Genomic DNA, 56,879 nt, shown 5'->3' with positions numbered 1-56,879 from the left:
CAGGCGATCGGCGCGGTGAATACATTGCCGCTTGATCTCCAGGGCCTCACCACGACCGTGACGAACCCGGACATCTATGCGCTCGGCACCATCATCTCCGCGGTGTCCTTCGCGGTGATCACGCTTGCGCTCGGCACCATCCACATGCTCAACAAGCGGCAGGCGGCCAAGGGCTCGGACGCCGGCAAAGGGCTTGTCTAACTGCGATGCGACTGCACGTCGTCAATCCCAACACCACCGCGTCGATGACGGCGAAGATCGCCGCGGCGGCGCGCGCGACCGCGCTGCCCGGCACTGTGATTGACGCCCGCCAGCCCGCGATGGGGCCGGTCTCGATCGAAGGATTTTACGACGAGGCCTTCGCCGTCCCCGGCATGCTCGGCTGCATCCGTGACGCAGACCGCGACGGCGCGAACGCCCACATCATTGCGTGCTTCGACGACACCGGCCTCGACGCCGCACGCGCTGTGGCGAAGGCACCGGTGATCGGCATTGGCGAGGCCGGCTTCCATGTGGCGAGCCTGATCGCGGCGCGCTTTGCGGTGGTGACGACGCTCGGTGTCTCCATCGTGCCGATCGAGCATAATTTGCGGAAGTACGGCCTCGCCGAGCGCTGCGTCCGCGTGCGCGCCGCCGAGGTCCCTGTGCTCGCGCTCGAGGAGCGCAACGCAGACGCCCTTGGCAAAATCTCCGCGGAAATCGCGGCCGCGATTCGCGACGACCGCGCCGAGGCCATCGTGCTCGGCTGCGCCGGCATGGCCGATCTTGCCGCCGAGCTCTCCGCCACCCACGGCCTGCCGGTGGTCGACGGCGTTGCGGCGGCGGTGACGCTGGCCGAGGGACTGGTGCGGCTTGGGCTGACGACGTCCCGACTCGGCCCCTACGCGGCGCCGCGTTCGAAGACCTATTCAGGCCAGTTTGCGACGTTTCAGCCGTAAGCCCTCCGGTCGACGATGAGTCCGCCCGCCTCCGCGGCACCTTCGCATCACGATAGGCTGTACCGTGATACTCTCCGCTCAACCCGAATTCGGCCCGACAGGGACTTCTTTTGGGCGTGCCGCCCTCGCCCGCCAGAGCCGTCGCCTTGGGTCAATTGCGCTTTTTCCACCGGCGGCCACCTTTTCGTCCCATTTGTTGCTGAAATGTAACGCTTTCGGGACGTCCCGGCCGCCTCGTTCTGCGTTCGCGTGCTGCCGCTCTTCGCCACTCACCAAGTTTCAATTTGGGTTTTGTCAGCGATGATCGATCTCGCAGAGGACACACGGTCCAATCCCCTCCTCCGTCTCGGTGCCCAGCCGATCGCCCTGACGGCTGCAGCGCTGCTGCTGCTGATCGCCGGCGTCACCTCGATCGCGATCTGGCGCGCCTATACCGGAGCAGCGCCCGAGACCGACCGGGTGGTCGCATCGCGGCAGCTTCAGGCGCGCACGGCGCAGGCCTCCGAGCAGCTCGTCGAGAAGACCAAGGGGCTGGAGGCGACCCAGCAGGAATCGATCGACCAGCTCCAGGTCGTGCAAGACCAGCTTTTGACCATGAGGCGGCTGCTCGCCTCGCAGCAGGCCGACACCAAGCGTCTGTCCGAGCAGGTCGCCAATTTGAACGAATCGATCGACGGTCTGCGACAATCCTTTGCCAGCGTCCGCTCCACCGAGGCCGACACGCCCTCGGTTACCCGGAGGAAACCCGCGCGCCCCCGCCATGCCAGCGCCCCCAAACGCTCACGCGGCTGATTGGATCCCGCGCCACCACCTTTTATTTTTGCCACTTGTGAAATGGATCACACTCGTCCGTATGATTCCGCGCGATGCTTGCCCATACCGGATGGCGTGAGCCGATTTTAATATCCGGGGCTGGCAAGGTCGTTGACGGTATACTGCGTCAACGACCTTGTTTTTTACTGCTGCTTTTTTACTGCTGCGGTATCTAGGTGCCTCGGCCGCGCACCCGCGCTAGTCGCAGCCCTATTCACAGACCTGAACGCGGCGGACGCGCCAGCCCGATTGCGTCATCACGCGCTGCCGCGCGAGGTAGCACTGCGCGCCATAACCGCCATCGTCATAGCCGGCGCCGGAATCGTAATAATAGGGGCCGCCATAGCCGTAGCCATAGGCGCCATAATAGCCGGCGCCCGCGATGCCGGCGCCGATCGCGACACCGGGCCAGAAGCCGCCGCCGTGCCAGCCGTGACCCCAGCCGCCACCGCCGCCCCAATGGCCGCCGCCACCTCCTCGCGCCTGCGCCTGGGGCGTTGCGAGACCGACTGCCGCGATGGCCAGTGCGACCACGATCGTCTTGCGTAGCATGAACTCAACCTCCGCGTGGAAACGCTCCACATTCCAAAGAGAGGCCAAGCTAATGTCACTCGATCATCGATGATAGGCGCGGCGGCTCACTTCCGCGCGAGCGTCAGCAGCCGCGGCAGATGCTCTTCATCTTCTTGTCGAGCTGCCGGTTCTCGGCGTTCACCGTAGCATCTGCACTCGCATTCGCACCCGAAGCCGCACCGGTGGTGACACCGGGCGCCCTGTTCGCGCCGGAGGATTGCGCCGTGCCCAGGCTGTTGGTACCAGGCGGCGGCGCCGGCGCATTGGCGACGCCGGACGTTGATCCGGTCGAGCCGCCCGTAGTTTGCGCGAACGAAATCGCCGGCGTCGCGGCGAGAGCGAAGATCACGATCATCGTCCTGATGTAAGCGCTTGCGGACGATCTGCCCATCCGAAATTCTCCTTGCCCTATTTGCCCTATCAACCGCTGCGGCAAAGACAGGTTCCGGAGCAAATCCCGTCACATCCGCTTGAAACAGGGAGGCAGCCACGATCATGCGCAAACTGATCGCGCTCGACGAGGACACGTTCGACAAGCTGAAGCAATTGGGGCGCGACAGGATGGCGACGTTTTATGCGGCGGCCACCATCTTCTCGGTGCGGTCCTCGACCATCGTCACGAACATGTGGGATTCCTCGCTGGCGCCTCCGATCTGGACCCGGCGGGCCGAGATCACGCGGCGTCCGCGCGTGGGATTGTCGATGGTGTCGATGATCGGTTCGAGCTGCTGCTTCTGCGCGAGAAGCTGCTGGTCGCGCCGCTCGATCAGCTCGGCCGCCTCGGCGGAGAACAATTCCCGCGCGGTCTTGCCGATGATCTCGCCGCGCGACATGCCGATCATCTTCTCGGCCGCCTTGTTGACGAAGACGTAGCGCTGGTTGCGTGCATCCTTGGCGATGATGCCCTCGGTCACGTTCTCGATGATGGTGGCGAGAAAGCGCTCCATGCCTTCGAGAATGCGCTCACGCTGGCGCTGTTCGGTGACGTCCTCCTGCACCGACACCCAGCCGCCGCCATCCATCGGGCGCTCGTAGATCTTGATGGTGCGGCCGTCGTTCAGGCTGATCTCATTGGCCGCAGGCTCGCGCTTGGCGATGCGCTCGCGAACGGCCGCGACGTATTTTGCGACGTCGCCGCTGAACAACCCGCTCTTGACCCGGTGCTGGAGGATTTCCTCCAGCGTCGATCCAGCCTGGATGGTCTCGGGCAGGTCATAGATCCGCGGGTAATTGGCGTTCATGGCGACCACGGCCGCCTTGCTGTCGAGCATGATCAGGCCCTGCGGCATGCTGTCGATCGCTGCCGAGAGCTGCCACTTCTTGGCCAGATATTTGTCGTTGAACCTGTCGCGCTCCGTCATCGCCGCATCGCGCGCATGCGCGGTGCCGAGCTCGATCTCCTCGAGCTCGAAGATGCGCGCCACCGCGTCGCGGAAGTTCTGCACGGCGCGCGCAAGGCGTCCGATCTCGTCATAACGGTGCAGATGCGGCACTTCGCTCTTGACGTCTCCGCCCGCGATCCGGTCGGTCGCCTGCGTGATCTCGGCCAGCGCGCCGACCACCGAGCTCCGCATCACGACGACATTGAGGCCGGCGAGAATGAGCGCGACGAGACCGAGCATGAACAGATAGGCACTGCAGCGCTAGCGGGGCTTAAATTCCAGGCGGTAATTTTACTGTTCGGGAACCACAGTGATGCGCGCCCGGCAGAGGGCCGGCGTCAGCCGATCCGCTTCAGGCCGTTCTTGAAGCGCGGACCGTTGGCGACGTAGAACCGCGCGGCACTTCCCATCTTCTGCACCTGGGCATCGTCGAGCGTGCGGATCACGCGCGCGGGCGAGCCGATGATCAGCGAGCGTTCGGGAAACTCCTTGCCCTCGGTGATGACGGAGCCGGCGCCGACGATGCTGTTGCGGCCGATCCTCGCGCCGTTCATCACGATCGAGCCCATGCCGATCAGCGCGCCCTCTTCGATGGTGCAGCCGTGCAGGATGACGTTGTGGCCGACGGTGCAGCTCTTGCCGATCACCAGGGGAAAGCCGAGATCGGTGTGGCAGGTCGAGCCGTCCTGCACGTTGGCGCCCTCGCCGATCTCGATCCATTCATTGTCGCCGCGCAGCACCGCGCCGAACCAGACGCTCGCGCCCGGCTTCAGGCGCACGCGGCCGATCACGGTCGCAGTCTCCGCGATGAAGTAATTGCCGTCAGAGGGAAGATCGGGCGCCTGCCCGTCGAGCTCGTAGATCGCCATGGAGGTCTCCTGTCGCGTCAACCCCAGCCATAGCGAAACGACGGCGCGGAGGCAAAGGGCCGCCGCGCCACGCAGCCCTGCAAGGCGTCAGCCCAAAACACCGGTCGCGCGCAGCGTCATCAGGAAGAAGGTGCCGCTCATCATGCTCCAGAAGCCGGCGATGACGGTCGCCATCATCACGAACTCGAAGCGGCGGCTTTCCAGCCGCATGCCGCGCAGCGTGTTGCGCATGATGATGAAGGGCGCCGCGAACACCAGGAACGGCACCGCCGCAAACGTCCTGGGAGCCACGCCCTCCTGCAACAGCCCGAAACCGGCGGGCCGTTGCGACATCGCCTGGTATCCGTTTGCGAGCGCGCCCGCGAGCGCGAAGCCGATGCCGATCGAGAAGAGAGTATTGAAAGCTTCAGGTGTCATCGGAACAGTCCGCCCATACGCAACGCGAGGAGCCTTCCTGTGACAAATCGTGCCGGTTAACGCTACATTATCCTTAAGCGAAGGTTAACGCTGCCGTCCGGCCCACGCAGAGCCCTCACCCGTTCCTGGTAGCCGGGAACCCTCCGCGATATCGCCGCCACGTGGCATATTCGCCGGTGATTCGTCGGCCACCGGCCGACCCCCGGGCCCATTTGCGCGACGTCATGACGGTGTTTTCGGTAACCTCTCCCCGCTCATCCAGGACAAGCGCAAGGATGCGCACCCGGGCGCATCTCGTGCCGTTTGCGCTCACCGGCGCATTCGCGGCGAGCGCAATCGCGCTGGTTGCCTATCTGCTGTGGCCGACCTGGAGCACGGGCGGCGCGGACGCGCCGGACAAGCTGCCGGTCAGCGTCGGCGGAACGCTGTTCAACCTGCCGATACCGGCGATCCGGATGAAGATCCAGCGGCACTCCGGACCGCAGGAGCGCATCGATCTCGATTTCCTCTATCCCTCGCTGGAAGCGCCCAATGGACCGAGGCACGTGACCGCTGAAACGGTGGACACGACGATGCAGCCGATCGACCGCATTTTCCTCTCCATCGCAGCGCATCACGATGCGCTGTCGCCCGAGCAGCGAACCGCGACGATCTATCCGCGCTATTTCGACCAGGCTGCGGCGACACCGGACGACGGGCTGACGATGCGGATGTTCCGCAGCGACACGCCCTATGGCAGCGAGGATTTTTATTCCGCGACGAGCCCCGCGCTCACTGCGCGCTGCACGCGCGATGGTGCCACGCCCGGCATGTGCCTCGCCGAGCGCCGCGTCGGCGGCGCCGACCTCACCTTCCGCTTTCCGCGCAGCTGGCTGTCGCAATGGCGCGACGTCGCGGACGCGATGGAGAAGCTGACGGCGCAATTGGGCGGGCCGCGACGCTGAGCGCGGACCCACCGCAATAGAAAAAATCGAAAACAACCCCATGCACAGTAGCCGAGCATCGGCCTGAATTCTCTTTCTACGAAATCAGGCTTGACCCGTCGGGCAAAACAGAGGCACAATGGCATCGTGGGCGCGATCGATTTGAACGATGCGGCCGCACATCCAGATGCCTTGCCGCGCGTTCATGGAGCGGCACCGTCGCTTTGATCTTGCTGTCGCTCGTCGCGGCAGCTGCTGTCGCGAGGCAAATCAAAGCGGGATTTCGGGCGGCCTTGCAAATCCCCCGTACTCTCTTTCGAGCAGTTGAGCGAAGGCAAGCGGAGTGCGGTCTTCGAACAATGGGCCGATGATTTGCGCGCCAATGGGAAGCCCTGCCTTCGAACGGCCGACCGGCATCACCGTCGCAGGCAGGCCCGGAGGCGTCGCGACCGTCGCCCAGACAATCAGCGACGGATAGGGATGAGTCTCGCCGTCGATATCGATCGTTCGATCCTCCATATCCGGCGTTTGGTCGTGCGGGAACGCCGTCACGGAAAACGGCGGACAGAGAACGACGTCGTATTCCCGGAACAGACCGGCCCATTTCTGGCGCAGGCGGGCCCGCGCGATTTCCGCGGCCATCCACTCGTGGTGGCTCAGCAGTGGCGCGCGTGTTCGCCACGCCTTGAGACTATCGTCATCCGGCTTCAGCGCTGCGGCGTCCTCTCGAATTTTCGTGAAGAATTCGGGGGACCGGCCGAATGCGTTAAAGTTGCGCACCATGCGGGTATGCAGGCGTGCAGACTCAGCGAGATCCGGGACGAGCGGACTGGACCGTGCGACTTTCGCGCCGGTCGCCGTGAGCCGGCCCGCAAGCTGATCGAGTGCGGCCCGTATCTCGCTCGCCACCGGCAACAGAGGATGACTATCCAGCACAAGCACGCGGAAGTCCCGTAGCGCTTCATGTCGCGGCGCGGGAAGCGCAAGCTGGTAAGCGCGCGCCTCGTATTCGTCGGGACCGGCGATCACGTGGAGCGTGGTCGAAAGATCGGCGGCGGTGCGGGCCATCGGTCCGCAAACGCCAAGCCCGCTGGTCAGGTCGGTTGCCAATGCTGGTGAACGAGGCGGCGCGTGACCGCGCTGGGGGACCAGATTGGACGTGGGCTTGTGAGCGAACACTCCGCACAAATGCGCGGGCACTCGCAGCGAGCCGCTTATGTCGGAGCCAAGCTCCAACGGCACATATCCGGCCGCCAACGCGGCCGCCGATCCGCCGGAGGAGCCACCGGGCGTGCGCGTGAGGTCCCAGGGATTGTTGGTGGTGCCGTAAATCGGATTGAAGCTTTGCCAGTCGGCGATCGCGGTGGCGAGATTGGTCTTGCCCAGGATCACGGCTCCCGCGGCCTTGAGGCGGGCGACCGCAACGGCGTCTTCGGCGGCCCGCCAGTCGCGGCCCATTGGCAAGCCCCAGGTGGTCGGCAAGCCCCCGACATTGAACGCTTCCTTGACTGTCATCGGTATTCCGAGCAACGGCCGGCGTTCGCCGCGGGCGAGCGCGGCATCGGCTTCGCGCGCAACCGCCCGGGCGCAGTCGAAGTCGCGCACAACCACGGCATTGATGCGGGAATCGAGTGCCTCGATCCGGCCAACCGCGTGCTCGAACACTTCGGTCGCCGAAATCTTGCGTGCGTCGAGCAGCGCCCGCAACTCGCTTGCATTGGCATAGTCCAGACCTGGCTCGGAAGCGGACGAGCGCATGGCCTTTTGGCCGAAAGCTGGGGTGAACGGGGCCACGGTCATGGTCGCGACCGTGCTGGCGGCTGCCCCTAGAAGGAAACGTCGGTTCATTGTCATGGTTGGCTCCCTCCGCGCCGATCCGGCACGCCATTCCCGCGACCCTCGATTTGGACTAGCATCGCGGGTCAGCATGACGTGGGCAGCGCCGCGTTCTGTGTCGATGGCCGAGCCTAGGCGCGTTGGCGCCACGACACCCGAAAGAGTGCCGAATGAACGCCGAAATTGGCACGAAAACCGAGCCGCGCGCGGCTGGTGGCGACGAACTGGGCCCGATTCCCCGTGGCGTTCTTCGCTTTGCCGATTTTGACGTCGACATGGACCGTGGCGAATTGCGTGTCGGCGGCAGCGTAATTGCCTTGCGTCCGAAGAGCTTTGCGCTGCTGGTTTACCTCGCCCGTCACCCCGGCCGGCTGTTGACCAAGGACGAGCTCATTGAAGCGGTTTGGCCCGACGTGGCGGTAACCGATGATTCCCTGGTTCAATGCATCAGCGAACTGCGAGCCGTATTTGGAGACGGCGATCAACGCCGGATCAAGACCGTACCTCGCCGTGGCTATTTGCTGGACGCGCTTCCTGTCGATACACCGTCTGCCGATGAAGCGGTCGAACGCGGTGCGGGTACCGTCGACCGTCACGGCTCTTCGCGGGTGCCGCCGCGCCGCGGATCAGTGCTGTGGCTGTCTGCATTCGTCACCGTGTGTACCGTGTCGCTTGCCGGAGTACTCTGGTTCGGGTTTGCGCATCGCGGCCAAAACGACGCGGTCGTCAGCAAGAACACGATCACGGTTTTGCCGCTTGTCGGTGTCGGTGGTGACAACGCCGCTGACCTCGCTGAGGCCGTGAGCGAGGATGTCACCATTGAAGTGTCGCGCCTGCCCGACACGCTCGTGATCGGATACCCAACAGGCCATTTGCCGGCTGGTGACGATGGCGACGCACAGGGTGTCGGCCGCCGACTGGGGGTCGCCTACGTTTTGAGTGGCAGCGTTGAGAGGCAGGGCGAAGCCGTCTCGATCGCGCTGAAACTGCAGGCGAGTGCCACCGGCGCGCTGTTGTGGTCGGGCCGGTTCGACTATGCAGAACAAGCCGGGTGGAATTGGCGCCGGGACGTCACGGCGCGCATTGCCAACGAGCTGAAAGTACGCATTGACGAGGCCGAGACGCCCTTCGACAGGCCTTATGCCGGGCGCATGTTTGCCGCTATCGATCCCGCGCTTCGGGGCTGGCGCCTGCTGAAGCGGATCCATACGCGAGAGGAGCCGCAGCGGGCGCGCGCCCTGTTCGAGCAGGCGTTACAGATAGACCCCGACTCCGCCTCTGCGCTGGCGGGACTTGCGCTTAGTCACATCACCGAGGTGCTGACGCGCTGGAGCAACGCGCCGGACATCCAGACCGCGTTCGCCGCGCAAGCGATCGAGCGTTCATTGGCGCTGCAGCCAAACGATCCCCGCGCAAACTACGTGCGAAGCCTGGTGCTGTCCGCGCAAGGTCGGATCGACGAAGCAGACCAGGCGATCCAACGCGTGCTGTCACTTTATCCGGACCAGCCGCGGGCGCTGCAGCGGCTAGGTTTTCTGAGGTTGCAACAGGGCCGTCCGGAAGAAGTAGCCGCGCCAGTCATGCTATCGCTACGTCTTGATCCACTCGATGCCGAACAGGTCAGCCTTGGCCAGTTCACGCTGGGAATGGCCGAATTCCACCTGCGTCATGACGAGGCGGCCTACGCGCACATGCGCCTGGCGACGATCAACAGTCCGCAAAATGGCTTTGCCTGGCAATGGCTGGCGGCGATCGACGCCCTGCACGGGCGCAGCGAGCAGGCCAGGAACAATCTCGTCGAATACCAGAAGCGCATTCCCGGCCACACGGTCAGCGGCCTGAAAGCATCGGAATCCTCGCGCAACGCTGCGTTCTGGCAGGAGCGTAATCGCTTCTATGAAGGTCTGAGGTTGGCGGGTCTGCCAGAATAATGGTCCCAAGGGATTCCAGCCCGCCACTTCGCTTCTGGAATCCTGGCGAGCGTCTCACAGCCGAAACTGCTGCATCCTCCGGGGCCTTGCGCCGCCGATTCTGCGCGCCCATCGAGTTGCAGCACGTGGGCCGAGATCTACCTATCCGGGGAAGCGCCAGTCATAGGCGGGAAGATCCAACCGATCGGCGATGTCCCTGCCGATTGCGAGCTTTGCAATACCTGGTAATGCGAATGCCCTGACGACCTGGTTGCGGAACCACAGCCCGGATCGGGTCTTCGGCGCGAAGGCGGCGGCGAAGCGCTCGGCACCTTGCTGCTTGCGACCGATATAGACGCGAAGGCGGGATTCGTAGGCGCCGAAAGCATGCTGGTAATCTCCGTCTGCCTTCAGCAACTCACCGGCAAGAACATATGCTGAGATCATCGCGAGCGCCGAGCCCTGGCCGGCGAGGAGAGAAACGCAGAACGCAGCATCGCCGATCAGAACGGTGCGGCCGCGCGACCATCCTTGCATTCGAATCTGGCTCACGCGGTCAAAATACAGTTCATTCGCAGCATCCAAAGCCGCGAGGATGTGCGGACATTCCCAGCCGCACTTGCCATAGACGCGATGGATAACCGCGTTGTGTTCGCCCGGAGAGGTGGCGACATCATCAATATCGGCCGCGAACACGAAGAGAAAAAGGGTGCGATCGTCTCGTAGCGCAAAGCGCCCGATCATCCGCCCCGGCTGTCCGTATATGATGTAGGCGTTCTCGTCGCGCGGCCGATAACCGCTGGTCTGAAACGCCGCGACGGCGTAGCCGAGACGTTTCTCGAACGACTCTTGCGGTCCGAACGCCAGCCGTCGAACCGACGAATGCAAGCCATCCGCCCCGACAACCAGATCATATCGACGCTCACCGCCACCTCGCAGCCGGACCCGGACGCCGTCGGCTTGCTCCTCCATGGCGACGATCTGGTCGTCAAAAATGACTTCGGTCGACCCGCTGATCTTCTCCAGCAGAAGTCGGGACAGATCGCTTCGCGCGAGCGTCACGTATCTGCCGCCAGTGAGTTCGTTGAAAACCGTGGTGCCGAAGCCTGCGATCCGGCGGCCGTCAACTCCGACGATCCGCATCTCCTGGGCGTGGTAGCCGGCGGCGGTGATGGCCGGGATCAGTCCCATCCGCTCGGCGATATCGTAGCCGAGTCCCCAGAAGTCGATGACATAGCCTCCACTGCGCGGCGCAGCCGCACGTTCGACCAACGTCGGCTCGTAACCGGCGGCCTTCAGCCAGAATGCAAGGGTGGGACCCGCAATCCCTGCTCCCGAGATCAGCACGGCTCTCATGAGCGGGATGTAGGCGGACGGACAACAGATCGCATTGCCGCCGCAGACACCAATTCGTGAGGGCCAGAGGTCCCCCGCTTACGGAATGCCCCGCGCCTATTCCTGCTCGACCAGATCGTCTTCCAGGATCGCCATCTGGAACTGGAACGAGCGATCGTCGTCCTCGTCGTCGACGAAGAGCACGCCGATGAACTCCTCGCCGATATAGACCTCGGCGGAGTCGTCCTTCTTCGGCCGCGGCACGACGCGGATCTTGGGATTGCCGAATACGCGCTTCAGATACGCATCGAGCTTTCTGACTTCTTTGACGTCCACGGCAAGTCTCCGATCAAAATTGGTCGGCGGGTTTTAGGACGAGACGCGGCGAACCGCCAGCATGAATTGCCAAAGAATTTGGGGACGGAAAGGGCCGGAAAATCCGGCCCTTAACGCGCCTCTAAAGCCCCATCGCGTTGATCATCTGGTCCATGGTGCGCGACGGCTCGGCGCAGCCGGCCTCGCCGACGATCTTGGCGGGCACGCCCGCAACCGTGACGTTGTGCGGCACCGGCTTGACCACAACCGAGCCGGCCGCGATGCGCGCGCAATGGCCGATCTCGATGTTGCCGAGGATCTTTGCGCCGGCGCCGATCAGCACGCCGTGGCGAATCTTGGGATGGCGGTCCTCGTTCTCCTTGCCGGTGCCGCCGAGCGTGACGCCGTGCAGGATCGAGACGTCGTCCTCGATGACAGCGGTCTCGCCGCAGACGAAGCCGGTGGCATGGTCGAGAAAGATGCCGCGGCCGATACGCGCGGCGGGATTGATGTCGGTCTGGAACACCGCCGATGCGCGGCTCTGGAGGTAATACGCAAAATCCTTGCGGCCCTTCAGCAAGAGCCAGTGCGCGAGGCGATGGGTCTGGATCGCGTGAAAGCCCTTGAAGTAGAGCAAGGGGTCGATGAAGCGCGAGGTCGCGGGATCGCGGTCGTAGACGGCGACGAGATCGGCGCGGAAGGCATTGCCGAGATCGGGATCGTCGCGCAGCGCCTCGTCATAGGTCTGGCGCACCAGATCGCCCGACAGCGCGGCATGATCGAGCCGGTCGGCGAGACGGTGGATCACCGAGTCTTCCAGGCGGCTGTGATGCAGCACCGTCGAATAGATGAAGGTCGCAAGCTCGGGCTCGCGATGGACAATGTCCTCCGCCTCGCCCCGGATCCGCTCCCAGATCGGATCGAGCGACGCAAGCTTTGCTCCCGGATTGACCTGATGCACTGCCATGGGATCTGCTCTTTCGAATTGGCTCGTTTGGCTGGTTCTATAACACAGTCTAGGCGACAAAGTCCTGACGGGCTTGCCTGAGAGTGAACAGTGCCTTGCCTCGTGAGAGCCCGCCAACACGTTGAAACACAACGGTTTCTCAGAACGCCCCCAGGCGGCAAGGTCGGCTCAAAATGGTCAGAGTCTCGCCAAATTCAAGCCGGGCGGCGTCAAACTATTGGTGAATTTCGCCCCAACCGTGATTGCGGGCATGGTCCGGACAGGGACGGAGCGGATTTGAGCATCACAACCGATCAATTGCGCGCGCGCGCCGCGGGTACGTTTTGGCTGCGGCTGGCGGCGGTGGCTCTGCCCCTCATCATGATCGCGCCGGCCTTCTGGAACGGCTATCCGCTATTGCAATGGGATACCGGCGGCTATCTGGCGCGCTGGTACGAAGGTTATCTCGTCCCCAGCCGCTCCACCGTGTTCGGCCTCTATCTGCACTACGGCGAGAATTTCGGCTTCTGGATCAACCTCGCGGTCCAGTCGCTGGCGACGCTATGGCTGTTGCAGCTGACGCTGCGCGTGCTGGGGCTGATGCAGACATTCCGCTTCGTCGCGATCAGCCTGCTGCTGATGCTGTCGACCGCGCTGCCCTGGCTCGCCAGCATGCTGCTCACCGACATCTTTGCGGGTCTTTCGATCCTGTCGCTGTTCCTGCTGATCACTGGTGCAAGCCGGACTTCGGTGCTCGAAAAAGTCTCGCTGTTCGGCTTCACCGCCTTTGCCGCCGCGACCCACAGCGCCACGCTCGGCGTGCTGCTCGGGCTCTGCGTCGCCGGCTGGATGGCGCGGCCGTTCCTCGGGCGTCGCCTCCCGATTGCGGGATTGGCCCAGGCGAGCCTGACAATCGTCGTGGGCGGCCTGATGCTGATCTCGGCGAACCACGCGCTGTCGGGCAAATGGGCCTGGACGCCCGGCGGCTATGGCGTCGCCTTCGGCCGCATGATGCAGGACGGCATCGTCGCGCGCTATCTTGGCGATCACTGCCCGCATGAGAGTTTCAAGCTCTGTCCCTATCGCAACGAGCTGCCGGCGACAGCCGACGAGTTCCTGTGGGGCACCAGCATGTTCAACACGCTCGGCCGCTTCGAGGGGCTCAACGACGAGATGGGCAACATCGTCGTGCACTCGGTCGCCGACTATCCTGCGTGGCAGGCCGGTGCAGCGCTGCGGGCGATGGGCCAGCAATTGCTGCATGTCGCAACCGGCGAAGGCGCCAGTGTCTGGATCCCGCACACCTACGGCATCATCGAACGCTACATCCCTGCGCAAGTGGCGCCGATGCGCGCGGCGCGCCAGCAAAACCGGGGCGTCAATTTCGACTACGTCAACTGGCTGCACGTCCCCGTCGCGCTGGTCTCGATGCTGGCGCTGGTCGGGCTCCTCGGACACGCACTCGCAAATCGCCGGCTGGACGATCTGACGCTGCTGGCGGCGACCGTGACGCTGGCCTTGCTCGGCAATGCCTTCATCTGCGGCGTGATCTCGGGCCCGCACGACCGCTATGGCGCGCGCATGGTGTGGGTCGCGACCTTCGTGGTGCTGATGGCGCTATTCGGCTCGTCTGGCGACGACGAGCCGGCGGAAGAGACCTCAGCCGCGCCGTGCCAGGAAATCCAGCACGCCGGTCTTGTAGACCTTGTCGCCGACCGCGCGCATGTGGTCGCGGCCCGGAATATCGAGCACTTCCGAACCGGGGATGATCGCTCCTAACGCGCTGGCCGAACCCGCGACGTCATCGGTCGAACCGACCGCGATCAGCACGGGCACGTCGATGCGCGCGGCCTCGTCCCTGGTCATGAGATCGCGCGTGCCACGCAGGCAGGCGGCGAGCGCACGGCGATCGGAACGGGTTTGATCTGCAAACGCACGAAACGTGCGGCCGACGGGATCGGTGACGTCGTCGAGCGAAGGAGCTTCCAGCGCTTTCGCCACGTTCTCGCCGGGCCCGGTGCCCTCGATCAGGCCGCCGATGCCGATGCCGCCGAGGATCGCCGAGCGCAGCCGCTGCGGCTCGTTCAGCCCGAGCCAGGCCGTCATCCGCCCGCCCATCGAATAGCCCATGATGTCGGCCTGCGGGATGGCGAGATGGTCCATCAGCGCGAGCACGTCGCCGGCCATGGTCGGAATCGAATATTGCGCGGGCTCGTAGAGCTTTGCGCTGTCGCCATGGCCGCGATTGTCCAGCGCAATGGCACGGCGGCCGTTCTTGCGCAGCTCCGAGACCCAGGTCGGGTAGACCCAGTTCACGTTCTTGCTCGAGGCAAAGCCGTGCAGCAGGATGATCGGATCGCCCTCGCCTTCGTCGAGGTAGGCAATTTCAACGGCGCCGTTGTGAAAGCTCGGCATCAGCAGTTCCGCAGTGTTTGTGGGGGAAGATTGATCTTAGAGCATGATCCGGAAAAGTGTGTAGCGGTTTTCCGGCAAGATCATGCTCAAACAATAACCTAAAGCGCGACGAAGATCGCGCTTTAGGCCGTGACGGCCGTGTTTGCCAGAGCGGCGTCGGCGGCCAGCCGCGCCCGGCGGAGCCGGCGGCGTCGCCGGCGATCGCACCAGGCTTGCGTCAGGCGCTCGGTGGTCGCCTTGATCGAGGACAACAGGCCGAACAGCGTCAAGGCCGCGCCGAGCAGCCACAGCGTGAGATCGAATGCGCCGCCGATGAGCAGCAGCGCGCCGCGGCCAAGCAGCTTCATGATCGCGCGTGTCTTGCCGCCTTGCGCTTCCGCAAGCCGCGCCGCCCGCGCGACGTCCTTCGGGCCCTCGGCAATGCGCAGCGTGTCCATGGCGCCGCGCGTGCCGGTCTTCTCGGCTACGCGGGTGACGTCCTTGCCGAGCCGGACCAGCGCGCCAGCCTTCTCGACGCGGAACGCGGCCTCGATCGCGCTCACCGTCTCACCCGGCCGCAGCACCGAGCCGGAGGCGACCGCATTCTGGAGCATCGGCGTGTCGACCACTTCGCGCGCCGACCGGCCGGCCCATGCGGCGAGACCTTCGCCGAGCCGTCCGACCTTGCGGGCATCCTTCACCAGCGTCAGCCCGGCGCGCACCGGCGCGGCACCGCCGGCCGACACATAGGTCACGGCCGTCACCGCGAGGCCCGCGGTGGCCAGGCCGAGCACGAGGCGGTCGGTGTCCTCGCCCATGGCGAGATGCTTGCTTTCGCGGACGATGTCCCTGATATCGCCGATCACGAAGAGATCGCCGGCAACGGTCCCGGACAGGCTCGCGACATCATCGGCATTGCCGGTGACGAGCCCGGTGGCAAAGCGCCTGGCGAAATGCGATGTGGAATTTTCAGTTTTGACGGCATCGCTGACCCGGCTCAGGAGATCGTCGGGCAGCGCGATGTTGCGGTCATGCGCGAGCGTGACAAAACTGTCGGCGAGATCGCCATCCCCGGCCGCGAGCGCTGCCTCGATATTGTCCTGAACCAGGCGGTCGTTGTGCGCGAGAGCCGCATCGAGCTTGAGTTCCGACAGGGCCGCGGGATCGTCCCGGGCGGCGAGAATCGCGCCGGCCTCGCGGGCATGCGGTGCTACCTGCACGAGCACAAGGCTGCATGCGGCGATCCCGGTCAATGCTGAGCTGATTCGCAGCCACTTCATGCTGAAAGCCTGGACGGTCCTAAGATCAGTTGCGCCTGATGGTTCGTCTTTTGCCGCAATTATACGCGTCCGCAGACATAGTATGCCAAAATTGCGACACAACGTCCCCGACGAAAGAAGGGCTTCTCTCAGGCCGCAAGATTGTGTCGAATTTGCATGAGCAAATGAGCATGGGGCAATTGCGGAGCTTTCGGTTCCGCTGGACTAGCAATCACCTGCACCCATCAGTATGGTCCGCGGCGCCTTAATGATGCCGCGTCAGTTCGTGATTGTGTCTGCCACCATTGCCACTCCAGGATGAGTTACGATGTCCGACCATGTCGTCCCGCACTTCCATAACGATGCCGGTGTCCCCGTTATCGAGATCGGCTCGCAAGAGTTCATGTGCGTCGGCGCCAACCCTCCGTTCGATCATCCGCACGTCTTCCTTGACCTCGGCAATGACAACGAGATCATCTGCCCGTACTGCTCGACGCTGTACCGCTTCGCCGCCGACCTGAAGGCGGGCGAAGCCCGTCCGCCGGAATGCGTGCTGAAGGACAAGGTGGCCTGACCGTTCACCTCGGTCAGGGGTGGCCCTCCCGCGAACGATCGTCATCGCCGGTGCCGGAATCGGAGGACTGACGGCCGCGCTTGCGCTGGCCGCCTGCGGCTTTCGCATCGTCGTGCTGGAAAAGGCCGAGCGGCTCGAGGACGTCGGCGCCGGCCTGCAACTCTCCCCCAATGCCAGCCGCGTGCTGGTCGAGCTCGGTCTGACGGAACGGCTGAAGCTCCGCGCGGTCGTCCCGGACGCGGTCTCGATCATGAGCGCGCGGGCCGGCGGCGAACTTTTGCGGATGCCGCTCGGCGAACCCGCGGCCCATCGCGCCGGCGTCCCCTATTGGGTGGTCCATCGCGCCGACCTGCAATCCGCGCTCGCCGGCGCGATCGCAGACCATCCCGATATCGACTTGAAGTTGGGCGCGACGTTCGAGGATGTCGCTCCCCATGCCAGGGGACTGACGGTCGTCCATCGCAGCGGAACCATCCGCCGTAGCGATCTCGCCAGCGCCCTGATCGGTGCCGACGGTATCTGGTCGACAGTCCGCCAGCATTTGTTTCCCGAGGTGCAGCCGCGCTTCTCCGGGTTGATCGCCTGGCGCGGCACGCTCGATGCCACGCAGCTGCCCAAGGAATACACCGCGCGGCGGGTCCAGCTCTGGATGGGCTCAAACGCCCATCTCGTCGCCTACCCGATCGCCGGCGGCCGCCAGCTCAACGTGGTCGCGGTGCTGCCGGGCACCTGGAACAGGCCGGGCTGGAGCACGCCCGGCGATCCTCTCGAGGTGATGGAAGCGTTCGCAGCGCCGCGCTGGCCGCCGACGGCGCGGATGATGCTCGCCGCCGTCGACAGCTGGCGCAAATGGGCGCTGTTCGCCGTTCCGGACGGATGCCCCTGGAGCGAGGGTCAGGTCGCGCTGCTCGGCGACGCCGTGCACGCGATGCTGCCGTTCGCAGCCCAGGGCGCCGGCATGGCGATCGAGGATGCAGCCGTGCTCGCCCGGCACCTGAGCATCGAGGCTGCCGAGGATGCAGCCGGCGTCGCGGCTGCGCTGAAGCAATATGGCCTGATACGTCAGGCCCGTGTCAGGAAGGTGCAGCGCACCGCGCGGCAGCAAGGCCGGATCTATCATCTCGGCGGCCCGTTCGCGCTCGCGCGCGATCTCGCGATCCGCGCACTCGGGCCGGACCGTATGCTGGCGCGGCAGGACTGGATCTACGGCTGGCGGCCCTGACGCAGGAGCCGCAGCGCCCTAGCGTTTCGGAGCGGGCTTGATGTCCGGCCGCTGCGGCACAGCGGCCGCCGGCGCCGCATTGGGCGGCGTTTCCCGGCACCTGTTGCTGCGCCAGGCGTCGTCGGCCAACTGCGCCGAGCCACGGACCGCGACATAATCGTTGCGATAGGCGAGCTCGGACACGACCGCGCCGCCGGTCCCTGTCTCCGCCTTGTCCATCAGCTTCTGCAATTCGGCGGTGCGGGCGGCGAGCGCCTTGCGCTCCCCTTCGAGCTGCTTGCAGTCGTACAGTTCGTATTTGGCGGGATCGGCAAAGCCCGGAGCGATCGTCTCGCTCACGCCGGCGCAGCCGGACAGCACGAAGCCGGCCGCGACCAGCGCGGCAACCGCGCAGCAGGCGCGCAGGGAAGAGGAAAGCGAAGCAGCCATGGCCGGAAAAATAGTCCCCGTGAATTGAGAATGCCTAAAGCAGGGCCAAATGTCCGGATTGAGGCTTTGCCTTGTGCCGCCGGCTCGCTTAAGGAAGAACCGCCCGCCCAGCACGGCAAGCGCCAATTCCAGACGGCTGGACGGGACTTAAGTGTTTGATCTCTTTGGATCAAGCGGGCATGGCGGAATTGGTAGACGCAAGGGACTTAAAATCCCTCGGTGCGCAAGCGCTGTGCCGGTTCGACCCCGGCTGCCCGCACCATTTGAGCTGACGACGCCGACTGCGCCCACAGCAGGATCCAGAAGCAGACGATCGCGACCGTGAGCAGGTCGAATCCGTCCACGAACGCAATGCCGGAGACCGCCACCACGAACGGAATGGCGATCGCGATCGTCAGCACGATCGCCACCATCACCGCAGGCAGGTCGACGATCAGAACGGCGGCATAAAGCGCCGCCTCGAAAAAGGCATAGACCTTCAGTCTCGGCGCGCAGAGATAGAGCGCGTACATCGCGAGCACGGTGATGCGCAGCGCGGTGTCGGGATGATCCATCAACCAGTCGTCGAGGGCCTGAAGCGGCGAGATGTTCGCGCCCCTGCCCCGTGCCCTGACCATGCGCCACACGAAAATGCCGAGCGGCGCGAGCACGAGCGCGACCGCGATGAGCCCATAGAGCACGGCAACGACCGGCTTGCTGCCGGCGAGCGACACGCGGTCGGCAAGTGTCTGGGCGAAGAAGAGCAGAGACGGATTATCCTCGCTTCCCGGCGAATGCTGTCCGGGAATCTGGCCGAAGATCGCGCTCAACCAGCTTGAAAACAGCTCGGGATAGAACACCATTGAAACCAGAATCGGCAGCGCGAACATGCCCGCCGCTACCGCGATCAGGACAAGCCTGCGACGTCTCGGCTGCGGCAGGAGATAGAGCGCGGCGAGGACCGGGACAAACACCAGCTTGAACGAGGTGACGAGGCCGAGCAGGGCCGCGCCGGCGAGCTGCGGCACGAAGCCCGCATCCTCGCGCCCTTCGGACTGCGCGGGACGCAGCAGCAGCGCAAGCGATGCAGCCGTCAGCAGGCCGCTCAGCATCGCGAAATTGCCGCTCGCCAGGACCCATTCGAACCCGAGAAAACCCCCAAGCGCGAACACGCCACGCAGCACGACGTCGCGCAGGCCCTCGCGGCCCTTGCCGAGACCGGGCAGCAGCAGCACGCAGATCAGCCCAAGCACGAGATAGATGGCCTTGTAATGCGCGACGAGAAAGCCGCCGGCACAGAGCGGCCGAAAGGCATCGAGGGTGACCGGAAGATAGGGATAGGAAAGATCAGTGCCCTTCAGGTTCCTGACGAAATAGGGATCGCGTCCCCCGCGATGGGCATCCACCGCCGCACAGTTGACCCGCACGTCCGCGCCGAAGGTGTTGTTGACGCTGAGATCGACGGCGACCGCCGTGGGGAGCAATACGGCCAAGATCAGCAGGAAGCGGCTCAGCCGGCTCCTCCGCGGCGCCCCCGCGGCAAGCGACCGCTCCGCTCCTGCGTCTGCGGACGAGGCGACGCTCGTCATGGACGCACGGCCTTCTGCTCGAGGCGTTCCGGCTCGGCTCGAAAATCGAGCAACAGGATCCAGAAGCACATCAGTGCGACCGCGAGCTGGACAAAACCACCTTCGATCGTAACCCCCGTGATCGAGACCAGCGTCGGAACGGCAACGCCGATGGTCAGGACCGCTGCAAGGGCTGCGGCCGGAAGATCGACGATCAGGACGGCGGCGTAGACCGCGAGCTCGAAGAACGCATATTCCTTCAGGCGCGGCGAGCAGAGATAGAGGCCGTACATCGCAAGCACCGTGATCCGCATCGCTGCCTGGGGATGATCGATCAGCCAGCGGTCGAGGCGCGCCGGCAACGATCCCTCATTGTTGCGGATCGCGCGCAGCAGCGACCAGCCGAGCGGCGCGAGCACGAGCGCACTCGCCGCCAGCGCGTAAATGGCGAACACGAGCGGCTTGCTGTCGGCAAGTCCAACGCGGTCCACGATGGTCTGTGCCCACAGCAGCAGCGACGGATTGGTTTCCTCGATCTGGACAGAATGCTGACCGGGGATCCCGCCCGTGATCGCGAGCAACCAGCTCGAGAACAAGCCTGGATAGAAGACGACCGAAACCAGGATCGGCAGCGCGAAGCCGAGGCCCGCCACCGTCATCAGGACAAGTTTCCGCCGCCGCGGCAGCGGCAGGAAATAGAGCGCGGCCAGTACCGGGCAGAAGACCAGCTTGAACGACATCACGATGCCGAGCAGTGCCGCCCCTGCCATGCGAGGGACATCATGCCGATCATCGGGCTTCGCGGGGCGAAGCAGAAGGGCAAGTGCTGCGGCGGTCAGTCCGCCGCCGAGGATCGCGAAATTGCCCGAGGCCAGCACCCATTCGAAACCAACGAACGCGCCGAGCACGTAAAGTCCCCTCAGCGCCACGTCGCGCAAGCTGCGTGTCCGGCCGATCCCGGGCAGCAACAGGCTACAGAGCACGGCGATGGCGAGAAAGACGCCGCGGCGATGGTCGACAAGAAAGCCGCCTGCGCACAACGGACGAAAGGCGTCCAGCGTCGCCGGCAGATAGGGATAAGAGAACCGGGTGCCCTTCAGATTTTTCACGTAGTACGGATCGAGCCCGTCGACATGGGCCTCGACCGCGGCGCAGTTGACGCGGACGTCCCAGCCGTAATTCATATCGGGCGCGGCATAGTTGGCGAGATTGCCGAGCACCAGCACCGCCACCAGTGCGATCAGGCAGGCAAGCCGGGCGTTGCGCTGGCCGGCCATCTCGGCCGACGGTCCCGACCATCGTGCTGTTCCGGTGACGTCCGACACCCCTGATACCCTGCCTGCTCGCTATATCCCCTCAACGCCGCCTGATCGGCGTCCGGTCAGGCCACATTGGACAGGATGCGTTGCGGATTCATCTCCCCGACTGGTTGTCCCCGGTGTTATGGTGAATCCCTGGTTTCAAACTTGTGCCTGGCGCGACGCGCGGGCGGCCAGTCGCGCGTGACGGCGGCGACGATCTCGATCTGCCTGAGCCGGCGACCTCTTCACCATTTGTTGTCCCTCCCGGTCCCGCCTGACAGCCATCTCAAAACGTGGGTTGTGCGATGCAGCATGGGCCTTAGATGTGCGCTCTGGAATCAAAGGTGAGCTGCTTGTCCGACGTCAATGCCGACGACTGGGTGTCCTCCGGGCACCGTCCGATGGGTTTTCCCGAATTCGTTGTCGTGATCGCGTCCATCATGGCGCTAAATCCGCTCGCGATGGACATGATGCTGCCGGCGCTGCCCAATATCGGGGCGGCTTTCGGCATTCCCAACGCCAACCATCTTCAGCTCGTGCTGTCGACCTTCCTGATCGGCTTCGGCGCGGGACAGTTCGTCATGGGTCCGTTGTCGGACCGGTTCGGGCGCCGGCCGGTGCTGCTCGGCGGCATGGCGGTCTATGCGGTGGCGAGCGTGCTGGCGGTCGCAGCGCCCTCGTTCGAGACGCTGCTGCTCGCCCGTGCGCTTCAGGGCCTCGGCACCTCCGCGACGCGCGTGATCGCGACCTCGATCGTGCGCGACTGCTATGCCGGCCGCCGCATGGCGAGCGTGATGTCGCTTGCCATGATGATTTTCATCGCCGTGCCCGTGATCGCGCCCTCGTTCGGACAGGCCGTGCTGCTGGTCACGCAATGGCGCGGCATTTTCGTCGTGCTGATGCTCTACGGCGTGCTCGCGCTCGCATGGAGCGTGCTGCGGCTGCCTGAAACCCTTCCCGAGTCCGAACGCAGATCGCTGGCGCCCGCCGATGTGCTCTCGGCCTTCCGCCAGACCGTCACCAACCGCCAGACCATCGGCTATGCGACGGCCGCCGGCGCCGTCATGGGCGCGCTGTTCGCCTTCGTGTTCTCCGCGCAGCAGGTGTTCACCGGCATCTATCACCTCGGCCACTATTTCCCGCTCGCCTTTGCGGCGATCGCGGCCGGCACCGCCATTGCCGGTTTCCTCAACGCCAGATTTGTCGGCACGCTCGGCATGCGCGTGATCTCACACGGCGCGCTGACGCTCTACACCGCGGTGGCCGGCGTGATGCTGCTGACCGAGATCCTCGGTGTGCTGCCGCTTCCGCTGTTCATGGTGCTGTCGGCGCTGATGATGTTCTCGTTCGGCATGATGGTCGCCAATTTCACCGCGCTCGCGATGGAGCCGCAGGGCCACATCGCCGGCACCGCCTCCTCGCTCTACGGCTCGATCACGACGCTGATCGGCATCGCGGTCGGAACCGCGATCGGCCAGAGCTTTGACGGCACGCTGCTGCCGTTCTCGATCGGATTCTTCCTGTCGACGCTTGCAGCGCTCGCGATCGTTGTGGTGGTGGAGAAGGGACGGCTGTTCAAGCCGCATCATCGCCCCATCGTGTGAGGAACTTCGCAGGCGCCTCGATGTTGTCCTGCAGCATTTTCGAGAGATCGCCTCATGGAACCGAAACGCAACGAAACCGATCACGCGTCGGAACAGACTGAGGCGCAGCGAAAGGCTGCTGACGCAAAGCGGCCGGCCTCCACACCGCCGCCCTTCGCAAGCGAAGGCCTTGAACGGGTGCGCGACAGCCATTGCTGAGAGACGCGCCTATTCCGGATTGCGCTTGCTGGCGCTGAAATCCTGCGCTGCGCTTTCGGGCGATGCGCCGCTGCTCGCGCGTGGCGGCACCATCAGCACGACCACGTTCCGGCTCAGGCCCGGCCGGCCCCACAGCGAGGCCTGCACGGTGAAGTCCCGCCTGACAAAGTTTTCGGCGCGCGCGGACACCCATTCCATCCAGCGGCCGCAATCATCCTGATCACGGAAACAGAGCGCTGCCCAACCCCGGTCGAGCGTCGTCTGGCGCGGCAGGCCCCAATCGTACTGGTGCTCGAACGGCCGCGAATAATGCGGATGATCCGGGCTGTAGAAGGCCGTGGCGAAAGCGAGCGAATCGTCACCACTGACGGCTCCGAGCGGCTCGCCGGTCAGGTCGCGCCATTGCCGGGTGAGCTCGCTGGCTGCCTGCGCGTAAAGGTTCCGTCCCTCTTCATAACCGTGGCTATTGCGATAGACCGCATGGATCGGCGCGGCAACCAGCACGGCGACAAGCGCAACGCCCGCGACAATGACCGCCACATTGACGGTGTAGAATCGTTCGACGGGATAACGCGCGCCGCAGACGATCAGCACGACGAACAGGAACAATCCCTGCAAGCCCCATAGCGACGGCAGATCCGTGCCCATCGCGAGCGACGTCAGGACCGGCAGAGCAATCGTGCCGATGGCAACGTAGAAGAGAAGCCGGAGGCCCAGGCTCATCGCGGCGAAGTCGGCCGGAAACCGCTTGAGCCGCGTACCCGCGACGAGCACCCAGATCACGGCGGCGACGCTGATGGCCGCCAGGAGTCCCAGCAGAAAATTCCTGACGTCACCGAGCGAGCTGACGGCATTGCCGTTGGCGTGGTTCAGCGCGTAGGTGAAGGTCGATGCGCCCGTGGTCGCGAGCCAGTAGATGTGCGGTGACAGCGCCGCGAGCCCGGAGACGACCGAAATCCAGGGCGACGCCGAGCTGAAATAAGCGCGCCGCGCCGGATGCGCCAGCGCGGCGAATGCAAAGCTCGTGACCAGGAAGATCGAGTAATATTTTCCGGCCATGGCGAGCGCCATGGTGCATCCAAGCGCAACCGCCCAGACAGCGGACCTGGTCTCGAACGCACGTAGGAAGCACCATATGGCGAGCGGCCAGGTCGCGAGCAGCACGGCATTGGCGTTGAAGCGCTGGGCGTGGAATTGATAGGCCGGCGTCAGCATGAGGAGCAGGAGCACCAGGATGCGCTTGTGCCCGGTCACGAATTGCCGCGCGACGCAATCGACGAAGACCAGCGCGAGGCCCGCATTCACCATCGCCATCAGTTGCAGCGACCAGTCGCTGGGCGGGAAGACGGCGGTCCATGCAGCCGCGATCCAGCCCATCAGCGGCGGATGCTTGTGATAGCCGAAGGCGAAATTGCGTCCCAGCGTCCAGGCCTCGAGCGTGTCGGGATGCAGCCCGCCGCCGGCATAGGCGATGGCGAGGTACAGCGCCCAGATCGCAACGAAGCACGCGATGAGGAGCGGCACGGCCCAGCCTGCCTCAACGCCATCCAGCCAGCGCAGCAATGGCCGGCGCCAGCGCGACGGCGCGCGATCCGACCGTTCGGCCATCGCCTGCAATGCAAAATCGAGCAAGGGAATCAAACCAACGGATTCAAATCGATGGAAGGGAAAGTGATGTCCGAGGACCAACCATCTATTTCAGTTCGGAAACAAATAGCAATGATTGGAGTCTGGAAGAGTTAAAGTTCGGCGGATTTCGCCGACGCAGGACCGCCAAACGACAACGGCGCCGTTGATGATGGCGGCGCCGCGTGATGATTGGACGAAAGGTGCAGTTTGCACCTTTCCCCTGTTCGCTTGTCTTACTCGGATTTGTCGATGTTCCAGAACACCGGCGTCGCCGGGCCATCGAGCACGCCGGAGAGCGACTTCCGCCACGCGCTTGGCGCCTGATACTGACCGAGCGGGACATAGAGCACCTGATCATAGGTCTCTTTCTGGATCTCGGTTGCCACTTTCCTCTGATCATCGAGCGAGGCCGCGCGAACGAAGGCGTCCTTGAGCTGCTCGACCCTGGCGTCCTCCGCCCAGCCGAACCAGCCGCCCTTCTTGCCCTGCCCGCCGACAGCGACATTGGAGATCGGATTGACCACGTCGGCGCTGACCCAGTTTGTGATGAACATGTTCCAGCCGCCCTCCTTCGGGGGCTTCTGGCTGGCGCGCCGGCTCACCACCGTCTGCCAGTCGGTCGCCTGCAGATCGACCTTGAAGCCGGCTTCGCGCAGTTGCTGGGCCACCACGATCGGTTGAGCCTTCAGCGTCAGCACGTCGCCCGGCGCCATGAGCACAATTGGTGTCCCGTCGTAGCCGGACTCGGCGAGCGCCTTCCTGGCCGCAGCAATGTCGCCGCCCTTCGCGAGGGTCTCACCGCCGATATCCGTCGCGAACGGCGTGTCGCAGATGAAGACCGCGGCGCAAGTCCTGTAGTATTTGGGATTGCCGATCAGCGCATCGAGCACGTCCTTCTGGTTGACCGCCAGCAGTGCTGCGCGGCGAACCTTGACGTTATCGAATGGCGGATGAAGGAAGTTCATCCGCGCGCCGGTCTGGAAGCCGAACTTGTTCAGGATCTCGAGTTTGAGCTCCTTGTCGGCTTCGATGCTGGGCAACATTTCGAAGGCAGGATTTTCCATGAAATCGATGTCGCCCGACTGCAGCGCGTTCAATGCGGTCTGCGCATCCGGCATCGTGATCCATTCGACGCGATTGACCTTCACCACCTTGCCGCCGGTGGTCCAGCTCGCCGGCTCCTTGCGCGGCAGGTAGTCCGTGTTCTTGACGTAGACCGACTTCACCCCGGGCTGGAATTCGGCCTGCACGAACTTGAAGGGCCCGGAGCCGATCTGCTCGGGAATCTGCTTCTCCGGCGGCGTCTCGGCGAGACGCTTCGGCATCATGAAAGCGACCCGCGAGGACGGCTTGCCGATCGATTCCAGCACGAGCGCGTACGGCTCCTTCAGCTTCAGCGTGATGGTCTTGGGATCGGTCGCCTCGATGCTGGCGGTGAACAGCATCATCTGCTGCCCCATGCCATCGACAGCGGCCCAGCGCTTCAGGGAGGCAACGCAATCTTCCGCGGTGACCGGCGCGCCGTCGTGCCACTTCAGGCCGTCGCGCAGCGTGAAGGTGTAGGTCAGCTTGTCGTCGGAGATCTTCCAGTCCGCCATCTGCGGCTGGATCTTGAAGTTCGAATCCGTCGCGATCAGCGTGTCGTAGACCATGTAACCATGATCACGCGCGATGTAGGCGCTGGTGAAGATCGGATCGAGGATGCGCAGATCCGAATGCATCACGGCGGTAATGGTCTTATCTGCGGCAAGAACTGGCGAGGCCAGTGCCGAAAGCGCCACGACTGAAATCGCAAGTGTGGAGACGAACGCCCGACGCCCCCGGCGCATGAGTTGGAACATTGAAGTTCTCCTGACGAGTTCTGCCGACAAGTTCTCCTGACGAATTCTCCTGGCGAGCAGCGCCGCTGATGACAGCGGCGCCGCGTGATAGGTCGGGACAGAAGGCGCGCTGACGCGCCTTCGCCTGACTCGGAGTTGGCCTTACTCGGACTTGTCGATGTTCCAGAACACCGGGGTCGCCGGGCCGTCGAGCACGCCGGAGAGCGACTTCCGCCATGCGCTCGGCGCCAGATACTGGCCGAGCGGCACGTAGATCACCTGGTCATAGGCTTCCTTCTGGATCTCGGTCGCGATCTTCTTCTGATCGTCGAGCGAGGCAGCGCGGACGAAGTCGTCCTTGAGCTTCTCGATCTTGGCGTCTTCCGCCCAGCCGAACCAGCCGCCCTTCTTGCCCTGACCGCCGATCGAGAGATTGGAGATCGGGTTGGAGACGTCAGCGCTGACCCAGTTGGTGAAGAACATGTTCCAGCCGCCCTCCTTCGGGGGCTTCTGGCTGGCGCGACGGCTCACCACCGTCTGCCAGTCGGTCGCTTGCGCGTCGACCTTGAAGCCGGCTTCGCGGAGCAGCTGCACCGCGACGGTCGGCTGCGCCTTCAGCGTGACGACATCGCCGGGCACCATGACCACGACGGGCGTGCCGTCATAGCCGGACTCGGCGAGAGCCTTCTTGGCTTCCGTCATGCCGTTGCCCTTGACCAGCGTCTCGGAGCCGACGTCGGTTGCGAACGGGGTGTCGCAGATGAAGAAGGCGCCGCAGATCTTGTAGTACTTCGGGTTGCCGACCAGCGCGTCGAGCACGTCCTTCTGGTTCATCGCCAGGAAGGCCGCACGACGGATCTTCGGATTGTCGAAGGGCGGATAGAGGAAGTTCATGCGGCCAAGCGTTTGGTAGCCGAACTTGTTCAGCGTATCGACCTTGAGGTCGGGATTGCCTTCAAGCACCGGCAGCAGATCCCACGGTGGCACTTCCATGAAGTCGATGTCGCCCGACTGCAGCGCGTTCACCGCGGTCTGCGAGTCCGGCATGGTGATCCACTCGACGCGGTCGACCTTCACCACCTTGCCGCCGGCGGTCCAGCTCGCCGGCTCCTTGCGCGGCACGTAGTCGGTGTTCTTGACGTAGACCGCCTTCACGCCGGGCTGGAATTCGCCCTGCACGAACTTGAACGGACCGGAGCCGATCTGCTCCGGAATCTGCTTGTCCGGCGGCGTCTCGGCGAGGCGCTTCGGCATCATGAAGGGCACGCGCGAGGACGGCTTGCCGATCGATTCCAGCACGAGCGCGTACGGCTCCTTCAGCTTCAGCGTGATGGTCTTGGCGTCGGTCGCCTCGATGCTGGCCGTGAAGGTCATCATCTGCTGGCCCATGCCGTCGACGGCGGCCCAGCGCTTCAGCGAGGCGACGCAGTCTTCCGCCGTCACCGGCGCGCCGTCGTGCCACTTCAGTCCATCGCGCAGCGTGAAGGTGTAGGTGAGCTTGTCGTCCGAGATCTTCCAGTCCGCCATCTGCGGCTGGATCTTGAAGTTCGCATCCGTCGTGATCAGCGTGTCATAGACCATGTAGCCATGGTCACGCGTGATGTAGGCGGTGGTGAAGATCGGATCGATGATGCGCAGATCCGAATGCATCACCGCGGTGATGGTCTTGCCGGCCGCAAACACCGGCGAGGCCATCGCCGTCGCAAGCGCGACGACCGACAGCGCGAGTGTGGAGGCGAACGCGCGTCGCCCCCGGCGCATCAAGCTCAACATAGAAAGTTTCTCCTGGCGTGAAACTGTTCAAAGGCAGGTTATTGGTTGGGCATTCGGTTCGTTCCTTAGGCGAACTAACCTCATGCAATGCCTTTATCTTTTCGAGACTTGCAGACAGTGTTGAGCGCGTCAATCCGGTTTCGGTGCAGCCCATGGCATCGCATGCACGGGGCTCCGCAAGGATCGGTTTGGCTCTACAACTCTTTCCGCTTGTCCTGTCCGCGCTGATGCAATGCGCATTCCATCTTTTGAAGCTTGAGAGACATCAAGATGAATCCAGCCAATCTTCCCTTCGATTCCGAGGCGATGCTCGAGGGCCTGCGCACCTGGGTGGAATGCGAGAGCCCGACCTGGGACGCAGGAGCGGTCAACCGTATGCTCGATATCGCAGCGCGGGATATGGCGATCATGGGTGCGACCATCGAGCGCATCGCCGGCCGTCAGGGCTTTGGCGGCGTCGTCCGCGCGCGCTTCCCGCATCCAAAGCTGGGCGAGCCGGGCATCCTGATCGCCGGGCACGTGGATACCGTCCACCCGGTCGGCACCATCGAGAAGCTGAAATGGCGGCGCGAGGGCAACAAGTGCTACGGCCCCGGCATCTACGACATGAAGGGCGGCAACTATCTCTCGCTGGAAGCGATCCGGCAGCTGGCGCGCGCGTCCTTCACCACGCCGCTGCCGATCACCATCCTGTTCACGCCCGACGAGGAAGTCGGCACGCCCTCGACGCGGGACATCATCGAGGCGGAAGCTGCGCGCAACAAATATGTGCTGGTGCCCGAGCCCGGCCGCGCCGACAACGGCGTCACCACCGGACGTTACGCCATCGCGCGATTCAATCTGGAAGCGACGGGGCGGCCGAGCCACGCGGGCGCGACCCTGTCGGCGGGTCGCTCGGCAATCCGCGAGATGGCAAGGCAGATTCTTGCCATCGACGCGATGACGACGGAAGACTGCACTTTCTCGGTCGGCGTCGTGCATGGCGGACAATGGGTCAATTGCGTCGCAACGACTGCCACCGGCGAAGCGCTCTCCATGGCGAAGCGCCAGGCCGATCTCGACCGCGGCGTCGAGCGGATGCTGGCCCTGTCGGGCACCGCGAACGACGTCAACTTCAAGGTGACGCGTGGCGTGACGCGGCCGGTGTGGGAGGCGGATGCCGGCACCATGGCGCTGTATGAAAAGGCGCGCGGCATCGCCAAATCTCTCGGCGCGGAATTACCGCATGTGAGCTCCGGCGGAGGCTCCGACGGCAACTTTACGGGCGCGATGGGAATTCCGACGCTCGACGGTCTCGGCGTGCGCGGCGGCAATGGCCACACGCTCGAGGAGTTCATCGAGGTCGAGAGCCTGGTTGAACGCGGGCGCTTGATGGCTGGGTTGCTTGCGACGCTGGAGTAATTGAATCAACTTCGCACTGCACAATGCGTTGGCAGGCGCGGTTCAAATTTAGCCTTGTCTAAAAATAAGGCGCATCGTACTGCTCGATGGTCCACGCGACGATGCGGGAGAGATCGCAATGAAGGCTTCCAGCTTTCATTGCGGCGCCGACGGAGCAACCGCCCCGGAAACTCTCAGGCAAAAGGACTGTATCGTCAGGACGATCTGGAGAGAGACGGCACGAATGAGACATCGTGACGTCCACCGAAGGGGATAGTCCGTATTGGCCTTGTGAGGTCCGCCCTCGTCGAGGTCCGTGTCGGATCAAGCTCTCAGGTAACCGTGACAGATGGGGCGCCGCCAACGGCTTTCGGGCCGGCGGTTAGCCGACTCTAACTCACGGGAGCCCCGACTTCATCATGACTCATATCGCCATCATTGGCGCCGGCATCACCGGCGTAACGACTGCCTATGCCCTGCTCGAACGCGGCTTTGAGGTGACGGTGCTCGACAAGCACCGCTACGCCGCGATGGAGACCTCGTTTGCGAACGGCGGGCAGCTCTCCGCCAGCAATGCCGAGGTGTGGAATAGCACCGCCACGATCCTGAAAGGCCTGCGCTGGATGTTCCGGCGCGACGCGCCGCTGCTGATGAACCCGCGGCCGAACTGGCACAAATATTCCTGGATGAGCGAGTTCGTCGCCAATATCGGAAACTACCGCGCCAACACGATTCTGACCACGCGGCTCGCGATCGAAGCCCGCAAGCACCTGTTCGAGATCGCGGCACGCGAAGGCATCGACTTCGATCTCGAACGCTGCGGTATCCTCCACATCTATCACGACAAGAAGGGTTTTGAGTCCGGCCTGCGGGTCAATGCACTGCTGCAGGAAGGCGGGCTCGACCGGCGCGCGGTGACTTCGGAGGAAATCCGCACGATCGAGCCGACGCTGCACAAGGACTATTACGGCGGCTTCTACACGCCGTCGGATGCGACCGGCGACATTCATAAGTTCACGCGCGGGCTGGCGGACGCCTGCAAGCGTCGCGGCGCAACCTTCATCCATGAGGCCAATATCGATTCCATCGCGCAAGTCCGCGGCGGCTTCGTCATCGGCTGGGCTGATCTGTCCGCAAGCGACGCGGTCGCCTCCGCGCGCGGCGTGCTGAAGGTTGATGGCGTCGTGGTCTGCGCCGGCGTTGCCAGCCGTCACTTCGCCGCCATGCTCGACGAGCGCGTCAACGTCTATCCGGTGAAGGGCTATTCGATCACCGTGCACCTCGATACCGACGAAAGCCGTAGCGCGACGCCGACCGTCAGCCTGCTCGACGAAGCCGCCAAGATCGTCACCAGCCGCCTCGGCGCGGATCGTTTTCGCGTTGCCGGCACGGCCGAGTTCAACGACTTCAACCGCGACATCCGCGCCGACCGCGTGCAGCCATTGATCGACTGGGTGCGCAGCAATTTCCCGGCGGTCGAGACGTCTCGCATCATTCCGTGGGCCGGGCTGCGTCCGATGATGCCCGACATGATGCCGGTGGTGCGAGCAGGCCGGATGCCCGGCGTGTTCTTCAACACCGGCCACGGCCATCTCGGCTGGACGTTATCGGCCGCGACCGCGCAAATGATTGCCGCAACCATCGACGGCTGGCGCGGGCTCAACGCGCCGCCAACCGTCCCTTCGCTTCGTGGCGAACTTGCGGTTGAGCGCGAGATGCGCAGTGCATCCTGAGTGGTCGCAAAACCGATGCGGGGCGGCCTCTTGCGACCGCCCTGCCCTTGGCACACAATTTGCCCCGAGACGACGGTTCTCCGGCCGGCTTTTCCAGCCCGAACGACAGGCACGCATGATAGACACGATCGAATCCACGGGTGCCCTCTGGGCGTCGCAAGTTCCGCAGCCGGAGATAGGTTCATGCTAGGTTATCTCATTCGCCGCGTTCTGGCTGCGGTGCCCGTGATGGGCGTCGTCGCGCTGTTCGTGTTCCTGTTGCTGCGGCTGACGCCCGGCGACCCGGCCGCGATCCTCGCCGGCGACAATGCGACGCCGGAGCGGCTGGAGCGGATTCGCGCCTCGCTCGGCCTCAACGAGCCGCTGGTCGTGCAGTTCATCACCTGGGTCGGCAAGCTCTTGCACGGCGATCTCGGCACGTCGCTGATCTCCAACCTGCCGGTCATGAAGATGATCGGCCAGCGCGTCGAGCCGTCGATCTCGATCGCGCTGTCGACCATCATCCTCGCCGTCATCGTCGCCGTGCCCTTGGGGGTGATCGCGGCCTGGAAGCACGGCACCTGGATCGACCGTTTCGTGATGGGCCTCTCCGTGCTCGGCTTCTCGGTGCCGGTGTTCGTGGTCGGCTATGTCCTGATCGAGGTCTTTGCGATCGACCTGCGCTGGGTGCCGGTGCAGGGCTTCAAGAGCATCTCGACCGGCTTCGGCGCCTTCTTCGAGCGCATCATCCTGCCGACCTGCGCGCTCTCCTTCATCTACATCGCGCTGATCGCGCGCATGACGCGCGCGGCGATGCTCGATGTGCTCGGCGAAGATTACGTGCGAACGGCACGCGCCAAGGGCATCAACGAGGTCGCGGTGATGATGCGGCACGCGCTGCGCAACGCCGCTGTGCCCGTGATCACCGTGATCGGTACCGGCTTCGCGCTACTGATCTCCGGCGTCGTCGTGACCGAGAGCGTGTTCAACATCCCCGGCATCGGCCGCCTCACCGTCGATGCGGTGCTGGCGCGCGACTATCCGGTGATCCAGGCGATGATCCTGCTGACCTCGCTGATCTACGTCGTCGTCAATCTCCTGATCGACGTCGCCTACACGCTGCTCGATCCCCGGATCCGGTACTGAGGCTAGGACAACAACAAAATGTCAGTCGATACCCTTCCCCAGTCATCCATTCCGATCACGTCGCCGCTGCGGCCGCGTTTCGGCTTCCTCACCTCGACACCGATCATCGCCACGGCGACGGTGTTGCTCGCGCTGATCGTGCTGATCTCGGTGCTGGCGCCGCTGATCGCGCCGCATGATCCGATCCAGCTTGCACCGTCACTGCGGCTGAAGCCCTCCTCGGCGCAATTCCTGCTCGGCACCGACGCCTACGGCCGCGACCTGCTGTCGCGCGTCATCTATGGCGGCCGGATCTCGCTTCTGATCGGCATCGGCTCGGCGATCCTCTCGATCGTCATTGGCCTTGCGATCGGTCTTGTCTCCGGCTTCTTCAAGCTGATCGATTCCGTCCTGATGCGCGTCATGGACGGCCTGATGGCGATGCCGAGCATTTTGCTCGCCATCGCCGTGGTCTCGCTGTCCGGCGCCAGCATCTGGACCGTGCTGATCGCGATCACCATTCCCGAGATCCCGCGCGTGGCGCGCCTGGTGCGCTCGGTGGTGCTGTCGGCGCGCGAAGAGCCTTATGTCGAAGCGGCGATCTCGGTCGGCTCGTCGCTGCCAAAAATCATGTGGCGGCATCTGATGCCGAACACGATCGCGCCGCTGATCGTCCAGGGCACCTATGTCTGCGCCTCCGCCATCCTCACCGAGGCCATCCTCTCCTTCCTCGGCGCCGGCATCTCGCCGGAGACGCCGACCTGGGGCAACATCATGGCCGAGGGCCGCCAGTATTTTCAGCTCAAGCCGACGCTGATCTTCTGGCCGGGCCTGCTGCTCTCGATCGCCATCCTCAGCATCAATCTAATCGGCGACGCCGCCCGCGACGCACTCGATCCCCGCATGAAGCAGCGGGAGGGCAAGTGATTTGTCTCGCCGGCCGTGCCCCTTGTTCCGTCATTGCGAGCGAAGCGAAGCAATCCAGTCTGCCTCCGCGGAAAGATTTCTGGATTGCTTCGTCGCTTCGCTCCTCGCAATGACGACGGAGTGACCTGATGACCAACCCCATTCTCGACATCAACAACCTCGTCGTCTCCGTCGGCAAGAAGCCGGGCGGGCCCAAGATCATCGACGGCATCTCGGTCCAGGTGCACCAGGGCGAGACGCTGTGCCTCGTCGGCGAAAGCGGCTCGGGCAAGTCGGTGACCTCGCTCACCACGATGGGCCTGCTGCCGAAGGGCACGCTGGTTCCGACCAGCGGCAGCGTCAAGCTGGTCGGCGAGGAGATCCTCACCGCGACCGACCGCCGCCTGCGCCAGCTACGCGCGACGCAGATGGCGATGATTTTCCAGGAGCCGATGACCGCGCTCAACCCGGTCGTGCACGTCGGCCGCCAGATCGACGAAGTCTTGCGCGCCCACACCGATCTCGATGCCAGGACGCGCAAGAAGCGCATCCTCGACATGATGGAGCAGGTGCGCCTGCCCCAGGTCGAGCGTATCTTCGCCTCCTACCCGCACCGCCTCTCCGGTGGCCAGCGGCAGCGCATCATGATCGCGATGGCGCTGGTGCTGGAGCCGAAGCTGCTGATTGCCGACGAGCCGACCACCGCGCTTGACGTCACCACGCAGAAGCAAATCTTGACCCTGATCCGTGACCTCCAGCGCGATCACGGCACCGCCGTGCTGTTCATTACCCACGACATGGGCGTGGTCGCCGAGATCGCGGACCGCGTCGCGGTGATGCGGCAAGGTCGTCTGGTCGAGACCGGCACGCTCGATTCCATCCTGCGCAATCCGACCATGGAGTACACCCGCAATTTGCTCTCCGCGGTGCCGAGCCTGGTGCCGCGCGCGGCGCGGCCCGAGACCAAGGAGCCGGTGGTGCTGGAAGCCAACGAGCTCAGCAAGGTCTACAAGGAGCGCGCGTTCTTCGGCAAAGGCCGCGAGGTCGTCGCCGCCGACAAGGTGACGCTGACGCTGCGCAAGGGCCGCACGCTCGGCATCGTCGGCGAAAGCGGCTCGGGCAAGTCGACGGTGGCGCGCTGCATCGTGCGCCTGATCGATCCGACCTCCGGCGGCGTGCGGCTGGCCGGCCGCGAGATCTCCGACATTTCACGCCGCCTGCTGCAGCCGCACCGGCAGAAGATCCAGATCGTGTTCCAGGATCCCTACCGCTCGCTCAACCCGCGCGTCACCGTCGGCGAGAGCATCGCGGAAGGCCCGATCAATTACGGCGTCTCGCATGCCGATGCCATGAAGCGCGCCCGCGAGCTGCTCGAGCTGGTCGGCCTGCCGGCCGATGCGGTGTCGCGCTATCCGCACCAGTTCTCCGGCGGCCAGCGCCAGCGTATCGCCATTGCGCGCGCGCTCGCGCTCGATCCCGATGTGCTGGTTGCAGACGAAGCCGTCTCCGCGCTCGACGTCTCCGTGCAGGCGCAGGTGCTGGAACTCCTGCACGAGATCCAGAAGCGGCTCGGCATCGCCATCCTGTTCATCACCCACGATCTGCGCGTCGCCGCCCAAATCTGCGACGAGGTCGTGGTGATGCAGCACGGCCGCGTCGTCGAGCAGGGCCCGGCCGCCGAAGTGCTGACGCATCCGCAGGAGGCCTACACTCGGGCCTTGCTCGAAGCAGCGCCGGGCCGCGGCTGGGACTTTGCGAATTTCCGGCCGGTGTCGGAGGGTGTGGCGGCGAGCGTGTAAGCTCTCCCAGGCTGTCATTCCGGGGCATCGCGAAGCGATGAGCCCGGAATCCATCAGGCTGTGGACTCTGTCGCACGATGGATTCCGGGCTCGCGCCCAAGGGGGCGCGCCCCGGAATGACGACGGAGAGAGATGCGCCGGCCTCGCAACAACGGTGCAAGCATTCCCAAAACGATCTGAGCCCATGCGCGAGGCGATTGCCTCCCTCGCTTGCTCTCGCCTCAGCGCCAAGGCTAACGTCGCGCACTTTCATACGCTGGACTTGTATTGATGACACGTATCGCCGTCGGCGGCTTCCTGCACGAGACCAATACCTTCGCTCCGACGAAGGCGACGTACGCGGATTTCCAGCATGGCGGCGGCTGGCCGGCGATGACGGAAGGTGCCGACGTGCTGAAGGTGATGCGGCGCATCAATGTCGGCCTTGCCGGCTTCGTCGACAGCACTGAGGCCAATGGCTGGGAACTCGTTCCGACGATCGCCTGTGGTGCAAGCCCCTCGGCGCATGTCACCAAGGACGCCTTCGAGCGCATCGTGAAGGTGATGGTCGACGGCATCGCGGCCGCGGGCCCGATCGACGCGGTCTATCTCGATCTGCATGGCGCGATGGTCACCGAGCATCTCGACGACGGCGAAGGCGAGATTTTGGCGCGCGTGCGCCGCGTCATCGGCAAGGATGTTCCGCTGGTCGCGAGCCTCGACCTCCACGCCAACGTCACGCCCGAGATGATGGAGCATGCGGACGCGCTGATTGCCTACCGCACCTATCCGCATGTCGACATGGCAGAGACCGGCCGCGCCTCTGCAAGGCACCTCGCATTGCTGCTGAAGACCAAGCAGCCCTTTGCAAAGTCGTTCCGCCAATTGCCGTTCCTGATCGCGATCAGCTGGCAATGCACGAACGACTTTCCCACCAAGGGCATCTACGAAAAGCTTGCCGCTCTCGAAAGCGATGCGGTTCCGACGCTCTCTTTCGCGCCAGGCTTCCCTGCCGCCGATTTCTGCGATTGCGGGCCGAGCGTGTTCGCCTATGGCAAGACGCAAGGAGATGCCGACCGTGCAGCGGATACGATCGCCAAGCTGATCGAAAGTCACGAGAACGATTTCGACGGCAAGATCTGGTCGCCCGATGATGGCGTCCGCCACGCCATGGAGCTTTCGAAGAGCGCGAGCAAGCCGATCATCATCGCCGATACTCAGGACAATCCCGGCGCCGGCGGCGATTCCGACACCACCGGCATGCTGCGCGCGCTGGTGCGCAACAAGGCGAGCGCCGCGACCGGCGCGATCTACGATCCGGCGTCAGCCAAGGCCGCGCATGCGGCCGGCGTCGGCGCCACCATCACGCTCGCGCTCGGCGGCAAGTCCGGCATTCCCGGCGACGAGCCCTATACCGAGACCTTTGTCGTCGAAAAGCTCTCCGACGGCCGCTTCATCGCGCCCGGCCCCTATTATGGCGGCCGCGAGATGGAGATGGGCCCGTCGGCGGCCTTGCGCATCGGCGATGTGCGTGTCGTTGTCTCCTCGCACAAGGCGCAGCTCGCCGATCAGGCAATGTACCGCTATGTCGGCATCGAGCCGATTGGGGAGAAGATTCTGGTCAACAAGAGCTCGGTGCATTTCCGCGCCGATTTCGAGCCGATCGCGGAAAAGCTGATGATCTGCGCCGCGCCCGGCGCGATGCCGGCCGATACCGCCTCGCTGCCCTGGACGCGCCTGCGGCCGGGTATCCGCATCAAGCCGAACGGCCCCGTTTTCATGCCCAAATCTCGCTAATCAAGTCACGCTAACCGGACAGGACACATGCCCACCATTGACCGCATCGACGGCTATGCCGACGAACTCACCGCCATCCGCCGCGACCTCCACGCCCATCCCGAGATCGGCTTCGAGGAGGTCCGCACCTCCGGCATCGTCGCCGACAAGCTGAAGGGCTGGGGCATCGAGGTGCATCGCGGCCTCGGCGGCACCGGCGTGATCGGCGTCATCAAGGGCAAGGGCGCGAGCGGCAAGCGCATCGGCTTGCGCGCCGATATGGACGCGCTGCCGATGGAAGAGAACACCAATCTGAAATGGAGCTCGAAAATCCCCGGCCGCTTCCACGGCTGCGGCCATGATGGCCACACCACCATGCTGCTCGGCACCGCGCGCTACCTCGCGGAAACGAGAAACTTCGACGGCACCGTGCACCTGATCTTCCAGCCGGCCGAGGAAGGCCTCGGCGGCGCCCGCGCCATGATCAAGGACGGCCTGTTCGAGAAATTCCCCTGCGACGAGCTCTACGGCCTGCACAACGCGCCCGACCTCAATCTCGGCGAGATTGCGATCCTGCCCGGCCCGGCGATGGCCGGCGCCGACTTCTTCGACCTCCGCATCACCGGCTATGGCGCGCATGGCGCAATGCCGGAGCGCTCCAAGGACGCGGTGATCATCGCGACCACGCTGGCGCAGGCGATCCAGACCATCGTCAGCCGCAATGTCGAGCCGCTCCAGGCCGCGGTGGTGTCGATCACCCAAATCCATGCGGGCTCCGCCTACAATGTCATTCCCGGCGAAGCGCATCTTTGCGGCACCATCCGCACCTTCTCGGATGAAGTCCGCGCCCTGATCAGCCAACGCGTCCGCACGATCTGCGCCGGCATCGCCAGCGCCTATCAGTGCGAGATCGACGTCGACATCCGCGACACCTTTGGTGTGCTGGTCAACCAGGTCGAGCAGTCCAAGGTGGTCGAGGACGTTGCGCGCACCATCGTCGATCCTGCCAAGGTGATCACCCGCAGCCAGCCGAAGATGGGCAGCGAGGACTTTGCCGACATGCTGCAGACCATTCCGGGCGCCTATTTCTGGGTCGGGCATGAGGGCTCCGTGCCGGTGCACAATCCCGGCTATGTGCTCGACGACAAGATCCTGCCGATCGGCGCCAGCATGTTCGCCCGGATCATCGAAACGCGCATGCCGGTAGTTTAGCGATGCACAAGAAGGGCGTCGAAGAGGCGGTCACCTCGTTGCACGATCTCTCCGCGGTCGATCTGATCGCAGGCTATCGCGCCAAGCAGTTCTCGCCGAGCGAGGTGCTGGAGGACGTGCTCGCGCATGTCGCTGCGTGGGAACCACACCTTAGGGCGCTATATGCATTCGATCCCGACAGCGCGCGAGAGGTGGCCGCGGCCTCGACCGCGCGCTGGTCAGGCGGCGAGCCCTCCGGGGCGCTCGACGGCGTGCCGGTGACGATCAAGGATAACATCGCGACCAAGGGAGTGCCGGTGCCGCTGGGGGCTGCCAGTGTCAAGCTCGTCCCGGCCGAGAAGGACGCTCCGCCCGCCGCGCGGCTGCGTGAGGCCGGCGCAATCATGTTCGCGAAGACCACCATGCCCGATTACGGCATGCTGTCCTCGGGGCTCTCCTCCTTCCACGCGCTCGCGCGCAATCCCTGGGACCTCTCCAAGAATCCCGGCGGCTCCAGCGCCGGTGCGGGCGCCGCAGCCGCAGCCGGCTATGGCCCGCTGCATCTCGGCACCGATATCGGCGGCTCGGTGCGCCTGCCCGCGGGCTGGTGCGGTCTCGTCGGGTTGAAACCAAGCTTTGGCCGCGTGCCGATCGATCCCGCTTATGTCGGCCGCGTCGCCGGCCCCATGACCCGCACGGTCGATGATTGCGCGCTGATGATGAGCGTGATCGCAAAGCCCGACCGGCGCGACGGCACGAGCCTGCCCGCCGAGCCGCTCAACTGGAAGGGTCTGGAGAAATCCCCGCGCAAGCTGCGCATCGGCCTAATGCTCGATCCCGGCACCGGCATGGCGCTGGAGAAGCCGGTGCGAGAGGTCGCGGTGAAGGCCGCAAAGGCGTTCGAATCCGCAGGCAGCGTCGTCACCGAAGTCGACGGCATCCTCACGCGCGAGATGCTCGACGGCCTCGACAACTTTTGGCGCGCACGAATGTGGGACGATCTGTCGAAGCTGACGGCGGCCGAACAGGCAAAGGTGCTGCCGTATATTTTTAGATGGGGCGAGTCCGGCGCAAAGTTGTCGGGCGTCGATGTCATCCGTGGCTTCAATCAGACCATGGCGATCCGTGCGGCGGCGTCAAAGCTGTTCTGCGAGATTGATTACGTGATCTCGCCGACCGCGCCGAATGTCAACTATGCGGCGGACTGGGCCTCGCCCACCAACGATCCGATGAAGCCGTTCGAGCACATCTGCTATACCGTGCCGTGGAATATGTCGGAGAACCCGGCGGTCTCGATCAATGGCGGCTTCGACGCCAAGGGTTTTCCCATCGGCGTGCAGATCGTCGGGCGCCGCTTCGACGATATCGGCGTGCTCGGCATGGCCAAGGCGTTTGAGAGCCTGCGCGGCGCGCAGAAGCCCTGGCCCAAGCCACCGGCGAAGTAAACACACTCTCGTCATTCCGGGTTGCGCCCTCTTGGCGCAAGCCCGGAATCCATTCATCCGCACAAGTGGTGTGGAGAAATGGATTCCGGGTTCGCGCGTCGCGCGCCCCGGAATGACGTGCTAGAGAGAACGACAAAGAGACAAGGGAAGGAAACCACACTATGGCGTATGAGACGATCAAATACGAGGTCGCCGAGCAGATCCTCACCATCACGCTGAACCGGCCCGACAAGCTCAACGCCTTCAACGCGCAGATGCAGGCCGAGCTGATCGACGCGTTCGACGCCGCCGACAAGGACGACAACGTCCGCGCCATCATCGTCACCGGCGCAGGCCGCGGCTTTTGCGCGGGCGCGGACCTTTCGTCCGGTGCAGACACGTTTGATCGCGACGCGCGTCGCGGCCCGGTGAAGCGTTTTGCCGACGGCAAGGTCGACTACAGCGATCCGCAGGTCCGCGACGGCGGCGGTCAGGTGACCTTGCGCATATTCAAGTGCCTGAAGCCCGTGATCGCCGCGGTGAACGGTCCTGCCGTCGGCATCGGCGTCACCATGCAGCTCGCGATGGACATCCGCATCGCCTCGGACACCGCGCGCTTCGGCTTCGTGTTCTCCCAGCGCGGCATCGTGCCGGAGGCGGCCTCGAGCTGGTTCCTGCCGCGCATCGTCGGCATCTCGCAGGCGCTGGAATGGTGCTATTCGGGCCGCGTCTTTCCGGCGCAGGAAGCGCTCGCCGGCCGTCTCGTCAGCAAGGTCGTCGCCCCCGATGATCTGCTGCCGACCGCCCGCGCGCTCGCCAAGGAATTCGCGGCCAAGACCGCGCCGGTGTCGGTGGCGCTGATCCGCCAGATGATGTGGCGCATGATGGGTGCCGACGATCCCATGGAAGCCCACAAGGTCGACAGCCGCGGCATCTACGCCCGCGGCCGCTCGGAGGACGTGAAGGAAGGCGTGGTGTCGTTCCTGGAGAAGCGCCCCGCGCAGTTCAAGAACAAGGTGTCCAGCGATATGCCGGATTATTTTCCGTGGTGGACAGAGCGGGAGTATAAGTGAGGGATCGTAAGGTGGGTTAGCGAAGCGTAACCCACCTCTTTCATATCCACGGTCACAGAAGCGGTGGGTTACGCCTTCGGCTAACCCACCCTACGTTCTCACTCCATCACCAGTGCCACCCGCCCGATCGCCTTGCGGTCGAGCAACAGCCGCATCGCCTTGGCGCAATCTTCCAGCTGAAGGCGGTGCGAGATATTCGGGCGCAGCTTACCCTCCTCCGCCCATTGCAGCAGCGCCTTCAGGCGCGCCTCGCCGAGCGCCGGATTTTTCCGCACCGCTTCTCCCGCGCGCACGCCGAGCACGCTGGCGCCCTTGATCAGCAGCAGATTGGTTTTCGCCGAGCCGATGCCCCCGGTGAATCCGATGACCAGCAGCCGCGCACCCCAGGCGATGCAGCGCATCGAGTTCTCGAACACCTCGCCGCCGACGGGGTCGAACACCACGTCGGCGCCACGGCCATCGGTGATGCGCTTGACGGCGTCGCGAAACGGCTCGCGGTCGTAGCGCACGAGATGGTCGGCGCCGCGTGCCTTGGCGATCGCCAGCTTCTCGTCGCTGGACGCCGTCGCGATCACGGTCGCGCCCAGCATCTTGCCGATCTCGACGGCGGCAAGGCCGACGCCGCCACCAGCGCCATGCACCAAGAGCACCTCGCCCGGCTGGACCCTGCCGCGATCGATCAGCGCGTGATAGGCGGTGCCGTGGCCGGCGAGATAGGTCGCGCCCTCGGCGTAATCAAAGTTCGATGGCAGTGGCGTGAGCTGTGACGGCGTCACGACCGCTTCATCGGTGAAGGCACCGTGGCGCATCCTGACGATGACCTTGTCGCCGACAGCGACGCCCTTCACCTCTGCGCCGAGTTCGGTCACGTCGCTGGCGGCTTCCATGCCAGGCGTGAACGGCAGCTCGGGCTTGAGCTGGTACTCGCCGGCCGCCATCAGTACATCCGGAAAGTTCAACCCGGCGGCCCGGATCGCGACCCGAACCTCGCCCGGCTTGAGGGCGCGCGAGGGAAACTCTTCCAACCGCAACATTTCGGGTGCGCCGAGCGCGCGGCAGACGACGGCCCGCACCATCAGGCCGCGCTCGCCTTGTTACGCAGCAGCGCCTCGCGGATCAGCGGCAGGCGATCATTGCCAAAATACATGTCGGTCTTGTTGACGAAAATCGTCGGCGAACCGAACCCGCCGCGCGCGACGACCTCTTCCGTATTGGTTTTGAGCTGGTCCTTGATCGCCTGCTCCGAGATGCCAGCAAAGAATTTCTGCTCGTCGACGCCGACCTTCGTGCAGATCTCGGCCAGCACCGCGTCCTGCGAGATGTCCTTGTCGTCGCCCCAATAGGTCTCGAACAAGGCGGTTGCGAACGGCACCATCGCCTTGCCCAACCAGATGCAGCCGCGCATCGCCTTGACGCTGTTCACCGGAAACACCGTCGGCGGCATCTTGATCGCTAGGCCCGTCGAGCGCGCCCAGTCCTGAAGGTCCTTCTTCATGTAGCGCGCCTTCAGCGGCACCGGCGTCTCCCGCTGCGCGTAGACGCTCGGATTGACGGTGTTGAAGATGCCGCCGACCAGGATCGGCCGCCAGATGATCTCGGCGCCTAGCTCCTTGGCCAGCGGCTGGATATTGTGGAAGGCGAGATAGGTCCACGGGCTGGAGCAGTCGAAGAAGAATTCGATCATGGCGTTTCCTTTGTTTGTATTCGGTACGCTCTCTCCTCCGTCATTGCGAGCGCAGCGAAGCAATCCAGACTGCCGCCGCGGAAAGTTTCTGGATTGCTTCGCTTCGCTCGCAATGACGCGCGGCGGGGCCGACTTTTGTTGTTCTGTACCTCGACGTTAAGACATGGCAGACAGAGGCGCAATCACAACCCGCCGGGAGGGACCCATGCTGTTTCCAACGACGATCGCGGGCTCCTTGCCCAAGCCGGAATGGCTCGCCGAGCCCAACATGCTCTGGGCGCCCTGGAAGTCGCAAGGTGACGAGCTTGCACGCGCCAAGCGCGACGCGACGATGCTTGCGGTGAAGGTCCAGGAGGACGCCGGGATCGACATCGTCACCGAGGGCGAGCAGGCCCGGCAGCATTTCGTGCACGGTTTTCTGGAGAAGATCGAGGGCATCGATTTCGCCCACAAGGTCGAGATGGGCATCCGGAAAGATCGCTACAAGGCGATGGTGCCGCAGGTGGTCGCGCCGCTACGGTTGAAGGGCCGCGTCCATGCCGACGAGGCGCGTGTGGCGCGCACGCACACGAGGAAGAAACTGAAATTCACCCTGCCCGGCCCGATGACCATCATCGACACCATCGCCGATCGTTACTATGGCGATCGGGTGAAAATGGCGTTCGCCTTCGCCGAGCTTTTGAACGAAGAGGCCAAGGCGTTGCAAGCCGACGGCGTCGATCTCGTGCAGTTCGACGAGCCCGCCTTCAACGTCTACATGGACGAGGTCAACGACTGGGGCATCAACGCACTCGAGCGCGCCGCGCAGGGGCTCACCTGCGCCACCGCCGTGCACATCTGCTACGGTTACGGCATCAAGGCCAACACCGACTGGAAGGAGACGCTCGGCGCGCAGTGGCGGCAGTATGAGCAGATTTTTCCGGCGATCGATGCGAGCCCGATCCAGCAGGTTGCGATCGAGTGCCGCAATTCCAAAGTGCCCCTTGATCTGCTCGCGCTGCTGAAAAACAAGTTCGTGCAGGCCGGGGTGATCGATGTCGCCAGCGATACGGTGGAGACGGCCGAGGACGTCGTCAAGGTGATCGACGCGGTCTCGAAGTTCGTGCCCAAGAGCAACATCATCGCCACCACCAATTGCGGCATGGCGCCGATGCGCCGCGAGATCGCCGAAGCCAAGCTGATGGCGCTCGGCGCCGGTGCGGCGCTCGCGCGCGAGAAGCTCGGGTGATGGCCGTGATCCGACCGGTCCTGGTCATGGCTGCGCTTGCGGCATTCACGCTGCATGCGAACGCGGAGGACCGCTCCGTGCTGCTGAACTGCAAGGCGATGGTGGAACGCGCATCCAGGGGTGCAAATGCCACAAGCGAGGCTGAACTCACCCGCTGCCGTCAGGTGATCCGCGAATGGGCTTTGCGCGATGCGCGGACGACGGTGGATGAAGAGGGTAAGCCGCTGCGCTAAGGCAACGCGGTCGGATGCAGCACGGGCCGGTAGCCGGCATTCATCGTGCGTAGCGTCGATGGCGGCGTCAGCAGCATTGCTTCGTCCGGATGCTGCTCCACCGCAACATAACCGGCAGCCGACCACAGCAGCGCCCTGCCCTGCGTGATCAAATAACTCTTGTCGCCCTGCTGCAGCATCGCGCCGTCGGGAAGCTGAGCGACCGGCACCAGCAGAGTGTGAAGCCGCTTCTTGCCGTGATCGAGCCGCTCGTGGTGCAGCACCGTATCGATGTCGTGCATGCGGACGTCGTGCACGCGGTTGCCCTTCTCCCACGCGGCGCGGAAGCGATTGGCATCGTCGCGTCGGCAATAGAAGCAGGGACGATGCCCGGCGGCGAGCGCGGTGGCTTCATCGAGAAAGAACAGCTCGGTCCAGCTCTGCTGCGCCATCACCTCGCGGCGGCGGCCGCGGAATTCGCAGGTGCAGGTGAGCCAGGCCGGCGACGACCAGCGCTTCTTCAGCAGCGTCTTCGTCGCGGGATCATGGATGATGCCGCGATTGCCGGTGAACAGCCCGCGATGCGTGGTGGCGATGATCTCGCCGGTCGGCGTGACGCGGTTTTGCAGGGGCATGGCTGGCTCCGCCCGTCATTGCGAGCGAAGCGAGGCAATCCAGAAATGTCTCCGCGGAAGCAGTCTGGATTGCTTCGCTTCGCTCGCAATGACGGCGATACTTACGCCGCGCCGTCGCGGAGCGGCGGGTGGTAGGAGAGCGCGGTGTCCCAGGGGAAGAAGATCCAGGTGTCCTGCGAGACTTCCGTGATGAAGGTGTCGACCAGCGGGCGCCCCTTCGGCTTGGCGTAGACGGTGGCGAAATGCGCGTCGGGCAGCATCTCGCGCACCAGCTTGCCGGTCTTGCCGGTGTCGACGAGGTCATCGACGATCAGGAGTCCCTTGCCGGTACCGCCCCCGAGCTTCATCGCCTGATCCGAGATGCCCTTGAGGACCTGGAGATCGCCCTGCTTGGTGTGATCGTAACTGGCGATACAGACCGTATCGATCACGCGTACCCCAAGCTCGCGCGCCACGATCGCCGCCGGCACCAGACCGCCGCGGGTGATCGCGATCACCGCGTGAAAGGGGCCAACCTCGTTGAGCCGCCAGGTCAGCGCCCGGCAATCCCGGTGGAACTGGTCCCACGAAACGGGGAAGGCCTTGCCCGCGCGCTCCTGCGCGCTCAGTTCCGGTGCTTCACCAGCCATCATCATCTCCTGCATTCGTCTCCCGGCAGTTCATTTGCTACCGGGTGATGTTCAACCCCGCCAGCATTTCCTTCACCGCCGCCATCGCGGATGCCAGCTTATCCGCATCACGCGAGCGCACCACCAGATTGGTGTTCGGCTTTTGCTCCTCGTCCATGAAGGGATAGCTGCCGATGATGGTGTCGGGGTGCGCGGCGGCGATCGCCCGCAGCGGGCTGCCGATGTCGCCTTCCCGCGCATTGGCGCGGACCGATTCGGACAGCATGCGCACGCCGGATTTCAGCTTGGGCGAGACGATGTCCATCATCGCCTGCATGATCGAAGGCACACCGGCCATCACGATGACATTGCCGATCTTGAAGCCAGGGGCGAGGATAGTCGCGCTCTGGATCAGCTCGGCGCCGTCGGGGATGCGGGCCATGCGCAGGCGGGCCTCGTTGAGGTCTTGCTCGCTCCAGCGCTCGCGGAAACGGGCAACCACCTCGGGGTGGTGGTCGATGCCCACGCCAAAGGCCTTGGCGACGCTGTCGGCGGTGATGTCGTCATGGGTCGGTCCGATGCCGCCGGTGGTGAATACGTAATTGTAACGATGCCGCAGTGCATTCAACGCGGCAATGATATCGTCCTCGTCGTCGGAAACAATCCGGACTTCCTTCAGGTCGATGCCGATATTGGTCAGGTATTCGGCGATGAAGCCGATATTCTTGTCCTTGGTCCGGCCGGACAGGATTTCATCCCCGATGACCAGAATGCCCGCCGTGACGATCTCGCTCATACCTAAAGTCCCTCGCTGTCCCACGGAATTTGCCGGGGTAACGCGTTGAAGTCACGCGGTTTTGCTGCCGAAATAAGCAGTCCTCAGCCATTTTTTCAGGCACCTTCCCGGCCATATCCGGCAAATGCCCTTTCTCCATGCTTATCGCGCTGGCCCGCCCCTTGCTACCTCCTCAGAGTCATGCACTCTTGCCGCATGGCCAGGACGTTGCGGTCTTCACCAAGGCCTGACGACCTGCCAAATGGCGCAACGCCTTGCGGGGACAAGTCGGGATCTATGGCAGTCGCGTTTGACGAAATGAACATTCCCGGCGGGGACCTTCGCCCCGCCTATCAGGAGCTGGCGCGCTGGCTCAAGGAGACGCCTCCCGAGGCGCTCGAATATCGCCGCCAGGAGGCCGAGCTCCTGTTCCGCCGCATCGGCATCACCTTTGCCGTCTATGGCGATTCCGAATCCACCGAGCGCCTGATCCCCTTCGACGTGATCCCGCGCATCATGTCCGGCAAGGAATGGTCGCTGCTGGAGAGGGGCCTGAAGCAGCGCGTGCGCGCGCTCAACATGTTCCTGCGCGACATCTATCACGGCCGCGACATCCTCCGCGCCGAAATCGTGCCCGAAGATCTGATCTTCCAGAACCCGGTCTTCCGCCCCGAGATGAACGGCCAGCAGGTGCCGCACGACGTCTACGTGCACATCGCCGGCATCGACATCATCAGGGTCGATGCCGAGGACTTCATCGTGCTGGAGGACAATGCGCGCACGCCGTCCGGCGTGTCCTACATGCTGGAAAACCGCGAGATCATGATGCGGTTGTTTCCGGATCTGTTCGCCCGCCACCGGGTGGCGCCGGTCGAGCGCTATCCGGACGAGCTGCTCTCCGCTCTCCGCTCGGTCGCGCCGAACAGTGCCTCAGGCGAGCCGACGGTCGCGCTGCTCACGCCTGGCGTCTACAACTCCGCCTATTACGAGCACTCCTTCCTCGCCGACAAGCTCGGCATCGAGCTGGTCGAGGGCCGCGACCTCATCGTCAAGAACAACGAAGTGTTCATGCGGACGACGGAAGGCGTGAAACGGGTCGACGTGATCTATCGCCGCGTCGACGACGATTTCCTCGATCCCCTCACCTTCCGGCCCGACTCGGCGCTCGGCGTGCCCGGGCTGATGTCGGCCTACGCGGCCGGCAACATCACGCTCGCCAACGCGGTCGGCACCGGCATCGCCGATGACAAGGCGATCTACTCCTACATGCCGGAGATCGTGAAATTCTATCTCGGCGAGGATCCGATCCTGAAGAACGTGCAGACCTGGCGCTGCCGCGAGCCGAAGGATCTCGCCTACGTGCTGGATAATTTGAGCGAGCTCGTCGTGAAGGAAGTGCACGGCTCCGGCGGCTACGGCATGCTGATCGGCCCTGCCGCGACCAAAGCAACGATCGAAGCCTTCCGCGAGAAGCTCAAGCGCGAACCAGAAGGTTTCATCGCCCAGCCGACGCTGGCGCTCTCGACCTGCCCGACCTGCACGGCCTCCGGCCTCGCCCCGCGCCACGTCGATCTGCGGCCCTTCGTGCTCACCGGCAGCAAGAGCACGACGATCGTGCCGGGCGGGCTAACACGTGTTGCGCTGAAGGAAGGCTCGCTCGTGGTGAATTCGAGCCAGGGCGGCGGCACCAAAGACACCTGGATTTTGGACGAGTAGAGAGATGCTGTCGCGTACCGCCGAAAACCTCTACTGGCTCGCCCGCTATGTCGAACGGGCCGAATATCTCGCGCGCACCATCGATGCGACCTTGCGCGTCACCGCGCTTCCCGCCGCCTATATCGGCAAGACCAACGAGTGGGACTCCGCGTTGCTCACCGCCGGCGTCGCGGAAAGCTTCTATCAGACCCACGAGGAAGCCAACGAGCACAACGTCGTCGACTACCTTTCGTTCTCGGCCGACAACCCGTCCTCGATCAGGAACTGCATCGAGGCGGCGCGACTGAACTCGCGTTCGGTGCGCACGGCGCTGACCAGCGAGATGTGGGACACCATCAACTCGGCCTGGATCGAGCTTCAGGCGGTCTGGAGCAAAGGCACTTCCACACGCGAGGACCTCGCAAAATTCCTGCGCTTCGTGCAGGAGACCTCGCTGCGCTTCGACGGCTCGGCCTACCGGACCATGCTGCGCAACGACGCCTACTGGTTCTCGCGCCTCGGCCTGCATCTGGAGCGCGCCGACAACACCGCACGCATCCTCGACGTCAAGTATCACGTGCTGCTGCCCGAAGAGGAGCACGTCGGCGGTCCGCTCGACTTCTATCAGTGGAGCTCGATCCTGCGCTCGGTGTCGGCACTGACGGCCTATCACTGGGTCTACCGCGAGACGCTGAAACCTTGGCTGGTCGCCGATCTGCTGATTCTCAACGGCACGCTGCCGCGCTCGCTTGCCAGCTGCTACGACAATCTCGTTCGCAACCTCGACCAGATTGGCGTCGACTATGGCCGCCAGGGCCCGGCGCAACGCCACGCCCGCGGCATCCGCAACCGGCTGGAACACAGCAACATGAACGACATTTTCCAGCATGGCGTGCATGAATTCATTCAGGAATTCATCACCGACAATTCCAGGCTGGGCGAAATCATCACGAAGCAGTATCTGATCTGACCTTCGTCATTCCGGGGTGGTCCGAAGGACCAGACCCGGAATCTCGAGCGATGCTATCGCATCGTCCCGGAATGACGCATAGAAACCATGGTCCACCATGCGCCTGCGAATTTTGCATACCACGACCTATCGCTACGAACCGCCGGCGACGAGCGTGATCCAGATCCTGCGCATGACGCCGGGCAGTCATGACGGGCAATATGTGGCGGAATGGCAGATCGACGTCTCGACCGACACCAAGCTCGACATCCATGAGGACGCCTTCGGCAATGTCACCCATGTGCTGTCCTGCGGGCCGGTCTCCGACATCAAGATCACCGCCGAAGGGCTGATCGAGACCCACGATACCGGCGGTGTGCTGCGCGGCGCCGACGAGCGCTTTCCCGCCGACATGTTTCTGCGCACCACCGATCTCACTACTGTCAATCCGGCGATGGCAGCGGTCGCGCGGCAGTTGCGCAGCGAGGCCGAGACCGACAGGCTCGGCTTCCTGCACACGCTGATGTCGCAAATCAGCGACCACATGACCTTCGACGAAGATCCAACCAACAGCGGCACGTCGGCGGCCGAGGCGTTCACGCTCAAGCGCGGCGTCTGCCAGGACTACGCGCATATCTTCATCGCCTGCGCCCGCACCGGCGGCGTGCCGGCGCGCTTCGTCTCCGGACACTTCCTGCGCTCCGACGGCACCGTGCATCAGGACGCCGGCCATGCCTGGGCGGAAGCCTATGTTCCCGATCTCGGCTGGGTCGGCTTCGATCCCGCCAACAGCATCTGCACCACCGACGCCCATGTCCGCGTCGCGATCGGGCTCGATTATCTCGGCGCAGCACCGGTGCGCGGCACCCGCTATGGCGGCGGCGCGGAGACGCTGACGGTCGCGGTCAAGGTCGAGCAGGCCGGCCGCGGCGGCCAATCGCAGTCGCAGTCGCAGCGGCAGAGCTAGCTTCATTCAGGGGCGCATTGGGATTGGACCGGCCCTTTGAAATTGGCTAGTAATTCCGCGCAACTAGCTGTTGCTTGAGCCAAAACGCGTCGGGGACTGGAAATGACCTATTGTTGTGGAATCCTGGTTCGGGACGGGCTGGTCATGATCGCCGACACCCGCACCAATGCCGGCCTCGACAATGTCTCGACCTTCCGCAAGCTGCATATCTTCTCCAAGCCCGGCGACCGCATCATGGCGATCGCCAGCGCCGGCAACCTCGCCATCAGCCAGTCGGTGCTCTCCACCCTGACCGAGGGCCTGGAAGACCCCGACACGGGTGAGATCGAGACGCTGATGAACGCGCCGACCATGTTCCAGGCCGCCCAGCGCATCGGCCGGGCGATCCGGGCGGTGCACGCGACCGAAGGGCCGGCGCTGAAATCCGAGGACGTCTCCTTCGACGTCTCCTTCCTGTTCGGCGGCCAGATCAAGGGTGCGCGCATGCGCCTGTTCATGGTCTACACCGCCGGCAATTTCATCGAGTGCACCACCGATACACCCTACCTGCAGATCGGCGAGCACAAATACGGCAAGCCGGTGCTCGACCGCGCCATGCATTACGACGTCGAGCTCTACGAGGCACTGAAGACCGGCCTGATCTCGATGGATTCGACCATGCGCTCGAACCTCGGCGTCGGCCTCCCCATCGACGTGCTGGTGGTGCGCGCGGATGCATGCGACGCCGATCTCAACCATCGCATCGAGGCAGGCGAGCCCTACTTCCACGACCTGCGCTCGCGCTGGTCGGCGGCGTTGCGCGCGGCGCATCAGAATATTCCGCGTCCGCCCTACAAGAACGAAAAAGAACCGAAAACCTGACAACTGAAGAAAAGGCAGGAAACGATGAGCGAAGCAAAAAAGATCGCATTGGTGACCGGTGCGGGCACCGGCGTCGGGCGCGCCGCGTCGCTGGCGCTGATGAACATCGGCTTCACCGTGGTGCTGGTCGGGCGCCGGCTCGACATGCTCGAGGAGACCGCGAAGCTCGGCCCAGCAGGCAAGAGCCTGTGCATCACCGCCGACATGACCAAGCCGGACTCGATCGCCGCGCTGTTCGACAAGGTGAAGGCGACCTGCGGCCGGCTCGACGTGCTGTTCAACAACGCCGGCATGGGCGCACCCGCCGTCAACTTCGAGGACCTCAGCCTCGAGCAGTGGCAGGCGGTGGTGAACACCAACCTCACCGGCCCGTTCCTGTGCACCCAGCACGCCTTCCGCATTATGAAGGACCAGAGCCCGCGCGGCGGGCGCATCATCAACAACGGCTCGATCTCGGCGCATGCGCCGCGGCCGTTCTCGGCGGCCTACACCTCGACCAAGCACGCCATCACCGGCCTCACCAAGGCCTCCAACCTCGACGGCCGCATGTATGACATCGCGGTCGGCCAGGTCGACATCGGCAATGCCGCCACGCCCATGACCGACCGCATGGTCAACGGCCCGGGCGTGCTGCAGCCGGACGGCACCACCAAGCACGAGCCGCGCATGGATGCGAAAGCGGTCGGCGATGCCGTCGCCTACATGGCCGGCCTGCCGCTCGATGCCAACGTGCTGACCATGACCGTCATGGCCACCAAGATGCCGTTCGTGGGACGCGGCTGAACTCAAAACGCGAAAACAACCCCATGCACAGTAGGCGCCAAGGACGCTTACTGCTGCTCGGCTGCAGGGGTGACGCGGCGTAAGTCCGCGCGCTGTCTCCACAATCGTCATTGCGAGCGCAGCGAAGCAATCCAGTCCGTCGTCGCGGCGAGATTCTGGATTGCTTCGCTGCGCTCGCAATGACGGGGGAGAGAGCGAGCCCGCTATTCCAGCGTTTCCACCTGCCGCAGGGTGGGGAACAGCTTCATCCAGAGCAGCGCCACCGCGACGGTGCAGACGCCGCCGAGCACGGCGGCGGGCATGGCGCCGAACAGCGCGGCCGTCAGTCCGCTCTCGAACTGGCCGAGCTGGTTCGAGGCGTTGATGAAGAGGAAATTGACCGCGCCGACGCGGCCGCGCATCTCGTCGGGGGTTGAGAGCTGCACCAGCGAGAAGCGGATCACGACGCTGATGGTGTCGGCCGCACCCAGGATCGCGAGCGACAGCACCGACAGCCACATCCAGGACGACAGCGCGAACACGATCGTGGCGACCCCGAACACGATCACCGCCTGGAACATGCGCAGGCCCACATGCCGCGTGATGGCATGGCGCGCCAGCACCATGGTCATCAGCAGTGCGCCGACGGCTGGCGCCGCCCGCAACACGCCGAGTCCCATCGGGCCGGTCTGGAGAATGTCGCGGGCGTAGATCGGCAGCAGTGCGGTGACGCCGCCGAACAGCACGGCGAACAGGTCGAGCGAGATGGTGCCGAGGATCGCCGGATTGCTGCGGATGAAGCGAACGCCGGCAAAGATATTGTCCGAGCTCGTCCCCTCCTTGGCGACCGCCTGCGGGCGCGGCTGGATGAAGCCGGTCAAAATCATCCCGAGGATCCAGAACAGCAGCATCACCGCATAGGCCAGATGCGGTGCGATCGCATAGGCAAAGCCGCCGAGCGCCGGCCCCGTGATGGTCGCGACCTGCCCTGCGCCACTTGCGACTGCCGTTGCGCGCTGGAGCGATCCCTGCGGCGCGATCAGCGGCAAGAGCGCCGCCGTGGTCGGGCTCTCGAAGGCGCCGGCGATGCCAAGCACGAAGGTCGCGACGAAAATCTGCACCTCGCTGACCGCGCCGAGATAGGTGATCCCTGCGAGATAGAGCGCGGTCGCGGCTTCCACGAGCTGGCAGAGCTGGACCACGCGCTTGCGCTCGAAACGGTCGGCGGCGTGGCCGGCGACGAAGACGAGCAGCGCGGTGGGCGCGAATTGCACAAGGCCGACCATGCCGAGGTCGAAGGCCGAGCCGGTGAGGTCGTAGATCTGCCAGCCGATTGCGACCGCCGCGATCTGGCTGGAAAAGCGTGACAGGCTGCGCGAGAGCAGGAAGAACAGGAAGGCGCGGTGGCGGAGGAGCTCACCGGCGCTGACCGCCGGACCGGCTGAAACTGGCTGTTCTGGCATCGCCTCTTCGGTCACGCTCGGCTGGTCCGCCCCTGGTATCGAGGTGCCTCGCGTGGCTGACGCGGGCCTGCTTGTCAACAGCGGGCGGCACCTGGGGCCATCCGGCATTGCGTTTGCAACGCAGGCGCGGCCATAATCACGGGGGTTTGGGGACATCATGCTGCGGCTGCAATCGACACTCGGCGTTTTCGCATTGCTGCTGATCGCGTTCGCGCTGGCGGAGAATCGCCGCGCGGTCTCGCTTCGGCAGGCGCTGATCGGCCTTGTCGTGACCTTCGTCACCGCGATCGTGCTCTTGAAGGTGCCGATCGTGGCGCATGCCTTCGGCGCCATCAACGACGCGGTCGGCGCCATCTCCGCGGCCTCGCGCGCCGGCTCCTCATTCGTGTTCGGCTATGTCGGCGGAGGTCCCCTGCCCTTCGACCTGAAGACGCCGGGCGCCGATTTCATCCTGGCGTTCCAGGCGCTGCCGATCGTGCTGGTGATGAGCGTGCTGACGACGCTGCTGTTCTATTGGCGCGTGCTGCCCCCGATCGTGCGCGGCATGGCCTGGCTGCTCGAGCGCACGCTCGGCGTCGGCGGCGCGGTCGGGCTTTCGACCGCCGCCAACATCTTCCTCGGCATGGTCGAGGCGCCGCTGTTCGTGCGGCCGTATCTGGTGCAGATGAGCCGAAGCGAATTGTTCCTGGTGATGACCGGCGGCATGGCGGGCATCGCCGGCACCGTGCTGGTGCTCTATGCGACGCTGCTGGCGCCGCTGATCCCCGACGCGGCCGCGCATTTCGTCATTGCCTCCGTACTGGGCGCACCGGCCGCGATCCTCGTCAGCCTGATCATGGTGCCGGAGACAACCGGCAAGCGCACCGGCGGCGCGCTGGAGGATCCCAAGATGGAAGTCTCCAGCACGATGGATGCGATCGTGAAGGGCACGAGCGCGGGGATCGAGTTGCTGATCAACATCGTCGCGATGCTGCTGGTGCTGGTGGCGCTGGTCTACCTCGTCAACGCCATCCTTGGCCTGCTGCCAAACATCGGCGGCGCCGCAATCTCGTTGCAGCGCCTGCTGGGCCTCGTGATGGCGCCAGTGTGCTGGCTGATGGGGCTGCCCTGGGATCAGGCCGTCACCGCCGGCAGCCTGATGGGCACCAAGACCGTGCTCAACGAACTGATCGCCTATGTCGACTTCTCGAAGCTGCCGCCGGGCACGCTCGATCCGCGCTCGCGCCTGATCATGCTCTACGCGATGTGCGGCTTCGCCAATTTCGCCAGCCTCGGCATCATGATCGGAGGGCTCGGCGTCATGGCACCGGAGCGGCGCGACGAAATCAATGCGCTAGGGCTCAAATCGATCGTGTCAGGCACGCTGACGACGTGTCTGATGGGCGCGATCGTGGGGGTGTTGACGTAAGTCTCTCCGCCGTCATTGCGAGCGAAGCGAAGCAATCCAGAAATGCATCCTTGGAGATAGTCTGGATTGCTTCGTCGCACCAGCGCAAAATCGCTTCGCGATTTTGTCGCGGGCTCCTCGCAATGACGGCGGAGAGAGTCTAAGCCAAAACTCCAGCCACGGTGCGAAATGCCGCGACAGCGCGATCAATGTCGGCATCGTCGATATGGCGATGGGTCACACAGCGCAAGCGACGCCGCCCCCAGGGCCTGGCCCTCAGCCCCGCCTTCTCGAGCGCCCCTGACCACGCGGCACTGTCGCGCCCGGAGAGAGAGACATCGACCTGCACGATATTCGTCTGCGGGATTGTCGCGCTGAGCTTTGGACCGATCGCGTTCAGCGCATCACTCAGGGCTCGCGCACGCCGGTGGTCCTCGCCCAGACGCGCACCCATGACCTGAACCGCCTCGAGGCCGGCGGCAGCCAGGATGCCGATCTGGCGCTGCGTGCCTCCCAGCATCCGGCGAAACCTGCGGCTCCGGTCGATCACGGCGCGCGGCCCGGCGAGCACAGCACCGGCCGGCGCGCTCAGGCCCTTCGACAGACACAGCGAGACCGTGTCGCTATGCCTCGCAACCTCGGCCGGCACCGTTTCGAGCGCGACCGCGGCGTTGAAGAGCCGCGCGCCGTCGAGATGCACCGGAACGCCGCGGGCCGAGGCCATGGCGTGCACGGCCTGCATATGCTCCAGCGGCAGCACGGCGCCGCTCGCGTTGTTGTGCGAGGTTTCCATCGCGACAAGGGCGGTCCTGAGCTTGAGCCCTTCGCCCTGCAAGGCGTCTTCCAGCAAATTCAGGTCCATCGCGCCGTCGCTTCCGGCAATGGCGAGGTAGAACTGCCCGGTAAACGTCGCCGCCCCACGTTCGGAGCTGTACATATGAGCATTCGCCTCCAGCACGATCTGTTCGCTGCGCTGCGACTGCGCCAGCGTCGCCAACAGATTGGCCATGGTGCAGCTCGGCACAAACAGGCCGGCGTCCTTGCCCAACGCCGCAGCTGCGACGGCCTCGAGCTCCTGCACCGTGGGGTCGCCATCCAGCCCGTCATCACCGAGCGGCGCCGAGGCCATGCGGGCATACATCGCTTCGGTCGGCTTGGTGACCGTATCGCTGCGCAGGTCGATCGGTGGCAACTCAGCGCCCGTCAGACTCGTGTCGTGTCGATGTGCCATTGCGGGACCTCTAGAGCACTTGGTGCGTCATTCGTAGACTGCGGGGTCGCCGGAATCGGTCGGGTTGGCCAGCGCCCGCTTGAGGGCGGCGCTCATTGGAAATTTCAGGTTGAGGCCATGCGGTGGAATCGGTGAATTGAAATATTTGTCGTACAGCGCCGCAATCTGTCCGCTCTTCATCATGTCGATCACGGCCTCGTCGACCACCTTCTTGAAAGCAGGATCGTCCTTGGGTTCGACGATACCGTAAGGCGCCAGCTCGAGACCCTTGCTACCGATCAGGTAGTCATCCGGCGTCCTGGACGAGGCGACCGTGGCATAAGCGAGACCGTCATCGTTGGCTGAGCCGGCCACCCGGCCCGTCGACACCAACAAGAAGGTCTCGGCGGTGTCCTTGGCCGGCACGACCGTGATGCCGAGATTGTTCCTGGCGTTGATCAGCGTAATCACCTTGAAAGTCTGGCCGCCGGCCTGGGCGGAGATGGCCTTGCCACGAAACGAAGTGGGGTCGTTGACATCGACCCCACCATCCCTGCGCGCGACGAGGACGACCTGCGCAACGAAGGTGGTGGGAGCAAAGGCGGCAAGTTTATGCCGCTCGACATTATTGGTCGTGTTGCCGCATTCGAGATCGATCGTCCCGTTGGCGAGCAGCTGAATGCGTGTCGCCGAGGTGATGGGGTTATAGCGAGTCTCGAGCTTGGGGAGCTTGAGGGCCGTCTTGATCGCCTGCACCACCTGTTCACAGATTTCCACGGTGTAGCCGACCGGCTTCTGGTTACCGTCGAGATAGGCGAAGGGCACCGAGGTCTCGGGATACCCCAATGTGATCGAGCCGGTCTCACGGATCTTGTCCAGCCTGCCCGCACCCTGGGCGATGGCCTCGCCGGAAAGAAGACCTGCAGCGACGCTCGCCGCGGCAAGTGCCTTGATCGTTGTCGCTTTCATGTCGTCCCTCTCTTGGCGAATGTTCGTGACGCCGTCCGCGCTCGGTGAGCAACGATAGGGCAGCTCCGTGCGAACGGCGTCACGCTCTGGACTATCGTCCAAAAGACCGATCTGATGAAATTCCAGTTTCACACTCCCTTATACGGATTTGATATGGCCACCAGACGCATGGGCTTGAAGCATGTGGAGGCTTTTCGGGCGGTCTTCGTGACGGGATCGATGACGCAGGCGGCTCAGCGCATGCATACCTCGCAACCCCAGATCAGCCGCCTGATCGGACAGTTGGAGGCGATCACGCAATTCCCGCTGTTCGACCGCAGCGGCGGCCGCCTCCGTCCGACCGTGGACGGATCGCGCTTTTTCCAGGAGGTCGAGAAGACTTTCATCGGCCTGGCGGGACTGGAGACCAGCGCAGCCAGCATCCGCTCGTTCGGCATGGGTCGGCTAAGCGTTGCGGCGATGCCGCGCCTGGCCGGCGGCCTGCTGACGCGCATCGCGGCGCGCTTCAAGGTCGACTATCCGCATGTGATGATCTCGATCCGGTCAGGCACGGCGAGCGCCGTGCACGACTGGGTCAGTTCCGGGCTTTGCGACACCGGGCTCGCAATGCTTTACGGCGAGGTTGCGGGGGTGCATGTCGAGCCGGTGCTCAAGACCCGTTGCGTCGCGATCATGCCGAAGGCGCATCGTCTTGCGCAGAAGAAGACGCTGCGCCCTGCCGATTTCGCCAATGAGGCCTTCATCTCCTTCGCCACGGGGAGCCCGCTCCACGATCGCATCGATATGATCTTTGCGCAGGCCGGCGTCACGCGCCGCGTCGTTGCCGAGACCGATCTGGGCGCATCCGTCTGTGCCCTGGTCGCGGCGGGTCTCGGCATCAGCATCATCAATCCGATTGCCGCGCATGACGAGAGCTCTGGCGCGGCCCTGATTGCGCGTCCCTTCAACCCTGCTGTCCCCGTCACGATCGCGCTGCTCTATCCGCCCTATGCCGCGCGCGGCCGGTTGATCGATGTCTTCGGCGAATATGCGCGCAAGATCATGAGCGAAGAACTGGGCTATCTCGAGCGGTAGTCGGGGGGCCCGTCATTGCGAGCGCAGC

52 protein-coding genes, 1 tRNA gene and 2 riboswitches (1 of these 55 running past the window's edge) are annotated in these 56,879 nt (G+C 64.4%); of the genes, 29 read left to right on the top strand and 24 right to left on the bottom strand.

Annotated elements, in window-relative coordinates; genetic code table 11:
• The 3 genes from FXB38_RS20980 to FXB38_RS20970 form a co-directional block, all read left to right on the top strand.
• Positions 1-201, top strand: the 3' end of a protein-coding gene (locus tag FXB38_RS20980; RefSeq protein ID WP_148752878.1) for an ABC transporter permease. 678 nt of this gene lie to the left of the window's left edge; the window shows 201 of its 879 coding nt (coding positions 679-879); its start codon lies off the left edge, out of view; it ends in the stop codon at positions 199-201.
• A gap of 5 nt (positions 202-206) precedes the next feature.
• On the top strand, positions 207-938 hold the full coding sequence (locus FXB38_RS20975; protein ID WP_148752877.1) for an aspartate/glutamate racemase family protein: 732 nt from the start codon (positions 207-209) through the stop codon (positions 936-938).
• Positions 939-1,238: 300 nt separating this feature from the next.
• Positions 1,239-1,730: a hypothetical protein gene (locus FXB38_RS20970; protein ID WP_148752876.1), complete on the top strand. Its 492-nt coding sequence runs from the start codon at positions 1,239-1,241 to the stop codon at positions 1,728-1,730.
• A 231-nt stretch (positions 1,731-1,961) separates the two neighbouring features.
• Here FXB38_RS20970 and FXB38_RS20965 read toward each other — a convergent pair whose 3' ends face one another.
• The 5 genes from FXB38_RS20965 to FXB38_RS20945 form a co-directional block, all read right to left on the bottom strand.
• Complete coding sequence (locus FXB38_RS20965) at positions 1,962-2,303, bottom strand: hypothetical protein (protein ID WP_148752875.1); 342 nt, start codon at positions 2,301-2,303, stop codon at positions 1,962-1,964.
• Positions 2,304-2,406: 103 nt separating this feature from the next.
• Complete coding sequence (locus FXB38_RS20960; protein WP_187435025.1) at positions 2,407-2,715, bottom strand: hypothetical protein; 309 nt, start codon at positions 2,713-2,715, stop codon at positions 2,407-2,409.
• Between the two features lie 181 nt (positions 2,716-2,896).
• On the bottom strand, positions 2,897-3,946 hold the full coding sequence (locus FXB38_RS20955; RefSeq protein WP_148752874.1) for a PAS-domain containing protein: 1,050 nt from the start codon (positions 3,944-3,946) through the stop codon (positions 2,897-2,899).
• 98 nt (positions 3,947-4,044) lie between these two features.
• Positions 4,045-4,575, bottom strand: a complete 531-nt coding sequence (locus FXB38_RS20950) for a gamma carbonic anhydrase family protein (protein WP_148752873.1) — start codon at positions 4,573-4,575, stop codon at positions 4,045-4,047.
• 87 nt (positions 4,576-4,662) lie between these two features.
• Positions 4,663-4,992 carry a DUF6949 family protein gene (locus tag FXB38_RS20945; protein WP_148752872.1) on the bottom strand — a complete coding sequence of 110 codons (330 nt, stop codon included), beginning with the start codon at positions 4,990-4,992 and terminating at the stop codon, positions 4,663-4,665.
• Positions 4,993-5,216: 224 nt separating this feature from the next.
• On the opposite strand from FXB38_RS20945, the gene FXB38_RS20940 reads away from it, so the two are divergent.
• Positions 5,217-5,936 (top strand): hypothetical protein, encoded by a 720-nt coding sequence (locus tag FXB38_RS20940; RefSeq protein WP_148752871.1) that lies wholly within the window; start codon positions 5,217-5,219, stop codon positions 5,934-5,936.
• A 249-nt stretch (positions 5,937-6,185) separates the two neighbouring features.
• Here FXB38_RS20940 and FXB38_RS20935 read toward each other — a convergent pair whose 3' ends face one another.
• Positions 6,186-7,673, bottom strand: coding sequence for an amidase (locus FXB38_RS20935; RefSeq protein ID WP_148752904.1), 1,488 nt, complete (start codon positions 7,671-7,673; stop codon positions 6,186-6,188).
• Between the two features lie 248 nt (positions 7,674-7,921).
• Here FXB38_RS20935 and FXB38_RS20930 point away from each other — a divergent pair, with 248 nt between their 5' ends.
• Positions 7,922-9,682 carry a winged helix-turn-helix domain-containing protein gene (locus FXB38_RS20930; protein ID WP_148752870.1) on the top strand — a complete coding sequence of 587 codons (1,761 nt, stop codon included), beginning with the start codon at positions 7,922-7,924 and terminating at the stop codon, positions 9,680-9,682.
• A gap of 141 nt (positions 9,683-9,823) precedes the next feature.
• On the opposite strand, the gene FXB38_RS20925 is transcribed toward FXB38_RS20930, so the two are convergent.
• The 3 genes from FXB38_RS20925 to cysE form a co-directional block, all read right to left on the bottom strand.
• Entirely contained in the window at positions 9,824-11,017 is a 1,194-nt protein-coding gene (locus FXB38_RS20925; RefSeq protein WP_148752869.1) for an FAD-binding domain, read from the bottom strand.
• A gap of 96 nt (positions 11,018-11,113) precedes the next feature.
• Complete coding sequence (locus FXB38_RS20920) at positions 11,114-11,332, bottom strand: DUF3126 family protein (RefSeq protein WP_148752868.1); 219 nt, start codon at positions 11,330-11,332, stop codon at positions 11,114-11,116.
• A gap of 121 nt (positions 11,333-11,453) precedes the next feature.
• Positions 11,454-12,278 carry a serine O-acetyltransferase gene (cysE, locus tag FXB38_RS20915; RefSeq protein ID WP_148752867.1) on the bottom strand — a complete coding sequence of 275 codons (825 nt, stop codon included), beginning with the start codon at positions 12,276-12,278 and terminating at the stop codon, positions 11,454-11,456.
• 276 nt (positions 12,279-12,554) lie between these two features.
• Here cysE and FXB38_RS20910 point away from each other — a divergent pair, with 276 nt between their 5' ends.
• On the top strand, positions 12,555-14,036 hold the full coding sequence (locus tag FXB38_RS20910; RefSeq protein WP_148752866.1) for a hypothetical protein: 1,482 nt from the start codon (positions 12,555-12,557) through the stop codon (positions 14,034-14,036).
• Here FXB38_RS20910 and FXB38_RS20905 read toward each other — a convergent pair.
• Positions 13,917-14,672, bottom strand: coding sequence for an alpha/beta fold hydrolase (locus FXB38_RS20905; protein WP_148752865.1), 756 nt, complete (start codon positions 14,670-14,672; stop codon positions 13,917-13,919). The genes FXB38_RS20910 and FXB38_RS20905 overlap by 120 nt on opposite strands.
• 122 nt (positions 14,673-14,794) lie before the next feature.
• The gene (locus tag FXB38_RS20900; RefSeq protein ID WP_148752864.1) at positions 14,795-15,931 is read right to left on the bottom strand and encodes a hypothetical protein; all 1,137 of its coding nucleotides are present in this window, start codon (positions 15,929-15,931) and stop codon (positions 14,795-14,797) included.
• Positions 15,932-16,238: 307 nt separating this feature from the next.
• On the opposite strand from FXB38_RS20900, the gene FXB38_RS20895 reads away from it, so the two are divergent.
• Both FXB38_RS20895 and FXB38_RS20890 read left to right on the top strand, forming a co-directional pair.
• On the top strand, positions 16,239-16,484 hold the full coding sequence (locus tag FXB38_RS20895; RefSeq protein ID WP_007602543.1) for a zinc-finger domain-containing protein: 246 nt from the start codon (positions 16,239-16,241) through the stop codon (positions 16,482-16,484).
• A 19-nt stretch (positions 16,485-16,503) separates the two neighbouring features.
• Positions 16,504-17,706 (top strand): FAD-dependent monooxygenase, encoded by a 1,203-nt coding sequence (locus FXB38_RS20890; RefSeq protein ID WP_148752863.1) that lies wholly within the window; start codon positions 16,504-16,506, stop codon positions 17,704-17,706.
• Positions 17,707-17,724: 18 nt separating this feature from the next.
• Here the strand turns inward: FXB38_RS20890 and FXB38_RS20885 are convergent, their stop codons facing one another.
• Entirely contained in the window at positions 17,725-18,135 is a 411-nt protein-coding gene (locus FXB38_RS20885) for a twin-arginine translocation pathway signal (protein ID WP_148752862.1), read from the bottom strand.
• A 173-nt stretch (positions 18,136-18,308) separates the two neighbouring features.
• On the opposite strand from FXB38_RS20885, the gene FXB38_RS20880 reads away from it, so the two are divergent.
• Positions 18,309-18,397 (top strand) — tRNA-Leu (locus FXB38_RS20880).
• Between the two features lie 59 nt (positions 18,398-18,456).
• Positions 18,457-18,585, top strand: a complete 129-nt coding sequence (locus FXB38_RS44625) for a hypothetical protein (RefSeq protein WP_283812747.1) — start codon at positions 18,457-18,459, stop codon at positions 18,583-18,585.
• Between the two features lie 1,114 nt (positions 18,586-19,699).
• Here FXB38_RS44625 and FXB38_RS20870 read toward each other — a convergent pair.
• Complete coding sequence (locus FXB38_RS20870) at positions 19,700-21,007, bottom strand: hypothetical protein (protein WP_246230011.1); 1,308 nt, start codon at positions 21,005-21,007, stop codon at positions 19,700-19,702.
• A gap of 329 nt (positions 21,008-21,336) precedes the next feature.
• On the opposite strand from FXB38_RS20870, the gene FXB38_RS20865 reads away from it, so the two are divergent.
• A complete protein-coding gene (locus FXB38_RS20865; protein WP_148752902.1) occupies positions 21,337-22,587 on the top strand; it encodes a multidrug effflux MFS transporter in 1,251 nt (416 codons plus the stop codon).
• 207 nt (positions 22,588-22,794) lie between these two features.
• Here the strand turns inward: FXB38_RS20865 and FXB38_RS20860 are convergent, their stop codons facing one another.
• The 3 genes from FXB38_RS20860 to FXB38_RS20850 all read right to left on the bottom strand — a co-directional run bounded on the left by FXB38_RS20860 (position 22,795) and on the right by FXB38_RS20850 (position 28,007).
• Positions 22,795-24,393, bottom strand: coding sequence for a glycosyltransferase family 39 protein (locus FXB38_RS20860; protein ID WP_148752901.1), 1,599 nt, complete (start codon positions 24,391-24,393; stop codon positions 22,795-22,797).
• A gap of 254 nt (positions 24,394-24,647) precedes the next feature.
• Positions 24,648-26,255: an ABC transporter substrate-binding protein gene (locus tag FXB38_RS20855; protein WP_148752861.1), complete on the bottom strand. Its 1,608-nt coding sequence runs from the start codon at positions 26,253-26,255 to the stop codon at positions 24,648-24,650.
• 141 nt (positions 26,256-26,396) lie between these two features.
• Positions 26,397-28,007 carry an ABC transporter substrate-binding protein gene (locus FXB38_RS20850; protein ID WP_148752860.1) on the bottom strand — a complete coding sequence of 537 codons (1,611 nt, stop codon included), beginning with the start codon at positions 28,005-28,007 and terminating at the stop codon, positions 26,397-26,399.
• A gap of 270 nt (positions 28,008-28,277) precedes the next feature.
• Here FXB38_RS20850 and FXB38_RS20845 point away from each other — a divergent pair, with 270 nt between their 5' ends.
• The 9 genes from FXB38_RS20845 to FXB38_RS20805 all read left to right on the top strand — a co-directional run bounded on the left by FXB38_RS20845 (position 28,278) and on the right by FXB38_RS20805 (position 40,372).
• Entirely contained in the window at positions 28,278-29,408 is a 1,131-nt protein-coding gene (locus FXB38_RS20845) for a M20/M25/M40 family metallo-hydrolase (RefSeq protein ID WP_148752859.1), read from the top strand.
• A 94-nt stretch (positions 29,409-29,502) separates the two neighbouring features.
• Positions 29,503-29,607: riboswitch (glycine riboswitch) on the top strand.
• 3 nt (positions 29,608-29,610) lie between these two features.
• Positions 29,611-29,738, top strand: a riboswitch (glycine riboswitch).
• 68 nt (positions 29,739-29,806) lie between these two features.
• Complete coding sequence (locus FXB38_RS20840; RefSeq protein WP_148752858.1) at positions 29,807-31,120, top strand: D-amino acid dehydrogenase; 1,314 nt, start codon at positions 29,807-29,809, stop codon at positions 31,118-31,120.
• Between the two features lie 183 nt (positions 31,121-31,303).
• Complete coding sequence (locus FXB38_RS20835; RefSeq protein ID WP_187435024.1) at positions 31,304-32,245, top strand: ABC transporter permease; 942 nt, start codon at positions 31,304-31,306, stop codon at positions 32,243-32,245.
• Between the two features lie 18 nt (positions 32,246-32,263).
• Entirely contained in the window at positions 32,264-33,151 is an 888-nt protein-coding gene (locus tag FXB38_RS20830) for an ABC transporter permease (protein WP_148752857.1), read from the top strand.
• A gap of 128 nt (positions 33,152-33,279) precedes the next feature.
• On the top strand, positions 33,280-34,929 hold the full coding sequence (locus tag FXB38_RS20825; RefSeq protein WP_148752856.1) for an ABC transporter ATP-binding protein: 1,650 nt from the start codon (positions 33,280-33,282) through the stop codon (positions 34,927-34,929).
• Between the two features lie 270 nt (positions 34,930-35,199).
• Positions 35,200-36,705, top strand: coding sequence for a M81 family metallopeptidase (locus tag FXB38_RS20820; RefSeq protein ID WP_148752855.1), 1,506 nt, complete (start codon positions 35,200-35,202; stop codon positions 36,703-36,705).
• Between the two features lie 27 nt (positions 36,706-36,732).
• On the top strand, positions 36,733-37,896 hold the full coding sequence (locus FXB38_RS20815; protein ID WP_148752854.1) for a M20 aminoacylase family protein: 1,164 nt from the start codon (positions 36,733-36,735) through the stop codon (positions 37,894-37,896).
• A gap of 2 nt (positions 37,897-37,898) precedes the next feature.
• Complete coding sequence (locus tag FXB38_RS20810) at positions 37,899-39,320, top strand: amidase (protein ID WP_148752853.1); 1,422 nt, start codon at positions 37,899-37,901, stop codon at positions 39,318-39,320.
• Between the two features lie 161 nt (positions 39,321-39,481).
• Positions 39,482-40,372 (top strand): crotonase/enoyl-CoA hydratase family protein, encoded by an 891-nt coding sequence (locus FXB38_RS20805; RefSeq protein WP_148752852.1) that lies wholly within the window; start codon positions 39,482-39,484, stop codon positions 40,370-40,372.
• 98 nt (positions 40,373-40,470) lie between these two features.
• On the opposite strand, the gene FXB38_RS20800 is transcribed toward FXB38_RS20805, so the two are convergent.
• Positions 40,471-41,448, bottom strand: coding sequence for an NADPH:quinone oxidoreductase family protein (locus FXB38_RS20800; RefSeq protein WP_148752851.1), 978 nt, complete (start codon positions 41,446-41,448; stop codon positions 40,471-40,473).
• Positions 41,448-42,056, bottom strand: a complete 609-nt coding sequence (locus FXB38_RS20795; RefSeq protein WP_148752850.1) for a 2-hydroxychromene-2-carboxylate isomerase — start codon at positions 42,054-42,056, stop codon at positions 41,448-41,450. Before FXB38_RS20795 ends, FXB38_RS20800 begins: the two co-directional genes overlap by 1 nt.
• A gap of 205 nt (positions 42,057-42,261) precedes the next feature.
• Here FXB38_RS20795 and FXB38_RS20790 point away from each other — a divergent pair, with 205 nt between their 5' ends.
• The gene (locus FXB38_RS20790) at positions 42,262-43,284 is read left to right on the top strand and encodes a methionine synthase (protein WP_148752849.1); all 1,023 of its coding nucleotides are present in this window, start codon (positions 42,262-42,264) and stop codon (positions 43,282-43,284) included.
• Positions 43,284-43,517, top strand: a complete 234-nt coding sequence (locus tag FXB38_RS20785; RefSeq protein WP_246230015.1) for a hypothetical protein — start codon at positions 43,284-43,286, stop codon at positions 43,515-43,517. The genes FXB38_RS20790 and FXB38_RS20785 overlap by 1 nt, the downstream gene beginning before the upstream one ends.
• On the opposite strand, the gene FXB38_RS20780 is transcribed toward FXB38_RS20785, so the two are convergent.
• The 3 genes from FXB38_RS20780 to FXB38_RS20770 all read right to left on the bottom strand — a co-directional run bounded on the left by FXB38_RS20780 (position 43,514) and on the right by FXB38_RS20770 (position 45,535).
• Complete coding sequence (locus FXB38_RS20780; protein ID WP_148752847.1) at positions 43,514-44,131, bottom strand: hypothetical protein; 618 nt, start codon at positions 44,129-44,131, stop codon at positions 43,514-43,516. The two genes, FXB38_RS20785 and FXB38_RS20780, sit on opposite strands and share 4 nt — an antisense overlap.
• Before the next feature lie 101 nt (positions 44,132-44,232).
• Positions 44,233-44,760: a xanthine phosphoribosyltransferase gene (gene gpt, locus FXB38_RS20775; protein ID WP_187435030.1), complete on the bottom strand. Its 528-nt coding sequence runs from the start codon at positions 44,758-44,760 to the stop codon at positions 44,233-44,235.
• A gap of 37 nt (positions 44,761-44,797) precedes the next feature.
• A complete protein-coding gene (locus FXB38_RS20770) occupies positions 44,798-45,535 on the bottom strand; it encodes a competence/damage-inducible protein A (RefSeq protein ID WP_148752846.1) in 738 nt (245 codons plus the stop codon).
• Positions 45,536-45,811: 276 nt separating this feature from the next.
• Between FXB38_RS20770 and FXB38_RS20765 the strand changes: the two genes are divergently transcribed.
• From FXB38_RS20765 to FXB38_RS20745, 5 genes are all read left to right on the top strand, one after another.
• The gene (locus FXB38_RS20765; protein ID WP_148752845.1) at positions 45,812-47,230 is read left to right on the top strand and encodes a circularly permuted type 2 ATP-grasp protein; all 1,419 of its coding nucleotides are present in this window, start codon (positions 45,812-45,814) and stop codon (positions 47,228-47,230) included.
• Positions 47,231-47,234: 4 nt separating this feature from the next.
• Positions 47,235-48,179, top strand: a complete 945-nt coding sequence (locus FXB38_RS20760; protein WP_148752844.1) for an alpha-E domain-containing protein — start codon at positions 47,235-47,237, stop codon at positions 48,177-48,179.
• Between the two features lie 97 nt (positions 48,180-48,276).
• Positions 48,277-49,125 carry a transglutaminase family protein gene (locus FXB38_RS20755; RefSeq protein WP_148752843.1) on the top strand — a complete coding sequence of 283 codons (849 nt, stop codon included), beginning with the start codon at positions 48,277-48,279 and terminating at the stop codon, positions 49,123-49,125.
• A 102-nt stretch (positions 49,126-49,227) separates the two neighbouring features.
• Complete coding sequence (locus FXB38_RS20750) at positions 49,228-49,986, top strand: proteasome-type protease (RefSeq protein WP_148752842.1); 759 nt, start codon at positions 49,228-49,230, stop codon at positions 49,984-49,986.
• Between the two features lie 24 nt (positions 49,987-50,010).
• Entirely contained in the window at positions 50,011-50,769 is a 759-nt protein-coding gene (locus FXB38_RS20745) for an SDR family oxidoreductase (RefSeq protein WP_148752841.1), read from the top strand.
• 203 nt (positions 50,770-50,972) lie between these two features.
• On the opposite strand, the gene FXB38_RS20740 is transcribed toward FXB38_RS20745, so the two are convergent.
• Positions 50,973-52,211 (bottom strand): MFS transporter, encoded by a 1,239-nt coding sequence (locus tag FXB38_RS20740; RefSeq protein WP_187435023.1) that lies wholly within the window; start codon positions 52,209-52,211, stop codon positions 50,973-50,975.
• Between the two features lie 157 nt (positions 52,212-52,368).
• Here FXB38_RS20740 and FXB38_RS20735 point away from each other — a divergent pair, with 157 nt between their 5' ends.
• On the top strand, positions 52,369-53,619 hold the full coding sequence (locus FXB38_RS20735; RefSeq protein WP_148752839.1) for a NupC/NupG family nucleoside CNT transporter: 1,251 nt from the start codon (positions 52,369-52,371) through the stop codon (positions 53,617-53,619).
• A gap of 139 nt (positions 53,620-53,758) precedes the next feature.
• Here FXB38_RS20735 and FXB38_RS20730 read toward each other — a convergent pair whose 3' ends face one another.
• Positions 53,759-54,829, bottom strand: a complete 1,071-nt coding sequence (locus FXB38_RS20730; RefSeq protein WP_148752838.1) for a threonine aldolase family protein — start codon at positions 54,827-54,829, stop codon at positions 53,759-53,761.
• A 27-nt stretch (positions 54,830-54,856) separates the two neighbouring features.
• A complete protein-coding gene (locus FXB38_RS20725; protein ID WP_210250933.1) occupies positions 54,857-55,777 on the bottom strand; it encodes an amino acid ABC transporter substrate-binding protein in 921 nt (306 codons plus the stop codon).
• Between the two features lie 153 nt (positions 55,778-55,930).
• On the opposite strand from FXB38_RS20725, the gene FXB38_RS20720 reads away from it, so the two are divergent.
• On the top strand, positions 55,931-56,851 hold the full coding sequence (locus FXB38_RS20720) for a LysR substrate-binding domain-containing protein (protein WP_148752837.1): 921 nt from the start codon (positions 55,931-55,933) through the stop codon (positions 56,849-56,851).
• The last annotated feature ends 28 nt before the right edge of the window (positions 56,852-56,879 follow it).

Source organism: Bradyrhizobium cytisi (assembly GCF_008123515.1).
Lineage (GTDB): Bacteria > Pseudomonadota > Alphaproteobacteria > Rhizobiales > Xanthobacteraceae > Bradyrhizobium > Bradyrhizobium cytisi.
This window is presented reverse-complemented; position numbering and strand designations above follow the sequence as displayed.

Coding starts and splice junctions, on each gene's coding strand:
- FXB38_RS20975 (WP_148752877.1), top strand. CDS start 207: ATGCGACTGCACGTCGTCAATCCCAACACCACCGCGTCGATGACGGCG.
- FXB38_RS20970 (WP_148752876.1), top strand. CDS start 1,239: ATGATCGATCTCGCAGAGGACACACGGTCCAATCCCCTCCTCCGTCTC.
- FXB38_RS20965 (WP_148752875.1), bottom strand. CDS start 2,303: ATGCTACGCAAGACGATCGTGGTCGCACTGGCCATCGCGGCAGTCGGT.
- FXB38_RS20960 (WP_187435025.1), bottom strand. CDS start 2,715: ATGGGCAGATCGTCCGCAAGCGCTTACATCAGGACGATGATCGTGATC.
- FXB38_RS20955 (WP_148752874.1), bottom strand. CDS start 3,946: ATGCTCGGTCTCGTCGCGCTCATTCTCGCCGGCCTCAATGTCGTCGTG.
- FXB38_RS20950 (WP_148752873.1), bottom strand. CDS start 4,575: ATGGCGATCTACGAGCTCGACGGGCAGGCGCCCGATCTTCCCTCTGAC.
- FXB38_RS20945 (WP_148752872.1), bottom strand. CDS start 4,992: ATGACACCTGAAGCTTTCAATACTCTCTTCTCGATCGGCATCGGCTTC.
- FXB38_RS20940 (WP_148752871.1), top strand. CDS start 5,217: ATGACGGTGTTTTCGGTAACCTCTCCCCGCTCATCCAGGACAAGCGCA.
- FXB38_RS20935 (WP_148752904.1), bottom strand. CDS start 7,673: ATGCGCTCGTCCGCTTCCGAGCCAGGTCTGGACTATGCCAATGCAAGC.
- FXB38_RS20930 (WP_148752870.1), top strand. CDS start 7,922: ATGAACGCCGAAATTGGCACGAAAACCGAGCCGCGCGCGGCTGGTGGC.
- FXB38_RS20925 (WP_148752869.1), bottom strand. CDS start 11,017: ATGAGAGCCGTGCTGATCTCGGGAGCAGGGATTGCGGGTCCCACCCTT.
- cysE (WP_148752867.1), bottom strand. CDS start 12,278: ATGGCAGTGCATCAGGTCAATCCGGGAGCAAAGCTTGCGTCGCTCGAT.
- FXB38_RS20905 (WP_148752865.1), bottom strand. CDS start 14,672: ATGCCGAGCTTTCACAACGGCGCCGTTGAAATTGCCTACCTCGACGAA.
- FXB38_RS20900 (WP_148752864.1), bottom strand. CDS start 15,931: ATGAAGTGGCTGCGAATCAGCTCAGCATTGACCGGGATCGCCGCATGC.
- FXB38_RS20895 (WP_007602543.1), top strand. CDS start 16,239: ATGTCCGACCATGTCGTCCCGCACTTCCATAACGATGCCGGTGTCCCC.
- FXB38_RS20885 (WP_148752862.1), bottom strand. CDS start 18,135: ATGGCTGCTTCGCTTTCCTCTTCCCTGCGCGCCTGCTGCGCGGTTGCC.
- FXB38_RS20860 (WP_148752901.1), bottom strand. CDS start 24,393: ATGGCCGAACGGTCGGATCGCGCGCCGTCGCGCTGGCGCCGGCCATTG.
- FXB38_RS20855 (WP_148752861.1), bottom strand. CDS start 26,255: ATGTTCCAACTCATGCGCCGGGGGCGTCGGGCGTTCGTCTCCACACTT.
- FXB38_RS20850 (WP_148752860.1), bottom strand. CDS start 28,007: ATGTTGAGCTTGATGCGCCGGGGGCGACGCGCGTTCGCCTCCACACTC.
- FXB38_RS20845 (WP_148752859.1), top strand. CDS start 28,278: ATGAATCCAGCCAATCTTCCCTTCGATTCCGAGGCGATGCTCGAGGGC.
- FXB38_RS20840 (WP_148752858.1), top strand. CDS start 29,807: ATGACTCATATCGCCATCATTGGCGCCGGCATCACCGGCGTAACGACT.
- FXB38_RS20835 (WP_187435024.1), top strand. CDS start 31,304: ATGCTAGGTTATCTCATTCGCCGCGTTCTGGCTGCGGTGCCCGTGATG.
- FXB38_RS20830 (WP_148752857.1), top strand. CDS start 32,264: ATGTCAGTCGATACCCTTCCCCAGTCATCCATTCCGATCACGTCGCCG.
- FXB38_RS20825 (WP_148752856.1), top strand. CDS start 33,280: ATGACCAACCCCATTCTCGACATCAACAACCTCGTCGTCTCCGTCGGC.
- FXB38_RS20820 (WP_148752855.1), top strand. CDS start 35,200: ATGACACGTATCGCCGTCGGCGGCTTCCTGCACGAGACCAATACCTTC.
- FXB38_RS20815 (WP_148752854.1), top strand. CDS start 36,733: ATGCCCACCATTGACCGCATCGACGGCTATGCCGACGAACTCACCGCC.
- FXB38_RS20810 (WP_148752853.1), top strand. CDS start 37,899: ATGCACAAGAAGGGCGTCGAAGAGGCGGTCACCTCGTTGCACGATCTC.
- FXB38_RS20805 (WP_148752852.1), top strand. CDS start 39,482: ATGGCGTATGAGACGATCAAATACGAGGTCGCCGAGCAGATCCTCACC.
- FXB38_RS20800 (WP_148752851.1), bottom strand. CDS start 41,448: ATGGTGCGGGCCGTCGTCTGCCGCGCGCTCGGCGCACCCGAAATGTTG.
- FXB38_RS20795 (WP_148752850.1), bottom strand. CDS start 42,056: ATGATCGAATTCTTCTTCGACTGCTCCAGCCCGTGGACCTATCTCGCC.
- FXB38_RS20790 (WP_148752849.1), top strand. CDS start 42,262: ATGCTGTTTCCAACGACGATCGCGGGCTCCTTGCCCAAGCCGGAATGG.
- FXB38_RS20785 (WP_246230015.1), top strand. CDS start 43,284: ATGGCCGTGATCCGACCGGTCCTGGTCATGGCTGCGCTTGCGGCATTC.
- FXB38_RS20780 (WP_148752847.1), bottom strand. CDS start 44,131: ATGCCCCTGCAAAACCGCGTCACGCCGACCGGCGAGATCATCGCCACC.
- gpt (WP_187435030.1), bottom strand. CDS start 44,760: ATGGCTGGTGAAGCACCGGAACTGAGCGCGCAGGAGCGCGCGGGCAAG.
- FXB38_RS20770 (WP_148752846.1), bottom strand. CDS start 45,535: ATGAGCGAGATCGTCACGGCGGGCATTCTGGTCATCGGGGATGAAATC.
- FXB38_RS20765 (WP_148752845.1), top strand. CDS start 45,812: ATGGCAGTCGCGTTTGACGAAATGAACATTCCCGGCGGGGACCTTCGC.
- FXB38_RS20760 (WP_148752844.1), top strand. CDS start 47,235: ATGCTGTCGCGTACCGCCGAAAACCTCTACTGGCTCGCCCGCTATGTC.
- FXB38_RS20755 (WP_148752843.1), top strand. CDS start 48,277: ATGCGCCTGCGAATTTTGCATACCACGACCTATCGCTACGAACCGCCG.
- FXB38_RS20750 (WP_148752842.1), top strand. CDS start 49,228: ATGACCTATTGTTGTGGAATCCTGGTTCGGGACGGGCTGGTCATGATC.
- FXB38_RS20745 (WP_148752841.1), top strand. CDS start 50,011: ATGAGCGAAGCAAAAAAGATCGCATTGGTGACCGGTGCGGGCACCGGC.
- FXB38_RS20740 (WP_187435023.1), bottom strand. CDS start 52,211: ATGCCAGAACAGCCAGTTTCAGCCGGTCCGGCGGTCAGCGCCGGTGAG.
- FXB38_RS20735 (WP_148752839.1), top strand. CDS start 52,369: ATGCTGCGGCTGCAATCGACACTCGGCGTTTTCGCATTGCTGCTGATC.
- FXB38_RS20730 (WP_148752838.1), bottom strand. CDS start 54,829: ATGGCACATCGACACGACACGAGTCTGACGGGCGCTGAGTTGCCACCG.
- FXB38_RS20725 (WP_210250933.1), bottom strand. CDS start 55,777: ATGAAAGCGACAACGATCAAGGCACTTGCCGCGGCGAGCGTCGCTGCA.
- FXB38_RS20720 (WP_148752837.1), top strand. CDS start 55,931: ATGGCCACCAGACGCATGGGCTTGAAGCATGTGGAGGCTTTTCGGGCG.